Annotated in this window: 57 protein-coding genes and 1 tRNA gene (2 of these 58 only partly in view); 17 read left to right on the forward strand and 41 right to left on the reverse strand. The window is 52.4% G+C overall.

Annotated features, from left to right (window positions below; translation table 11 throughout):
• From fliP to JYB84_RS11840, 37 genes are all read right to left on the reverse strand, one after another.
• Window positions 1-623 carry the 5' portion of a flagellar type III secretion system pore protein FliP gene (gene fliP, locus JYB84_RS11660; RefSeq protein ID WP_207320243.1) on the reverse strand. Its footprint begins 127 nt before the window's first position, so only the first 623 of its 750 coding nucleotides appear in the window; its start codon is at window positions 621-623; its stop codon lies beyond the left edge, outside the window.
• Window positions 620-997 (reverse strand): flagellar biosynthetic protein FliO, encoded by a 378-nt coding sequence (fliO, locus tag JYB84_RS11665; protein ID WP_407695998.1) that lies wholly within the window; start codon window positions 995-997, stop codon window positions 620-622. Before fliO ends, fliP begins: the two co-directional genes overlap by 4 nt.
• A 13-nt stretch (window positions 998-1,010) precedes the next feature.
• On the reverse strand, window positions 1,011-1,385 hold the full coding sequence (fliN, locus tag JYB84_RS11670; protein WP_207320244.1) for a flagellar motor switch protein FliN: 375 nt from the start codon (window positions 1,383-1,385) through the stop codon (window positions 1,011-1,013).
• A gap of 11 nt (window positions 1,386-1,396) precedes the next feature.
• A complete protein-coding gene (gene fliM / locus JYB84_RS11675; protein WP_207320245.1) occupies window positions 1,397-2,425 on the reverse strand; it encodes a flagellar motor switch protein FliM in 1,029 nt (342 codons plus the stop codon).
• Between the two features lie 33 nt (window positions 2,426-2,458).
• On the reverse strand, window positions 2,459-2,989 hold the full coding sequence (fliL, locus tag JYB84_RS11680; protein ID WP_207320246.1) for a flagellar basal body-associated protein FliL: 531 nt from the start codon (window positions 2,987-2,989) through the stop codon (window positions 2,459-2,461).
• 63 nt (window positions 2,990-3,052) lie between these two features.
• The gene (locus tag JYB84_RS11685) at window positions 3,053-4,681 is read right to left on the reverse strand and encodes a flagellar hook-length control protein FliK (protein ID WP_228289603.1); all 1,629 of its coding nucleotides are present in this window, start codon (window positions 4,679-4,681) and stop codon (window positions 3,053-3,055) included.
• Between the two features lie 142 nt (window positions 4,682-4,823).
• Window positions 4,824-5,261: a flagellar export protein FliJ gene (gene fliJ, locus JYB84_RS11690; protein WP_207320247.1), complete on the reverse strand. Its 438-nt coding sequence runs from the start codon at window positions 5,259-5,261 to the stop codon at window positions 4,824-4,826.
• A 3-nt stretch (window positions 5,262-5,264) separates the two neighbouring features.
• On the reverse strand, window positions 5,265-6,605 hold the full coding sequence (fliI, locus tag JYB84_RS11695; protein WP_207323205.1) for a flagellar protein export ATPase FliI: 1,341 nt from the start codon (window positions 6,603-6,605) through the stop codon (window positions 5,265-5,267).
• Entirely contained in the window at window positions 6,574-7,488 is a 915-nt protein-coding gene (gene fliH / locus JYB84_RS11700; RefSeq protein WP_207320248.1) for a flagellar assembly protein FliH, read from the reverse strand. Before fliH ends, fliI begins: the two co-directional genes overlap by 32 nt.
• A 2-nt stretch (window positions 7,489-7,490) precedes the next feature.
• Window positions 7,491-8,528 (reverse strand): flagellar motor switch protein FliG, encoded by a 1,038-nt coding sequence (gene fliG / locus JYB84_RS11705; RefSeq protein ID WP_207320249.1) that lies wholly within the window; start codon window positions 8,526-8,528, stop codon window positions 7,491-7,493.
• On the reverse strand, window positions 8,521-10,221 hold the full coding sequence (gene fliF / locus JYB84_RS11710) for a flagellar basal-body MS-ring/collar protein FliF (protein WP_207320250.1): 1,701 nt from the start codon (window positions 10,219-10,221) through the stop codon (window positions 8,521-8,523). The genes fliG and fliF overlap by 8 nt, the downstream gene beginning before the upstream one ends.
• Before the next feature lie 41 nt (window positions 10,222-10,262).
• Complete coding sequence (gene fliE, locus JYB84_RS11715; RefSeq protein WP_207320251.1) at window positions 10,263-10,598, reverse strand: flagellar hook-basal body complex protein FliE; 336 nt, start codon at window positions 10,596-10,598, stop codon at window positions 10,263-10,265.
• A gap of 142 nt (window positions 10,599-10,740) precedes the next feature.
• Entirely contained in the window at window positions 10,741-12,081 is a 1,341-nt protein-coding gene (locus tag JYB84_RS11720; protein ID WP_207320252.1) for a sigma-54-dependent transcriptional regulator, read from the reverse strand.
• On the reverse strand, window positions 12,074-13,150 hold the full coding sequence (locus JYB84_RS11725) for a sensor histidine kinase (RefSeq protein WP_207320253.1): 1,077 nt from the start codon (window positions 13,148-13,150) through the stop codon (window positions 12,074-12,076). Before JYB84_RS11725 ends, JYB84_RS11720 begins: the two co-directional genes overlap by 8 nt.
• A gap of 174 nt (window positions 13,151-13,324) precedes the next feature.
• Window positions 13,325-14,755, reverse strand: coding sequence for a sigma-54 dependent transcriptional regulator (locus JYB84_RS11730; RefSeq protein ID WP_323128522.1), 1,431 nt, complete (start codon window positions 14,753-14,755; stop codon window positions 13,325-13,327).
• 284 nt (window positions 14,756-15,039) lie between these two features.
• Complete coding sequence (fliS, locus tag JYB84_RS11735) at window positions 15,040-15,450, reverse strand: flagellar export chaperone FliS (protein WP_207320254.1); 411 nt, start codon at window positions 15,448-15,450, stop codon at window positions 15,040-15,042.
• A gap of 6 nt (window positions 15,451-15,456) precedes the next feature.
• Window positions 15,457-15,777: a hypothetical protein gene (locus tag JYB84_RS11740; protein ID WP_207320255.1), complete on the reverse strand. Its 321-nt coding sequence runs from the start codon at window positions 15,775-15,777 to the stop codon at window positions 15,457-15,459.
• Window positions 15,778-15,809: 32 nt separating this feature from the next.
• Complete coding sequence (fliD, locus tag JYB84_RS11745; RefSeq protein WP_207320256.1) at window positions 15,810-17,171, reverse strand: flagellar filament capping protein FliD; 1,362 nt, start codon at window positions 17,169-17,171, stop codon at window positions 15,810-15,812.
• 36 nt (window positions 17,172-17,207) lie between these two features.
• Entirely contained in the window at window positions 17,208-17,603 is a 396-nt protein-coding gene (locus JYB84_RS11750) for a flagellar protein FlaG (protein ID WP_407695999.1), read from the reverse strand.
• A gap of 159 nt (window positions 17,604-17,762) precedes the next feature.
• On the reverse strand, window positions 17,763-18,578 hold the full coding sequence (locus tag JYB84_RS11755) for a flagellin N-terminal helical domain-containing protein (RefSeq protein ID WP_207320257.1): 816 nt from the start codon (window positions 18,576-18,578) through the stop codon (window positions 17,763-17,765).
• A 328-nt stretch (window positions 18,579-18,906) separates the two neighbouring features.
• Window positions 18,907-19,722 carry a flagellin N-terminal helical domain-containing protein gene (locus JYB84_RS11760; protein WP_207320258.1) on the reverse strand — a complete coding sequence of 272 codons (816 nt, stop codon included), beginning with the start codon at window positions 19,720-19,722 and terminating at the stop codon, window positions 18,907-18,909.
• A gap of 297 nt (window positions 19,723-20,019) precedes the next feature.
• A complete protein-coding gene (locus JYB84_RS11765; protein WP_207320259.1) occupies window positions 20,020-20,835 on the reverse strand; it encodes a flagellin N-terminal helical domain-containing protein in 816 nt (271 codons plus the stop codon).
• Between the two features lie 286 nt (window positions 20,836-21,121).
• Entirely contained in the window at window positions 21,122-21,937 is an 816-nt protein-coding gene (locus JYB84_RS11770; RefSeq protein WP_207320260.1) for a flagellin N-terminal helical domain-containing protein, read from the reverse strand.
• Between the two features lie 321 nt (window positions 21,938-22,258).
• The gene (locus tag JYB84_RS11775) at window positions 22,259-23,077 is read right to left on the reverse strand and encodes a flagellin N-terminal helical domain-containing protein (RefSeq protein WP_207320261.1); all 819 of its coding nucleotides are present in this window, start codon (window positions 23,075-23,077) and stop codon (window positions 22,259-22,261) included.
• 92 nt (window positions 23,078-23,169) lie between these two features.
• Window positions 23,170-24,375 carry a flagellar hook-associated protein FlgL gene (flgL, locus tag JYB84_RS11780; RefSeq protein WP_207320262.1) on the reverse strand — a complete coding sequence of 402 codons (1,206 nt, stop codon included), beginning with the start codon at window positions 24,373-24,375 and terminating at the stop codon, window positions 23,170-23,172.
• 12 nt (window positions 24,376-24,387) lie between these two features.
• Entirely contained in the window at window positions 24,388-26,304 is a 1,917-nt protein-coding gene (gene flgK / locus JYB84_RS11785; RefSeq protein WP_207320263.1) for a flagellar hook-associated protein FlgK, read from the reverse strand.
• A gap of 33 nt (window positions 26,305-26,337) precedes the next feature.
• Window positions 26,338-27,453 carry a flagellar assembly peptidoglycan hydrolase FlgJ gene (gene flgJ, locus JYB84_RS11790; RefSeq protein ID WP_207320264.1) on the reverse strand — a complete coding sequence of 372 codons (1,116 nt, stop codon included), beginning with the start codon at window positions 27,451-27,453 and terminating at the stop codon, window positions 26,338-26,340.
• 28 nt (window positions 27,454-27,481) lie between these two features.
• Window positions 27,482-28,573 (reverse strand): flagellar basal body P-ring protein FlgI, encoded by a 1,092-nt coding sequence (locus JYB84_RS11795; RefSeq protein WP_207320265.1) that lies wholly within the window; start codon window positions 28,571-28,573, stop codon window positions 27,482-27,484.
• Window positions 28,574-28,584: 11 nt separating this feature from the next.
• The gene (flgH, locus tag JYB84_RS11800; protein ID WP_207320266.1) at window positions 28,585-29,259 is read right to left on the reverse strand and encodes a flagellar basal body L-ring protein FlgH; all 675 of its coding nucleotides are present in this window, start codon (window positions 29,257-29,259) and stop codon (window positions 28,585-28,587) included.
• Window positions 29,260-29,271: 12 nt separating this feature from the next.
• Window positions 29,272-30,060 carry a flagellar basal-body rod protein FlgG gene (gene flgG / locus JYB84_RS11805; protein WP_207320267.1) on the reverse strand — a complete coding sequence of 263 codons (789 nt, stop codon included), beginning with the start codon at window positions 30,058-30,060 and terminating at the stop codon, window positions 29,272-29,274.
• A gap of 14 nt (window positions 30,061-30,074) precedes the next feature.
• Window positions 30,075-30,818: a flagellar basal-body rod protein FlgF gene (gene flgF, locus JYB84_RS11810; protein ID WP_207320268.1), complete on the reverse strand. Its 744-nt coding sequence runs from the start codon at window positions 30,816-30,818 to the stop codon at window positions 30,075-30,077.
• 168 nt (window positions 30,819-30,986) lie between these two features.
• Window positions 30,987-32,372, reverse strand: coding sequence for a flagellar hook protein FlgE (gene flgE, locus JYB84_RS11815; RefSeq protein ID WP_207320269.1), 1,386 nt, complete (start codon window positions 32,370-32,372; stop codon window positions 30,987-30,989).
• Window positions 32,373-32,426: 54 nt separating this feature from the next.
• Complete coding sequence (flgD, locus tag JYB84_RS11820) at window positions 32,427-33,164, reverse strand: flagellar hook assembly protein FlgD (RefSeq protein ID WP_207320270.1); 738 nt, start codon at window positions 33,162-33,164, stop codon at window positions 32,427-32,429.
• Between the two features lie 27 nt (window positions 33,165-33,191).
• Window positions 33,192-33,608 (reverse strand): flagellar basal body rod protein FlgC, encoded by a 417-nt coding sequence (gene flgC, locus JYB84_RS11825; protein ID WP_207320271.1) that lies wholly within the window; start codon window positions 33,606-33,608, stop codon window positions 33,192-33,194.
• Between the two features lie 2 nt (window positions 33,609-33,610).
• Window positions 33,611-34,009 (reverse strand): flagellar basal body rod protein FlgB, encoded by a 399-nt coding sequence (flgB, locus tag JYB84_RS11830; RefSeq protein ID WP_207320272.1) that lies wholly within the window; start codon window positions 34,007-34,009, stop codon window positions 33,611-33,613.
• 151 nt (window positions 34,010-34,160) lie between these two features.
• Entirely contained in the window at window positions 34,161-34,994 is an 834-nt protein-coding gene (locus JYB84_RS11835; protein ID WP_207320273.1) for a CheR family methyltransferase, read from the reverse strand.
• Between the two features lie 125 nt (window positions 34,995-35,119).
• The gene (locus tag JYB84_RS11840) at window positions 35,120-36,040 is read right to left on the reverse strand and encodes a chemotaxis protein CheV (RefSeq protein WP_207320274.1); all 921 of its coding nucleotides are present in this window, start codon (window positions 36,038-36,040) and stop codon (window positions 35,120-35,122) included.
• Window positions 36,041-36,244: 204 nt separating this feature from the next.
• On the opposite strand from JYB84_RS11840, the gene flgA reads away from it, so the two are divergent.
• From flgA to JYB84_RS11855, 3 genes are all read left to right on the forward strand, one after another.
• Complete coding sequence (flgA, locus tag JYB84_RS11845; protein ID WP_207320275.1) at window positions 36,245-36,958, forward strand: flagellar basal body P-ring formation chaperone FlgA; 714 nt, start codon at window positions 36,245-36,247, stop codon at window positions 36,956-36,958.
• Between the two features lie 73 nt (window positions 36,959-37,031).
• Window positions 37,032-37,370: a flagellar biosynthesis anti-sigma factor FlgM gene (flgM, locus tag JYB84_RS11850; protein ID WP_207320276.1), complete on the forward strand. Its 339-nt coding sequence runs from the start codon at window positions 37,032-37,034 to the stop codon at window positions 37,368-37,370.
• A 154-nt stretch (window positions 37,371-37,524) separates the two neighbouring features.
• Window positions 37,525-37,956: a flagella synthesis protein FlgN gene (locus JYB84_RS11855; protein ID WP_207320277.1), complete on the forward strand. Its 432-nt coding sequence runs from the start codon at window positions 37,525-37,527 to the stop codon at window positions 37,954-37,956.
• A 63-nt stretch (window positions 37,957-38,019) separates the two neighbouring features.
• On the opposite strand, the gene JYB84_RS11860 is transcribed toward JYB84_RS11855, so the two are convergent.
• Both JYB84_RS11860 and JYB84_RS11865 read right to left on the reverse strand, forming a co-directional pair.
• The gene (locus JYB84_RS11860; RefSeq protein ID WP_207320278.1) at window positions 38,020-38,472 is read right to left on the reverse strand and encodes an LPP20 family lipoprotein; all 453 of its coding nucleotides are present in this window, start codon (window positions 38,470-38,472) and stop codon (window positions 38,020-38,022) included.
• Window positions 38,469-39,101 carry a FlgO family outer membrane protein gene (locus JYB84_RS11865; protein WP_207320279.1) on the reverse strand — a complete coding sequence of 211 codons (633 nt, stop codon included), beginning with the start codon at window positions 39,099-39,101 and terminating at the stop codon, window positions 38,469-38,471. Before JYB84_RS11865 ends, JYB84_RS11860 begins: the two co-directional genes overlap by 4 nt.
• A 225-nt stretch (window positions 39,102-39,326) precedes the next feature.
• On the opposite strand from JYB84_RS11865, the gene JYB84_RS11870 reads away from it, so the two are divergent.
• The 3 genes from JYB84_RS11870 to JYB84_RS11880 all read left to right on the forward strand — a co-directional run bounded on the left by JYB84_RS11870 (window position 39,327) and on the right by JYB84_RS11880 (window position 43,984).
• Complete coding sequence (locus JYB84_RS11870) at window positions 39,327-40,460, forward strand: flagellar assembly protein FlgT (protein ID WP_207320280.1); 1,134 nt, start codon at window positions 39,327-39,329, stop codon at window positions 40,458-40,460.
• A gap of 55 nt (window positions 40,461-40,515) precedes the next feature.
• Window positions 40,516-40,591: transfer RNA gene (locus JYB84_RS11875), tRNA-Arg, on the forward strand.
• A 1,398-nt stretch (window positions 40,592-41,989) separates the two neighbouring features.
• Window positions 41,990-43,984: an AAA-like domain-containing protein gene (locus tag JYB84_RS11880; RefSeq protein WP_207320281.1), complete on the forward strand. Its 1,995-nt coding sequence runs from the start codon at window positions 41,990-41,992 to the stop codon at window positions 43,982-43,984.
• A gap of 220 nt (window positions 43,985-44,204) precedes the next feature.
• Here the strand turns inward: JYB84_RS11880 and JYB84_RS11885 are convergent, their stop codons facing one another.
• Window positions 44,205-45,845: a methyl-accepting chemotaxis protein gene (locus JYB84_RS11885; RefSeq protein WP_207320282.1), complete on the reverse strand. Its 1,641-nt coding sequence runs from the start codon at window positions 45,843-45,845 to the stop codon at window positions 44,205-44,207.
• A gap of 454 nt (window positions 45,846-46,299) precedes the next feature.
• On the opposite strand from JYB84_RS11885, the gene JYB84_RS11890 reads away from it, so the two are divergent.
• From JYB84_RS11890 to JYB84_RS11940, 11 genes are all read left to right on the forward strand, one after another.
• Window positions 46,300-46,695: a putative quinol monooxygenase gene (locus JYB84_RS11890; protein WP_207320283.1), complete on the forward strand. Its 396-nt coding sequence runs from the start codon at window positions 46,300-46,302 to the stop codon at window positions 46,693-46,695.
• Between the two features lie 198 nt (window positions 46,696-46,893).
• Complete coding sequence (locus JYB84_RS11895; RefSeq protein WP_207320284.1) at window positions 46,894-47,409, forward strand: DUF1993 domain-containing protein; 516 nt, start codon at window positions 46,894-46,896, stop codon at window positions 47,407-47,409.
• Between the two features lie 159 nt (window positions 47,410-47,568).
• Window positions 47,569-48,888: a motility associated factor glycosyltransferase family protein gene (locus JYB84_RS11900; RefSeq protein ID WP_207320285.1), complete on the forward strand. Its 1,320-nt coding sequence runs from the start codon at window positions 47,569-47,571 to the stop codon at window positions 48,886-48,888.
• A complete protein-coding gene (locus JYB84_RS11905) occupies window positions 48,885-49,193 on the forward strand; it encodes a hypothetical protein (RefSeq protein WP_207320286.1) in 309 nt (102 codons plus the stop codon). The genes JYB84_RS11900 and JYB84_RS11905 overlap by 4 nt, the downstream gene beginning before the upstream one ends.
• On the forward strand, window positions 49,190-50,170 hold the full coding sequence (locus tag JYB84_RS11910; RefSeq protein ID WP_207320287.1) for an NAD-dependent 4,6-dehydratase LegB: 981 nt from the start codon (window positions 49,190-49,192) through the stop codon (window positions 50,168-50,170). Before JYB84_RS11905 ends, JYB84_RS11910 begins: the two co-directional genes overlap by 4 nt.
• A gap of 15 nt (window positions 50,171-50,185) precedes the next feature.
• Window positions 50,186-50,857: a class I SAM-dependent methyltransferase gene (locus JYB84_RS11915; protein WP_207320288.1), complete on the forward strand. Its 672-nt coding sequence runs from the start codon at window positions 50,186-50,188 to the stop codon at window positions 50,855-50,857.
• 4 nt (window positions 50,858-50,861) lie between these two features.
• Window positions 50,862-52,025 (forward strand): LegC family aminotransferase, encoded by a 1,164-nt coding sequence (locus JYB84_RS11920; protein ID WP_207320289.1) that lies wholly within the window; start codon window positions 50,862-50,864, stop codon window positions 52,023-52,025.
• Between the two features lie 10 nt (window positions 52,026-52,035).
• Entirely contained in the window at window positions 52,036-53,043 is a 1,008-nt protein-coding gene (locus tag JYB84_RS11925; RefSeq protein WP_207320290.1) for a GNAT family N-acetyltransferase, read from the forward strand.
• Window positions 53,044-53,051: 8 nt separating this feature from the next.
• Window positions 53,052-54,056, forward strand: coding sequence for an N-acetylneuraminate synthase (gene neuB, locus JYB84_RS11930; RefSeq protein ID WP_207320291.1), 1,005 nt, complete (start codon window positions 53,052-53,054; stop codon window positions 54,054-54,056).
• A complete protein-coding gene (gene neuC, locus JYB84_RS11935; RefSeq protein WP_207320292.1) occupies window positions 54,053-55,213 on the forward strand; it encodes a UDP-N-acetylglucosamine 2-epimerase in 1,161 nt (386 codons plus the stop codon). The genes neuB and neuC overlap by 4 nt, the downstream gene beginning before the upstream one ends.
• On the forward strand, window positions 55,203-56,207 hold the full coding sequence (locus JYB84_RS11940) for an aspartate aminotransferase family protein (RefSeq protein WP_207320293.1): 1,005 nt from the start codon (window positions 55,203-55,205) through the stop codon (window positions 56,205-56,207). The genes neuC and JYB84_RS11940 overlap by 11 nt, the downstream gene beginning before the upstream one ends.
• Window positions 56,208-56,235: 28 nt before the next feature.
• On the opposite strand, the gene JYB84_RS11945 is transcribed toward JYB84_RS11940, so the two are convergent.
• A protein-coding gene (locus tag JYB84_RS11945; protein WP_207320294.1) for a 6-hydroxymethylpterin diphosphokinase MptE-like protein crosses the window boundary here: on the reverse strand, window positions 56,236-57,671 show its 3' portion. 1,036 nt of this gene lie beyond the right edge of the window; only the last 1,436 of its 2,472 coding nucleotides appear in the window; the start codon falls outside the window, past its right edge — the gene reads right to left on this strand; the stop codon is at window positions 56,236-56,238.

Below are 57,671 nucleotides of genomic sequence, written 5' to 3' on the forward strand. Positions count from 1 at the left end.
AGGATACTGGCCACCACCAAATCGATCACCAGGAAGGGCACAAACAGCATAAAGCCTATCTGGAACGCGGTTTTGAGTTCACTGGTAATGAAGGCCGGGATAAGAACGGTAATGGGCGCCGCTTCGGGACTGTCGATATCTTTGTAGCCGGCAATATCGATAAAGGTTTGCAGATCCGTGGTGCGCACCTGGGACAACATAAAGGCCTTGAGCGGTTCCTTGCCCTGATCAAAGGCCTGGGTCACCGTAAGCTGCTCATCCAGATAAGGCTTAACGCCCTGCTCGTAAATCTTGTCAAACACCGGCGCCATGATGAAGAAGGTCATGAACATTGCCATTCCCACCAGCACCTGATTCGATGGCGTCTGCTGCAAGCCGATGGCCTGTCGCAATATCGACAGCACCACTATGATGCGGGTAAAGCTGGTGAGCATGATGACCATGGCCGGCAGAAAGCTCAGCGCCGTCATCAACAGCAGAATTTGCAGGGTAACCGAGTATTCGCTGCCACCATCGGGGGTGGTGGTTACAGTGACGGCCGGCAATACACCATCGGCGGCGCCCGCAGGCAAGGCCAAGATACAACACATCAGCGCCAGAATACGGAAAAAATAATTGCTCATGCCTGTTTTGCCTTAGCCTGCTTCAGGCGCGCCGCAAACGTATTGTCTTGTGGGATGTCCAGGGGAGAGGCGAGTTTTTCAATCAGATTGACGCTGCTTGGCGTCACCCCCAGCAGATATTGCTCGCCGCCAACATCCACCAATACCAACTTTTCCTTTTGTCCCAATGGGGTCACGGCCAGCGTCTTCATCAGACTGCCACTGCCGGGCACCAAATTGAGGCGCCGCAGCAGATAGGCCAGTACGAATATCAACAGCAATACCAGGATAAGGCCCCCGAGCATGCTGGCCAGAGGCGCCAGATTGGATGCAGGCGCCTGTGTTTCGGCGGCTGTACTGGCGGGTGCCAAGGCGGCAAACAGGGTACCTGTCACAGGCGCTTTCCTCTTACTTGAGTTTCTTAATCCGTTCGGTTTGGCTGATCACATCGGTCAGGCGGATACCGAATTTATCGTTCACCACCACCACTTCACCGTGGGCTATCAGGGTGCCGTTGACCATGACGTCCAAAGGCTCACCGGCAACCCTGTCCAGCTCAACCACAGAGCCCTGGTTCAGCTGCAGCAGGTTGCGGATGCTGATAAAGCTGCGACCCACTTCCATGGAAATGGTCACAGGAATATCCATAATGGTATCCAGCTTGGCCGCGTCTTCCGAGGTCAGCGGTTTGCTTTCATCTTTCAGCTCTTCATATTCAGCAATCTGGGCTTCTTCCAAAGCCTGTTCGGCCATGGCCGCTGCCCAATCGTCTTCTGTACTCATATCAGTTCACCTTACAAATCAGAGATATCTCTGGATTTTCCTTTGCGGGTCACCAGTTGCAATTCACTCTTGACCGTTTCCGGACGTGGAATTTTCTCACAAATCTTCAGCGCCAGATTCTCCCGCGAGCGACCGAGTTTACAGCGGTAGGTCGGCAGCTCTTCAATCTTCATCAAGACGTATTCGGGCAACTCCACCGGGATAATATCGCCGGCCTTCATTTCCATGACATCACGCAGGGTCAGCTCGTGCTCGACCAAGGTGGCTTCAAAGCCCACGTCCACATCCATGATCTCGTCCCGCAGAGCCTGGGACCAGCGCATGTCCGTGTCCTGCTTATCGCTCTGCACACCGGCGTCGAGCAATTCCCTTATGGGTTCTATCATCGAATAGGGCATGGTGATGTGAAAGTCACCACCACCGCCGTCCACTTCAATATGGAAGGAGTTCACCACCACCACCTCTGTGGGGCTGACTATGTTGGCCATGGCCGGGTTGACTTCCGAGTCCAGATAATCGAACTCCACGTCCATCACCGGAGCCCAGGCGTCTTTGTAATCCTCGAAAATGATTTTCAGCAGCAACTGGACAATGCGTCGCTCCGTCGGGGTAAATTCACGGCCTTCTATCTTGGCGTGGAATCGACCGTCACCACCGAAGAAGTTGTCCACCAGGATAAACACCAATCGGGCTTCCATGGTGATCAACGCCGTGCCCTTAAGGGGCTGGAAACGCACCATGTTAAGACTGGTGGGCACGAACAGGGTATGGACGTATTCGCCGAACTTGAGCATCTGAACGCCGTTGATGGATACCTCGGCGGCCCGGCGCATCATATTGAACATGCTGATCCGCAAATGACGGGCAAAGCGCTCGTTCACTATTTCCAGCGTCGGCATCCGGCCACGGACTATTCTGTCCTGGGAAGAAAAGTCGTAGGCACGCGCCTCTATGCCACTCTCGTCGACATCTTCCTCTTCGACATCATCGACCCCGTGAAGTAGCGCGTCAATTTCGTCTTGGCTTAATAAATCAGTCACGATTCCGCCTTATATCCATCAAAGCCCGTATGCCTATTGCATCACAAAGCCGGTAAACAACACTTTTTCAACCACTTTATGGCCGGTCACCGGTTGCAGCGTGTTCTGTACATTCAGCAACGCCAGTTGCCTGAGTTCATCCTTCCCGGCCTGGGTCGTCATTTTCTGCTCGTCGGCGCCGCTGAAGGTGGTCAGCAGGGCATCCTCAATCAAAGGAATGTGCTTTCGGACCAGAACATCATCTTCCGAACCACGCACCATCAACTGCACCTTGATTTCCACCAAGCGGGTACGATTGGCACCGGGCAGGTTGAACAGAAACGGGCGCGGCATCCCCACATAGTAAGCTTCGCTCTTGGTGGCAGGATCAGCACTGGTACTCATTTCTGTGGTGTCTGTTGCTACGGACTCTCCGGCACTCTCATCATCCCCAGACAGGAAAAACCACAATCCCAGCACAATCAGCAGCAGTACTACACCACCACCTATGCCAAACAACAATAACTTGTTGCGCTTTTTGGGCTGCTGCGTTTCTTCCAGTTTCAGATCTTCTTCTTCAGCCATGTATCCGCCTTTGTCCTTGCCAATGACAACCCCGATGCTTGCGATTGCCTATAGGTTACCTCGTTAAGCGTAATAATCTATACCCGAGCCGTAACTTGTTGTCTGATTTACGCTTAACAAAGTTTCTTCTGCTGCTTTTTCATCCATGGATTCCTGGGATGCGCCACCGCTGCCTTCGCGACTGCCGAAGTCTCGGCCACCACCGCCCTGGGACACCTGACCATCGGTCAGCTGCATGCCCTGCTCGGCCAGCATTTCCCTGAGTCTTGGCAGTGCCTGCTCCATCACATCCCGGGTCTGTGACTGGGTGACGTGGAATTGCACCTGGGTTTCCTGCCCCTGCACCTGAATGCGCACCATCATTTGCCCCAGCTCCGGCGGGTCAAGACGGATTTCCGCCTGTTGGATCCCCTGGCTGACCATGGTGACCAATTGCTGCTTCATCATGGGAGCAAAACGCTGGATCATGTCATGCATGTTCTGGCTCTGCTCCATGCCCTGTCGTAATGACAGCTGCAACTGTGGCATCTCGGTTCGGCTGTGCTGTGACAAGGCCTGGATGTCCTTGTGCCCCTCGCCATTAATGCCAGTAAACAATAACGTGTCCTGCGCTTTCAGCTGCACCTGGGGCTCTTTTCCTTCCACCAGAATGAGTTCACTGTTGGCCAATTGTTTCGCTGCATCGGCCACCGGCATAGCCAACCCATCGGACATGGAACCCAGCGGCTCAGCCGCCAATGGATTGACAGTTGGCGAAACGCCCTGAGCGGCGTTTGGCGCTGCGGGATTAACCTGAGCCTGTGGCACCACCACCGGCTGCAACTTAAATTCGGCCAGGTTCTGTTGTCCCTGCTCCACCTTGGCGTCTTTTGCCAGGGGCTCCACAGGTGTGGCATCAGGGATCTCCTGTCCGTCAGCATTGCCGGTGATCTGCTGTTTAATCGGCAATATATGGTCTCTTTCCGCACCTGGAGTCTTGCCCGCACCCCATCCAGGGGCCAATTGCTGGCCTTTGGATATGTTTAGCGCATCTCCCCGGCTATCTACGCCATCGACCAAACGACTGTCGCTGATTCCCTGGGAGCCCATCAACTGCTGCAACTGGGCCATAGCGGAGGGGTCTTTGAATTTTTGGTTCAGCCATTGCTGCAACTCTTCGGGTGCCATTTGCTGCAACATCTTGGGATCGACATCAAGCAGCTCAGCCAACTCGGTGAGGATTTCCGGATTACCCGACTCCAGTTCAGACATTAACCTGTCCATGGCCTGCAACGGCGATATGGTGCCGGAAGCCGGCTCACCATCAATCAATTTGGGAAGCAGGGCCAGATCCTGCGGCAAACTGTCTCCATCAGGAACGACGGCGGCAACGTCAGCGGCAAGATCGACGGCAAAGTCTGTCACCCCGGATTGACTTTGCGGCTCCTGAATAATGCTGGAGTACTGAATTTGCGCGAAGACCAGGGCGACGTTATCTTCATTGTCGGCTGACGTTTTGGCGTCAAGTTCATCTGACTTATCGCCGGGGTTGGCACGCTCAACCCTGACCGTTTCCTGTGCTTCGCCACCGGCGGTTGCCTTGTCGAAAAACGCTGAAAAATCACCGTTTTCATTGCTGTCGACGCTGTCTTTTCCCGCTGTGGCCTGCACCTTGGCTCCACCACCCAGCAGCACATTGCTCATTTGTTGCATTGCGTTCTCCTCACCTGCTGCGCCAAAGCGCAGCCCGGGTCCCAGTCGGCCGTCGGCATTATGACTGGCGCTTATACCTTAATGGGATTAAGCAAAAATCGAACCAAAAATACTAAATATCTTTCAGTGACGGATAAATTGTTCAGCGGCGGATAAATTGTTGAATGGCGAACTCATCGGCAAGCTTTTGCTCGCGCTTGGCCTCTGCCCGCTCGCGCTTTTGCGCCTTGTGCTCAAGCAGCAGTTCCACGGCCTTGCGCTTTTGCTGCTTTTCCAGCCAATGTTGCTGCCGATGCTGCACCTGGGTGTTGGCACTGGCAACGGTGCGTAACTGTTGGCTGATGGCCTGATCGATCTGTTGGATGAACTTGTGAAACTGCTGGTAGTAGTTGGCACTGATCTGTTTGCCCTGCTGCCCGGTCAGCTGTTGCATATAGTCCAGCCGATACTGATTGAGGGCATCAAGCTGCTGCTTGCGTTTCTGGGCTTCTAGCTGGGCAGCCTTAAGCCGCAAGGCCGCCTGCTCTTCTGCTTCGGAGGCGAGTTTGAGCACGGTCAGCAGTGGATCCCGGGCGGCCATGGATTACACCTTGCACTGGGCGGCAAGCTGGGTCAGCATCAGTTCGCTGTCAGCAAAGGAAATGGCATCACGCATGGTCTGGCGCAAAAAAGCGTTCATCACCGGCTGCAGTCGAATGGCATTGTCGATGCGGGGATCGCTGCCCTGGGCGTAAGCCCCGATGGAAATCAGATCTTTATTTTGCTGGTACAGGGAATACACCTGTTTAACTTTACGCATGCACTCCAGATGCAGATCGGAAATCACCATGGGCGCCACCCGGCTGATGGAGGCTTCGATGTCAATGGCAGGGTAATGCCCCGAATCGGCAAGGGCCCGGGAAAGCACTATGTGACCGTCGAGAATCGCCCGGCTGGCGTCGGCAATGGGATCCTGTTGGTCGTCCCCCTCGGTCAGCACGGTATAAAAAGCGGTAATAGAGCCCTGCCCCGGACCACCGTTACCGGCGCGTTCCACCAACCTGGGCAACTTGGCAAACACCGACGGCGGATACCCCTTGGTTGCGGGCGGCTCGCCCACGGCCAAGGCAATTTCACGCTGGGCCTGGGCATAACGGGTCAGGCTGTCCATCAACAGCAGCACGTCGTAGCCCAAATCACGGAAATACTCGGCAATACGGGTCGAGGTTTCACAGGCCCGCAGACGCATCAGGGGCGAGGTATCGGCAGGTGCCGCCACCACCACGGAGCGGGCCCGGCCTTCGGGACCGAGGATCTCCTCAATGAATTCTTTTACTTCGCGGCCACGTTCGCCCACCAGCCCTACCACAATAATGTCGGCGGTGGTCCCCCGGGTCATCATGCCAAGCAACACCGACTTACCCACCCCCGAACCGGCGAACAGGCCCATACGCTGACCTTTACCCACGGTGAGCATGGCATTGATGGCGCGCACCCCCACATCCAGGGGTTCATGAATGGGCCTTCTGGCCAGAGGATTCATGGCAGGACTGTGGCGGGAGGCTTTTTGATCTGTATTCAGCGGTCCCAGACCATCGAGTGGCTGGCCACTGCCGTCCAGCACCCGCCCCAGCAGCGACATGCCGACATTAAGGCCACTCTGTTCACCCAAGGGGATAACCCGGGCTCCGGGAAGCACGCCCCTGAGTTCATCTATGGGCATCAGGTACAGGAGTTCGTCGTCAAAACCTATGACCTCGGCCACCAGTTCGCCCTGCATGGTCTCGATGGCGCACAAGCTGCCGACTGGAGCACGGCAACCGCTGGCCTCCAGGGTCAAGCCGACTACGCGTACCAGTTGGCCGGAGGCTACGGGTCTGAAAGGGGCAATACCCTGGGTGTATTGCGTCAGGTTATGGAGCAGGTGTTGGCTGCGAGCTGACATCATCGTCTCCCGGTTCCGAGGTCTGCACCCCGGCTTGGTCCTCTTCAGCCGCGGCAAGCGTTTGCTCGGCTTGTTCCGAATGCTGCTCATGATTTGCCAGCTGCTGCTTCAAAATACCGGTCTGCTGCTCCAGACCTTCAAACACGGCAGCCATTCTTTGTTCAATGCGCAGATCCACGCTGGAGCGTTGGCTTTCGATAATGCAGTCGCCCCGTGCTAGAGTGGGATCCGCTTCAATTTCCCACTTTTGTCGCTCCAGCTGGGCCTGGCTATAAAGACCTGACAGTAATTCAACGTCGTCGGGATTGAGGCGCAGATTGATCCGCTGCTCCTTGATGGGCAAACACTCTACCCCTTTTCGAAGTGCGGCCAATACCTGTTCGGGGTGAGTCTTAAGCTCATGGAGCAACACCTGGCGCGCCAGGGTCATGGCCAACTCCACCAGTGACAGTTCAATTTCTCTATCCAGGTGTGACAGGGGGGCGGCAAACTGTGCCAATAAGGCTTCAAAACGTTCAACCAACTGCCCGGCATGCGCCAAGCCCTCCGCCAGTCCCTGTTCGTGCCCCTGGGCGAAGCCTTCCTTATGACCCTGTTCCAGGCCGGTAAGACGGCCCTTTTCCAGCCCCTCGCCATATCCCTGTTCCTGACCCGCGGCAAAGCCTTCCTGTTCGGCGGCCTCACGAATAGCTTCGATTTCCGCCATGGTCGGCGGCGCCACCACTTCTTCGGCCGGCGCGGGTTGGTAAACACCGGGTTTACGCCCCAGCAGGTTGGACTCCACCGATTGCTGGACTTCGGTCACATCGGGCAACTGCCAGTGACTGAAGTCCTTGTCGCTCTCGGGGCGCAGCAGGTGTTTGGCGGGTTTGCTGTAGGTCATAGTTAGATGAACTCTTCACCGCCACCGCCGCCGAGCATAATCTCACCGGCGTCGCTCAGGCGTCTGGCAATGGACAGGATCTCTTTCTGGGCCAACTCAACTTCACTGACCCGGATCGGGCCCATGGCCTCAAGATCGTCACGCAGCAATTCGGCTGCACGCTTGGACATGTTGCCAAGGATCTTGTCCTTGAGCGGTTCGTCGGTGCCCTTCAGGGCCTTCATCAACACATCCTGCTGTACTTCGCGCAGCAGCGTCTGGATACCACGGTCGTCCACGTCGATAAGGTTTTCGAACACAAACATCAGATCCTGGATCTGTTGCGCCATTTCCTCGTCGGATTCGCGCATGGTCTCCATCAGCTGGCTCTCGATGGCGGTATCCAGGTAGTTCATGATGTTGGCCGCCGCTTTCAGGCCGCCCATCTTTGCCGCTTGGGCGCCACCCTGGCCGGCAAACTGTTTCTCCATGATGTCGTTCAGTTCCTGCAAGGCTGCAGGCTGAACTTCTTCAAGGTTGGCAATCCGCATCAGCAAATCAAGACGGGTGTTTTCCGGGAACTGGGCAAAAATTTCCGCCGCCTGATCCGGCTCAAGATAGGACAGCACTATGGTCTGAATTTGTGGGTGTTCGTTCTGGATGATGGTGGCCACCTGACGGGCGTCCATCCACTTGAGTGAATCGAGCCCCTTGGCACCGCCACCCATGATGATCTGTTCGATAAGGTTGCCGGCCTTGTCTTCACCCAGAGCTGCGGTCAATGCCTTGCGCACAAACTCTTCGCTGTTGAAGCCAATGGAGGAAAACTTCTGGATATCATCCAGGAACAGCTTGTGTACCCCGATGACCTTTTCCTGACCGAAGTCCTGCATCGCCGCCATGGCCATACCCACCTTCTGCACCTGCTTGGGTTCCAGATGTTTGAGGATGGCGGCAGCATCGGCCTCGCTCAGGCTCAGCAGCAGGATGGCCGTCTTATCAATACCGGACAAGTCTTTGACATTGAAGCCGGTTGTCACTTTCTCTTTAGTCTCAGCCATTGTCTTGTAACCAGTTCTTCACCACTTGGGTGGATAGTTCGGGCTCGTTGGCCACCAGTGCGCGTATGGCCTTAATCATATCATCATCTTTGTGCAGATTTGGGATCAAAATTGAGCCGTCATCCGCATAACTGTACTCTGCATCGGGGGCCGACAACATGCCCAATGTATCGGCTGCATATTGGTCTTCAATCTCGGCCAGCTCATGACCCAGACGGGGTTCATCTGGCATGGCGATACCATCGGGATAAATCAGCCGCTTCAGCATAGGGCGGACCACGAACAGGATCAGCACCAGGATAACGAAGGCACCCAATCCCAACTTGAGGGCACGCCAGAACCAGGGTTGCTCCCACAGTTCGGGCTCGGGAACTTCCTCGATAAGCTGGTCCATAAAGGGCACGGTAACCACTTCCAGCATGTCGCCACGCTGGCTGTCAAAGCCCACGGCACCTTCCAGCAGGCGGCGGATATTGGCCAGTTCCTGTTCGGTTCTGGGCACGCGGGCCACCTGACCTTCGCCGTTGGCGCCGCCGTTCTTGAAATCCACCGCTACGGAAACACTCACCCGGCGCAATACCCCAACCTGTTGACGGGTATGGCTGATAGTGGTGTCGAGCTCATAATTACGGGTCGCTTCCCTGTGGCTGGAACCATTGTTTTCCGAGGCAGACTGGTTTGCTGCCGCCAGGGTTTGCGGGATGTTGGACTCCATGGGAGGCTGATTGGACAGGGCGCCCGGGATCCCCATCACACCGGCGCCACCGCTGCTGTTCTCCACTGTCATCTCGCTGCGAACCGCTGGCAGATCGGGATTGAACCTTTTAGCGGTCTGCTCCACGGCGGTAAAGTCCATACTGACATCCACCTGGGAGGTGAAATTTTCCGGCCCCAATATCGGCATCAAAATCGCGTCAATCTTGCTGCGGTATTCGGCTTCTTTCTGCTGCACCAGTTCAAGTTCACGGCGAGCACGGGCAGAGACACCATCCTGGCTGCCTGAGTTGAGCAAACGACCATTTGAGTCTGTGACTGTCACCTTGGTGGGTTCCAGTCCCTGCACGGCCGAGGCCACAATGTCCACAATCGCATCCACTTCACCCTGACCCAAACCACCACGACGGGTGGTGACCACCACAGTAGCGCTGGGTTGGGATTTATTGCGGGCGAACACATTTTCTTTGGGCAGGGCCAGGATCACCTTGGCGCGACTGATACTTTTCAGCTCTTCGATGGCGCGGGCCAGGTTTTGCTCCTGACTGTGTTTCAGACGGGCCTGCTCCATGCGCTGACTGACGCCGAAACCACTGTCCTGACTGAGGAAGTCCTCACTGCCAGCCGGTGAGCTGTCGACGCCGGCGCGGCTCAGCATCATCTTGACGTCCTGATACTTGTCCTCGGGCACCTTCACCACATCCACATCAATCTGATAGGGGATCTTGTTCTTGTCGAGCACATCCAGCACCTGCACCATTTCCTGGGTTTCCATCTTACCCAAGGGGCGGTACTCCGGTTCCTGAGCCCACATCATGATAAAGACTGCCAGGGCCAAACAGATGGCCAGAGCCAAAATCATGGTGATTTGGCGCATCATGTCGACGCCACCCAGGCTGCCTAACATACCAGACTTGTTTTCCTGTGCCATTCCTTCCAGCCCCTCGGCGCCCATTCCCGCACCGCTTCCGACTATCATATCTGTGCTCACGTCAGTCACCCTTTAAATGCGTTACGGGCCTATACAGGCATGCTCATGATTTCTTTGTACGCTTCCACCAATTTGTTGCGCACCTGTACCGTGGCCTCGAAGGCGACACTGGCCTTTTCCCGGGCAATGACAGTGTCGGACAGAGTGACTGTGGTGTCACCCATCTCAAGACGGGTGGCCAGATTGCTGGCGGTACCTTGCAGCTGATTGACGTTGCCCAGGGCATTGACCAACAGATCACCAAAATCGGTGCCGGCGGTATTGTTAACCTGGCGCAGGGGATTGGCTTCTATGCCCATCTGCGGCGAGATTTCGCGCGTCAGCGCTTGCATCTCCTGCAGCAGTGAAGAATTTCCAATTTGCATATCCGGCTCCCTTGTCACTAATTTGACGGCGATTAAACGCGATAACCAGATAAAGCAAAATCTTTGCCAACTGTATCAGGGCAAGAAAGCAGAAACGAGGAAAAGCAGAGACAAGCTCTGCTTTTATGGGGGGGATCAGCGGTCAGGCCGGTAATTGAATGCCCATTTCACGCATCCTGGCCATCTTGTACCTGAGCGTGCGGGCACTGATCCCCAGACGCTCGGCCACCAGTTTGCGGCTGCCTTTACATTGGGACAGGGTTTCAAGAATGATGACGTGCTCCTGGGCCTTGAGTTCATCCCCCAGGCCATCCGGCTCACAGCGCCCTTCCCCTGTATGTTCGGTAAAGGCCACTTCCTGGGCATCCAGAATAATGTCCTGGGCCGTCACCGTCGCATCGTGGCACAGAATGATGGCGCGCTGGATGACATTATCCAACTCCCGCACGTTGCCGGGCCAACGGTAGGACAGCAAACGACGGCAGGCACCGTCGTCCAGTTCGGGAGCCGCGCCAATACCATTGCGACTCCAATGGCGGGCCAGAAGATGACGGGCCAGCGGCAGTATATCTGCAGGTCTTTGGTTCAGCGCCGGCCAGGTCAGAGGGAACACATTGATCCTGTAATAAAGATCTTCCCTAAAATCCCCCTGCTCGGCCATGGACTTAAGATCTCTGTTGGAGGTTGCCAATACCCTGACATCCAGCTTGATGGTTTTGCGACTGCCGAGCCGTTCAACTTCACGCTCCTGCAATACCCTCAGTAACTTGGCCTGCAGCGCAAGATCCATCTCGGAGATCTCGTCCAACAGCAAGGTGCCGCCTTGGGCCTGCTCAAACTTGCCGGGGCAAGCCTGGAAAGCACCGGTGAAGGCGCCCTTCTCATAACCGAACAGGGTCGCCTCCAGCATGTTCTCCGGAATGGCGGCACAGTTGATGGCCACAAATGGCCCCTCGGCCCTTGGACTGTTGTTATGAATATACCGCGCCAGCACTTCCTTTCCCGAACCGCTGGGGCCCAGGATCATTACGGAAGCGTCCGACTTTGCCACCCGCTCAGCCAGAGACAGCAGTGCCAAGCTCTTGTCATCGGCCACCACCGGCCTGTCGGGCGCGGCAGCCACCGGCAGATAACGGCTGACCTGATTGAGCAGCACCTCGGGAGCAAAGGGTTTGGCCAAATAATCAACCGCCCCCAGTTTAATGGCGCTGACAGCGCTGCCTATGGTGGCAAAGGCGGTCATCAGCAACACGGGAATCTTGGGATGATGTTGCCTGAGATAGCCAAGCAGGCCCATGCCACCTATGCCTTCCATTTGTACGTCGCTGATCACCATATCAAAACGGCGATGCTTGAGCGCCAGAATGGCCTCCTCGGCACTGGCAACCTCCTGACAATCGTAGTGAGCCAGCATCAGGGTATCCACCAGCGCCTCACGCAGCGCGGCATCATCCTCCACCAGCAATATGCTTGCTTCAGCCATGGTTGACCTCCTCTTTGATGGACTCGGCCACCAGCGGAAAACGCAATGTCACACAGCATCCTTGCCCGGGTGCACATTGCATATTGAACTCGCCGCCGTGATTGCGAACCACAGTCTGCACCACGGCCAATCCCAACCCGGTTCCCTGGGCTTTGGTGGTATAAAAAGGTTCCAGCACTTTTTGCTGTAGATCTGGCTCAAGGCCTTTACCGTTATCCGTGACCGTCAGCAGCACCTTACCCTCTGTATCCTCGGCCCTTACTTCTATCCGGCTAGCACCTGCCTCAAGGCTATTCATCAACAGATTATTTATCGCAGACCCCAGGGCATTGGCATTGGCCAGGATTTGTCCCTGACTGGAATCGATAAGCTGCAATTGAGCTTGGCTGCGCTGTGCCAGGGGAGCGCAGTTATCCATCACTGTGGCCAGTATGGGTGCCAGTTGGGTACGCTCACCCATGGCTTCGTGACGCCCCTTGGCCATCAACAGCATGTCATTGACCTGACGCTCAAGCTCATTGAGCCTGTCCACCAATTTTTGTCGAAAGCGGGATGAGGATTCGGCAGTTAACTTGGCACTGCCAAGATTGGACGCATAAAGTAATGCCGCCGCCAGGGGGGTACGGATCTGGTGTGCCAGGGTGGCTACCATTTTTCCCAAGGCAGACAAACGTTGCAGGTGTGCCACGTGTTTTTGCAACAAACGGGTCTCGGTCAGATCCGTCAGTACAATCAATTGCCCCTGGGTTTGCAGTAAAGGGGTAATGGCCAACTTGACCCTGCGGCCATTGCGCAAGGACACTTCGTGACCATCATCCTCACGGGGAGCAAAAGCCCGGTTGATAATGCTGAGCCAGCGTTCGGCAACCAAAGGCATTCCCAGCAATTCGGCGGCCATGGGGTTGGCCTGTCGCACTACACCATTGCCATCCAATATCACCACACCCGATGGCATGGCATGCAGCACTTCATCCATGGAAATGGCAACGGCATCCGCTTTGGCTCCCCTGAGGGAAGACAAATTCAGCGCCGGAAATTCGCTTAGCTGAGCCTGAGGTTTGGCAGACATACTGCCCCCGTCAAAAAATGAACATGGCTCAGTAACTGCACGAAGCGTGCCAATCAGCAGTAAACATTATCTGCATGATAGATATGAAAATATCTAAGTAAGAGCGGGTATGATTGGGGGACAAAAACAACAAAGGCCGGCAGAGCCGGCCTTCTACATTTGCTGAGCGATGAACTATTCCTTGCTCATGCCATACTTGCGCATTTTTTCCACCAGGGTAGTACGGCGGATCCCCAGCATCTCAGCCGCGCGGGCCACCACGTTATCCTGTTGCTCCAGCGCCTGGCGGATCATGTCGATTTCCAATTCAGCCAACAAATCCTTCAGATTGACCCCTTCCGGAGGCAGTTCACTGGGGAAACGGGTCTCAGGGATCTCGACGGGTTCATCATCACTGAAGATGGATGCCAGCGCATCGCGCTCCAGCATTTCTTCACTGACTTCAACACTGTACTCAGGCACGTCGATATGGCGATACTTCATGGGCAGATCGTTGACGTCAACCAAACCGCCCGGGTAAAGGATGGTCAGACGCTCCACCAGATTCGACAGTTCACGCACGTTGCCCGACCAGTCGTGCTCCTTGAGGGATTCGATGGCTCTCTGGGTGAAACGCACCTTGCCCCGTCCTTCATTGAATACCCTGCTGACCAGCTCCTGCAGCAACAAGGGAATATCGTCGCTGCGATCGGCCAATGCCGGCATTTCAATGGGGAAAACATTGAGACGATAGAAGAGGTCCTCACGGAACTCGTTGTTTTCTATCATCTGTTCTAAATTTCTATGGGTCGCGGCCACCACCCTCACATTCGCTTGCAAGGGCTTGCTGCCACCAACACGTTCGAATACGCGCTCCTGCAACACCCTGAGCAATTTGACCTGCATCTGCAGTGGCATGTCACCGATTTCGTCGAGGAACAAGGTGCCGCCTTCGGCCAATTCGAAACGACCTTTGCGGGAGCTGATGGCGCCGGTAAATGAGCCTTTTTCATGGCCAAAGAGCTCACTTTCGAGCAACTCGGGCGGGATAGCGCCACAGTTGACAGGAATAAAGGGGCCATCGCGGCGATCAGACAGATAATGAATATTACGAGCCACCACTTCCTTGCCTGTGCCTGACTGACCTAGCACCAGAACGGTTGCATCTGAACCCGCCACCTGGCTTATCAGGTGTCTTACCTGGGCAATGCCTTCGCTGCGTCCCACCAAGCTGCGGAACAACTTGGTCTGGTTACCACTGGTGGGAACTTCGGTGCGTTTTGCCTGACCGTAGACCTGACAAAAATGCAGCATCTCGGTTAGTTGAGGGTAGTTGAAAGGCTCTTCAAGCTGACCGATAAGACTCCCCCCCAAAGCATCGACCGGTCCCAACAAGAGTATGGGTTGCCAGGGGATTTGGGCGGCAATGGGCCTCAGCTTATCCAAAGGGATAGCATCAGTTTCAACGATCAAGGCCCTGTATCGGGTATTTTGTACTTTTTCGTTCAGCTGCACAGGGGACACAAGTTCCAGCTGCTCGCCTAAAAACTCAAGAATGCAGGAAAGGCGACTAATACGCTCAGATTGGGTTCCTACAAGCAAAATTCGTTGGTCTGTCTGCATCATTCAGTCGGCCGTAACGCTCAAATACCAGAAAAATCGCATTAATTATTGGTGTTCGTTGCTGATAACTGTCTCATTATCCGGTAACAAAATATGAAGAAAAGTTACCAAGAGGGAATATTGTATTATCGGCTCACGAGAAGCAAGCTTATGTTACGCAATAAGCTGTTCCAACACTGATTCTAGACTAAATTTCTTGCTGAATTAGACGATTTAGTCAATTTTTTGTCGCCAGTCAAAAAAGGCGCTCTCAGGGCGCCTTTTTTTGATTAAAAAACACACAGGGATCAAATCGCTTCAGAATGTGAGCTAATGTGATGTTTATCCTGCGGAATAGCATCCCAGCCTTCCTTAATGGTACGCAGTATTTCCATAACATCATCAATGGCCTGCACATCATTATTGAGATTGGCTTCGGATACTCTGCGCAGCATGAAGTCATACAAATCATGCAGGTTTGTCGCAATTTGACCGCCGGCCTCCATGTTCAGGCTATTACTGAGTCCGGTAATAATGCCAATCGCCTTGCCAATGTATATCCCTTTATTGGCGATATCATTGTTCTCAATCGCATAGCGGCTCTGTGCCAAACGTTCCAGCGCCCCGGCAAACATCATTTGAATAATCCTGTGGGGGGACGCAACGGCAATTTCACTTTCCAGCGAAACTTTGCGATATGATTGCAGTGACCCTCTCATAAGTACCTACCTATCTGCATCTATAGTCTTGTAAATATTGATTTGACGTTTACTTTTACTTTCTAAGCTCAACAATTCCCGACGTTGCTCCATCAGGGTTACGGCCTGCTTCTCAAATTGAAGGGTAATCTCCAATTGTTGTTGGAGCCGCCCTCTATCTTCGGCACTAGCACTTGCAATTAAGCTACTAAGTAAAAATTGACGCTGCCCAATAACCACCTGCAAATTTGATACCAACTCATCAGCTTCTACACTTTCTGCTGGCAATTCAGCTAATTTACTTAGCAATTCGGCAATATGTACATTCAGTTCGTCAAGCTCAATCAAATCCTACTCCAATATCTCCTTAGAGGTCTGCACTACCCGACAACCCCGGGTAGTGAATTCAGCCTGTCTGATAATCCAGCACTTTGTTGGTTTAAACCAGCCACAATCAAATCCATTGCATTGAATTGCTTTAGAAGTCTGGCACGCAATTGGTCCATCTTCAATGTGAAAGCTTCTCGTTGATCTGACAGTCTTTTTTTATCATTTGTATATGCATTGTTGCGGCTGTCAATCACACCTCCAGACTTAACATAGGACTTGGCCAATTCATTAAAGCGATTGGCCAACCCCGTAGTTGGAGTGCTAAACAAGCCCTCTATCTTTGCCATATCACCATCAATGGCTGCATCCAGCTTTGAACTATTAACTGACAATTTACCATAGCGGTCGGATTCAATACCTATATCGTACAACGCCACTTCTTTACCGCCTACAGTAACCCGCTCACTGGCCATATTACGCAATTGTGACTCTAAAGAGCGTATCAGAGAGTCCCCCTGCAAGGCTGCTGCAGTCTTCTTATCCGCATCGTATGAAGATACTTTGTCAATCGCTCCGATCAAAGTGTTATAAGCGTCAACAAACCCTTGCACATTTGTTTTAACCGCGTCATTGTCCTGCTCAATCTTGAGGGTCGTTACTTTGTTGACATCTGCAGCCGCCAAATTCAAGGTTACCCCAGTTATGGCACTTTTGATTTCATTACTTTGCGACGTTACTTTTTGCCCATCTATGTAAATTATGGCATTGTCCGCAGCCTGCAGTTCAGACAAGTTGCCAACACCGAACATATCATTCAATCCGGTTCCAGATGTATCCGTTGCAACCACACTAATCTGATTGTCAGTTCCAGACTTATCAGAACTGAAAACCAAACGACTGCCGGCATCACTTGTGACAACGGATGCTGTAACTCCGACATTATTGGCATCGTCATTGATTTTGCTGGCAATTTGATAGAGTGATTCTGTACCATCAAGAGCTACGCTAAAATTGGCGCCATTCACTGTGAACGCCAAACTTCCATCTCCAACAACTGCGTTTGGATCGGCAATGTTAACACCTGCCACCTTGTGTTGCCTGGCCAAGGATTCAACCTTAATGTCGTAACTGGCTTTCTGAGCAGTCTTATCAGCGACTGCAGACAAATATGTACTGTCACTAGCGCTGATCTTACGTTGATTAAGCTCATCACCAGACATGAGTTTCTTCAAGGCATCTTGAAACTTGGACAACTCACTTTTGAGAGTGCCCATCGCTGATACTTTGGCATTGATCGTCTGTTCCGTCTTATTGAATATGGCCTCCTTCGGCACCTTTTCCGAATCGACCAACACTTGGACAATATTACTAATATCCAAACCAGATCCGATACCCGTTGCTGTTAATGCCATATCAACCTCTGACTAGAACCGTTTTCACATACTACCTTAGGCTTCTGTTTTCATTAACAGGCCTGCTACTACAGACAATTTCTCCGCCAATTCCAACGCTTCTTCAGTTGGGATTTGCCGGATCAGATCGCCTGATTCGATGTCCATCACACTGACTACATGCTGACCAGACTTTTCATCAACTTTAAACGAAAGCCCTTTATGCATCACAGACATCATATCATTCAAATCTGATGCCACTTTTTCAAGCTGGTCAGATTCAATTGCTGTCTGCTCAGAGACCTTTTCAGGGGCAACTTTTTCATCAGACCCACTCTTCTCTGATCGAAGAGTTTGACTATTGCTATCGCCAGGCACCGTAACCACTTTACCTGTCTCTATTTTAGCAGTTGCAGGTATAAATGAATTGACACTACTGATATCCATTTCCATATTTCACCTCCAGGAGCCCCTATGTTCGATCACCCGAAGTAAACAATCCTAATGTTTACCCCTATTTAATCTTGATTACCAGAGCTTTGCTTAATGCATCAAAGGGAGCTTCGTTACCGAACCTCCCTTTGTATTCACTGATGTATCAAAGTCCCTTGGTTACAGCAGCGACAATGCAACTTGCGGTAACTGGTTTGCCTGAGCCAACATCGCGGACCCAGTTTGTTGCAACACCTGATGCTTGGTCATTGCTGATGTTTCTTTTGCAAAGTCCACATCAACGATACGACTCTTGGCATCTGCTACGTTGGCCTGTGTATTGGCGCTGTTGCTGATGTTGTGTGAGAGACGATTTTGAATAGCGCCGAGCTTGGCGCGTTGGGTATCAATGCTCTTGAGGGCTGCATCAATTGCAACAATTGAAGTAGAAGCCGCTGTATCAGAAGATACCAACAGAGCGCCAACCCCCAGGTTAGTTGCGTCTGTGGCAGAAATGGTCACAGATACAGTCTCGCCTCCCTGATGGCCAACTTGGAAGCTCTTTGCATTGAAGCTGCTGTCCAGCAATTTTGTATTGCCGAATGCTGTAGTGGAGGAAATTGCGGTAATCTCCAGAGCCAGCTGGTCGATTTCAGCCTGCAGGGCATCACGATCAGAGGTAGAGTTTGCGCCGTTTACAGCTTGCACCGAAAGATCACGCATGCGTTGCAGCATGTTGGTCTGTTCCTGCATCGCACCTTCGGCAATTTGCGCCACGGAGATTGCATCATTAGCATTACGCATACCTACTTCCAATCCGCGAACCTGGCTGTTCAAGCGGTTTGAAATTGCCAATCCGGCGGCGTCATCCTTGGCACTGTTAATCCTCATGCCGCTGGACAAACGCTCCATTGAGGTCGCCAATGCACTTCCTGATGCGTTCAAATTCTTCTGTGCCTTCAAAGAGGTTACGTTGGTGTTGACTGTAATGGCCATAATAAATTTCCTCTAACTACCTGACGGTTACCCGACTAATTGCCTGAGTGTGTCAGGCCGAATATCTTGTTCACTCTCTATAACGGCTGCGTGTTGGATTTCTTTAGTGATTTATTGAAGATTTTTTAATCAGAATTAGTGCGATGATAATATCTTTAAATATCAGTTAAATATTGCGTTCCGTTACCCTAATTCTTCGGAGGATACCCAGCAAAATGATGCTCTCCTATGAACAATCGAACCCAACGCTAAGTCCAATTGTTAAAGACGGCAATAAAAAAGACGGCACTTTAGTGCCGCCTTCTAACCATCTTACATAGTTACATCATTACAGTAATGACAGCGCTACCTGAGGCAACTGATTGGCCTGCGCCAACATGGCAGAACCTGTCTGTTGCAATACTTGGTGCTTAGTCATGGCCGAAGTTTCCTTGGCAAAATCGACATCCACAATACGACTTTTTGCATCCGCCACGTTGGCCTGAGTATTGGCACTGTTGCTGATGTTGTGCGCCAAACGATTCTGCACTGCGCCCAGGGAAGCACGTTGGGTATCTATCGTTTTAAGTGCGGCATCAATCTTATCGATGGCGGAACCTGCCAGCGTATCAGTTGACACAGCTAAAGCGTCCACTGCCAAAGTTGTAGCATCTGTTCCTGTTATTGTAATTGAAACATTTTCACCGCCCTGATGCCCAACCTGGAAGCTTTTACCAGAGAATCCACCACTAAGCAATTTGGTATTGCCAAAAGCAGTAGTGTTTGAGATCGCGGTGATTTCCAGCGCCAGTTGATCAATTTCAGCCTGCAGAGCATCACGATCTGAGGTAGAGTTTGCGCCGTTAACAGCTTGCACAGACAAATCTCGCATGCGTTGCAGCATGTTTGTCTGCTCCTGCATGGCGCCTTCTGCAATCTGTGCTACGGAGATGGCATCGTTGGCATTACGCATGCCCACTTCCAGGCCCCGAACCTGGCTGTTAAGACGATTGGAGATCGCCAAGCCCGCAGCATCATCTTTAGCGCTGTTAATTCTCATACCACTGGACAAACGCTCCATAGATGTCGCCAGTGCGCTACCCGACGCATTAAGGTTCTTTTGTGCCTTCATTGAAGTCACATTGGTGTTGACTGTTATCGCCATAATTAAAGTCCTCTTGCTTGCCTGATTACTTCGGCTGATGCAGATGAACCAGGCCGAAAATTTTCTACATCTCTATAGCGGCGCGACTAATCAGAACTTTAGCACTTTTTGCAGAATTACTTTATTCATACATAGTTAGCACCAAACAAGTCAAGCCGCTGATTTTAATGAATTAAATAAGAAGGCGGAACCAGCTGCTTTTCCAAGCCGGCTGTTAACTCTTCTCACACAAAGGAATAAATCAAAGACTATCGCTCATTAAAAAGGCACCCCTAGGTGCCTTTTTATTCGAGCTAGTTATAGTAAGGACAATGCGACTTGAGGCAACTGATTGGCCTGTGCCAACATGGCCGAACCTGTTTGTTGTAAGACCTGATGCTTGGTCATTGCAGAAGTTTCTTTGGCAAAATCCACATCAACAATACGGCTCTTGGCATCCGCCACGTTGGCCTGAGTATTAGCACTATTGCTGATGTTGTGTGCCAAGCGGTTTTGCACCGCACCCAATTTTGCTCTTTGGGTATCAATACTATTAAGAGCAGCATCAATCTTATCAATGGAACTTGCCGCAGCCGAATCTGTTGACAGAGCTAATGCATTTACAGTCAGTGAAGATGCATCTGTACCTGAAATGGTTACAGATACGGTTTCCCCCCCCTGATGACCTACCTGAAAACTTTTGGCATTAAAACTGCTATCCAGCAGTTTGGTATTGCCGAAGGCAGTGGTGGTGGCAATAGCTGTAATTTCTAACGCCAACTGATCAATTTCCGCCTGCAGAGCATCACGATCCGAAGTTGAGTTCGCACCGTTCACGGCCTGAACAGACAGATCGCGCATACGTTGCAGCATGTTAGTCTGTTCTTGCATGGCCCCTTCGGCAATTTGGGCAACTGAGATTGCATCATTGGCATTACGCATGCCGACTTCCAATCCTCGAACCTGGCTGTTAAGGCGGTTGGAGATTGCCAAGCCGGCAGCATCATCTTTAGCGCTATTAATCCTCATACCACTGGACAAACGCTCCATGGATGTCGCCAAAGCGCTTCCTGAGCTATTAAGGTTCTTTTGTGCCTTCATGGAGGTCACGTTGGTATTGACTGTTATTGCCATGGTTACATCCTCTTAGGACCTTACTACTCTATGGGACTCAGGTGAATAAAACCTGCTCACACAGGTTTACGGCCTTAAATGAAATATCTTTAGCCATTTCAGCAATATTTTTACTTAGTGTGCTCAGCGTTACATTGACAATGGCTCGGAGTCCAGCTGGAGCGTCAAGACTATTCCACCCTCCAAAGAGCTACGGCATTTCTGAATTCTGAGCAAGTTGATACAAAAGGAGAAATAAAAAACGGCGTCCATATCAGAACGCCGTTTATACATTCAATGTTTATTGTTAGAGCAAGGACAAGGCCACTTGTGGCAACTGATTCGCTTGGGCTAACATGGCCGAGCCGGTTTGTTGGAGCACTTGATGTTTGGTCATTTGGGACGTTTCTTTCGCAAAGTCCACATCCACTATACGGCTCTTGGCATCAGCAACGTTTGCTTGTGTATTAGCGCTATTACTAATGTTATGGCTGAGGCGATTTTGAGTTGCGCCCAGTTTCGCACGTTGGGAGTCTATATTCTTGATAGCGGTATCAATAAGGCCGATGGCTGTCGATGCGGTAGAGTCGGCCGTTACATCCAAACTCTGCACACTCAAAGTGGTTGCATCGGTAGCCGAAATACTAATGGATACATTTTCACCGCCCTGATGCCCCACTTGAAAGCTCTTTCCAGTGAAACCACCGCTAAGTAGTTTAGTGTTGCCGAAGGCTGTAGTGTTGGAAATGGCATTAATTTCCAGCGCCAATTGATCGATTTCCGCCTGCAACGCATCCCTGTCTGAGCTTGAGTTGGCACCGTTAACAGACTGTGCAGCCAAATCTCGCATACGCTGCAACATGTTGGTTTGCTCTTGCATTGCACCTTCAGCGATTTGGGCTACAGAGATAGCGTCGTTGGCGTTACGCATACCAACCTCAAGACCGCGAACTTGGCTATTCAATCGGTTGGAGATAGCCAAACCGGCAGCGTCATCTTTGGCGCTGTTGATACGCATACCACTAGACAGTCGCTCCATTGAGGTTGCCAGTGCATTACCGGAACTATTCAGGTTTTTTTGCGCCTTCATGGAGGTCACGTTTGTATTTACTGTAATCGCCATTTTAGATTTCCTCTTAAAACCTGACCTAACTAGGGTATTGGATGTCAGGAGCTGTACTGTTCACGTATCTATTAACGGCAAAATCTCAAAATACTTGAGCAATTTTTTGACACTTTAGCCAACACCTTTTTAAAGTGACATTTTTCATTTTATATTTAGTAACTTAAGTTAACCTAGCATAACACGCCAGTCTCATAGCTTTACCCAGAAGCCGGTTTGCATCTAACTATCCTGTTTGAACAGAGTATTCTACAACAGGCTCAGGTTGCCTGGCCCAACAGAGCACAGGCAAACACCTGAAACGGCCAATTCCTCTAAGGCTTAGCCTAGCAGTGAAAGTGCAACCTGAGGCAATTGATTTGCCTGGGCTAACATGGCAGAACCAGTTTGTTGCAATACTTGATTCTTAGTCATTTGAGATGTTTCCTTAGCAAAGTCCACATCAACAATACGGCTCTTAGCATCTGCTACGTTGGCTTGGGTATTAGCACTGTTACTGATATTGTGAGCCATGCGGTTTTGGATTGCCCCCAAACGTGCACGTTGGGAATCAATACTCGACAAGGCTGCATCAATGGCAACTATAGCACTCGAAGCAGTAGCATCCGTTGATAATGCCAAAGCATCTACCCCAAGAGTAGTAGCATCAGTTGCAGAGATAGAGATGGATATGTTCTCTCCACCCTGATGACCTACCTGAAAGTTTCTGCCGGTAAAACCGCCACTCAGCAATTTAGTATTACCAAAGGCCGTTGAGTTGGATATGGCGCCTATTTCCTGCACAAGTTGATCAACTTCAGCCTGCAACGCTTCACGATCTGAAGTTGAGTTAGCACCGTTAACCGATTGCACAGCCAAATCACGCATACGCTGCAGCATGTTGGTCTGTTCCTGCATTGCCCCCTCAGCAACCTGTGCAACCGAAATACCGTCGTTGGCATTTCTCATGCCCACTTCCAGGCCTCGTACTTGGCTGTTAAGACGGTTAGAGATTGCCAGACCAGCTGCGTCATCCTTGGCACTATTGATGCGCATACCGGAAGACAAGCGTTCCATTGAAGTTGCGAGGGCGCTACCTGAATTGTTCAGGTTTTTTTGCGCCTTCATTGCAGTAACGTTGGTATTAACTGTAATAGCCATTTTTAGTTCCTCTTCTCAGGTGTTACCGCCAAGGCTTGGAGCTTGGCTAAACATTTATTAATCAGGTGCTTATATTAAGCCTTCATCCAGTGTCAGATATAGTCAAACAGGGATGTCGAGCTCACTTTGCCAAATACGTTTGAAACCGCGTTCAATGCAAGCTGCTGCTTTTCAAATTCCGAGATCGCAGACGCATAGTCCAGATCCTGCAATATTGATAAGGCCGAACTGTTAACAACCTGCTCTTCCTCATGCCTTCCGGTATAATTCTCAAGACTTTTGAGATTGTTACCTGCTATTGCTCTGGCTGATGCCAGCTGTTCCAGACCGCTATCAAAGTTATTCAATAACTGTGCCAATTGAGCTTTGCCTGCGGGGGAATTGATCAATGTGTCGTCATTGATCAAGCTAATGGCCTGCGTAACTGTATCGAAAATACTGATTTCGGACTGGGGAGACATACTGAAGCTATCGCCTGCCAATGGCTTTCCATCCAGCTGCACCTCAATACCATTGAAAGCCACAGGTACACTGGCATTGAAGTTATTGACGTTTGCCACTAATGCACTACTTGAGTCACGCACTTCCAGATTGACCCCTCCAGCACCATTATCAATGAAATTAAAGGTATAAATATCTGGCACATGGGTGGTACTGTTTGTAACGGCAGCCGATAACACCCTGAAGTCCCCGGCCTGAGAAGCCAAATAATTGACACCATAATCACCTAAACCATTTGGGCCCTTCATGAAGGCCATATCTCCAGGAATATTAATTCCCAAACCAACATTGCTGGCAACAATTGCCTGGCGGATACCATCATCACCTTGGTAAACCATTGCACCTGCGGCATCAAAAGCAAATGGCTGGCTTTCAACCTGGAAGCCGGCAAACAAGTAATTACCGGATTCATCCTGGGTATTGGCCACCTTTAACAATTCCTCCAGGGAACCTTGCAATTCATCGGCAATCATTTGCCGCTCTCCGGACGCCAGGGTGCCATTCACAGCCCTCAGCACTTGTTCACGCATAGATGTCACCAAATTACCCGCATTACCGAGTTGGCTTTCCGCCATATTCAAGTGATTGGTTGCATAGTCAATATTTCTCATAAACTGGTCTGTCAGAGCTTGCTGTTGAGTTAAATTGTCAATCGCCAGCGCCGCCACGGGATCCTCTCCCGAGGAGCTGATCTTTTTGCCGCTGGAAAGTTGATCAAGGCTCTTGGCCGCCGCAGTCTGCTTTTGCAAAATGCTGGTCGTGGTCTGGGAAAACATCTGAGCTGTAGAAATTCGCATGACCATTTACTCCTAACGAACCGAGCTGAACAGGGTGTCAAAAATTTGCTGGGCGGTTTGCATGATCCGCGCCGAGGCTTGATAGGACTGCTGGAAGCGCAGCAAATTGGCCGCCTCTTCATCCAGGTTGACGCCTGACTCGCTCTCCATCCGGCTGAATGCCTGCTGATAGATGGCATCGGCCGAACCGACCCTGACCTCGGCAGCCTTGGTATGGGAACCCACGTCCTGCTTGGTATTTTCGAACACGTCCACCAGGGTAGACTTGCCACCGTTCATCAATTTGCTGTCACTGAGCTTGGCCATGGCGATGGCGTTGGTGTTGTCACCGGGGGCAAAGCTGAGATCCAGGGTGAAACTGTCAGTCGCTGCGGCAGTGGAGCTCACATCCATGGTGAAGCCAAAGGCGCTGATGGACGGGGGCGTATAAGACACACCGGTCGCCAGCGCCGTGCCATCGGCCGCGGTAACATCATAGGTATTGGCAGCGGTATTGATGCTGAAGGTCAACTCGCTGCCATATCCCGGAAAATTGGCGGCACTGCGATCGGTAATAGCAGTGATCTGCACTTGGGTGTTGCCCGAGTTGCCGCTGGCAGCGGTAATCTTGGGCGCCGCGGCGGCGATGCCCTTGGGATCTGTCATCACCACCTGCAGCCCGGCAGCGGCACCGGCTGTGGGACGGATTTCAAACCTGTCACCATCGGCAAAGGCACCCGAATCCAAATGGATACTGAAACCCGCACCACCGGACAGCACAGTGCCACTCAAGGTCAGAGGCGTGATGTTGCCACTGTCCAAATCCTTCAGCTCATAGGTTCCCGGCGCGCTGAAGGTCAACTCGTAAGCGCCACCGGTCAGCGCCTGCACATCATCGATATTGACGCGCAAATTGGCACTGCCGGCGTTGGTAGAGAACTCCCCCACCCTGCCGTTGGACATCAGCGGATCATTGATGTCCAAAAACAGATCCTGGCCCACATTGCCGCTCATATCGAAGCCTTGGGCCTGGGCCGTGTTGAAAGCATCGGCGATGCCAAGTGCCAGCTGGCCCAATTCATTGCGGGCGGGGATCAGGTTGTTGTCCCGAAAATCATAGAGCGCACCAAGCTGACCGCCCAGGCGTGACGGATTGACGTTCAGAGACTGGAATCCCGAGGTGGCGCTGAGCTTGAGTTCGTCTGGATAAGGATCGCCGACACTGGTGCCCATGGTCATGGCCACTTCGCCCGATACCAACATTACGGCCCCGCCCAGCATGATGCTCTTGGCACCGGTATCCAGCGGGATCACATTAACCTGGGCGAACTCGCTCAGTTCGTTGATCAGTGCATCCTGCTTGTCCAGCAACTGGTTATCGGCGCCGCCGGTTTTCATCAACTCCTGATTGATGTTTGCCAGCTCCTTGCTGATCTCATTGATCCTGTCGGTGATGGCCTCAATCTGATCATTGGTTTGGGTCATCTGCCCGTGCAGTTGCGCCTGCATCTGGTTGACCGAGGCCGCCATTTGAGAGGCCGAGGTCAACACTGAGCCGCGGATCCCCAAATCAGCGGGCAAATCCGCCAGGTTGTTAATGCCGGCAAAAAGGTCGTTCAGGCTGGTGGGGATGGCCTGGCCAACCTGGGAAAATAGCTGATCGAGCTCACTCATCTTGTTGTAACTGGTTTGAGCCTCAGCCTGGGCTGTCACCCCCAGACGCAATTCACGGGCGGCATATTCGTTATAAACCCGTTTGACGCTGGCCACGTAGGCACCTGTGCCATAGAAACTGTTACCCAGCCGCTGTGATTCATAGGTAGTTTGATTCACCACCTGCCTGTGATAGCCCTCGGTATTGACGTTGGCTATGTTGTTGCCTGTGACCCCCAGCTGTGACTGGGATGCCATCACACCGGTACGGGCAATATTCAGAAGATCGATTGTCATGCTGGCTTACTCCCGGCGTTGACTCTGGTGTGGTTATTCATTGCGGCCCCCTATGGCCAGGGCCTTGAGTTCGGCGGTGACCGATTGCATCACCCGCATGACCTTATCGGCATACTGGGGATCGGTGGCATAACCGGCGTTTTGCAGCGCCTGGATAAACTCCTGGGGCCGTGCAGCCTGCTGCCGGGCGCCCTGATAACGATCGCCGCCCTGAATAAAGGCGACGAAGTCGCTGAAACTTTGCTCCAGGGTGTCGTAGACCCGGAAATCTGCTTTTTGTCTTACCGCCACGCCCTGTTCGAATTCCAGGGTATTGACACTGGTGCGCTCACCCTGCCAACGGTTGCCCGCCTTGATATTGAACAGGTTGTTGCTGCCGGAGCCATCACCGCGGCGGGCCATTTTCTGCCCCCAGCCGGTTTCCAGCGCCGATTGTGCCAGCAGCACTTCCGGGGTGGTTCCCAGGGCCTTGGCCGCTTTTTGCGCATGGGGATAAAGCACGCTGACAAACTCACTGCGTTCACCAAACTGCACATTGTCACGATCAATGTCGCGGGCAATCTCACGCTCAACCTGCAGTTGCTCGGTGGCGGTGACCTTACCGGTCAAGACCCGCTCAAAGGGGCTGTCCAGACGTGGGGCCTGCCCCATCAACACGCCCTCATCGGGAAGCGATTCCAGCGCAGTGAAAGGCACAGGCGGATTGGCATTGTGGGCCTGACGAACAGGCGCATTAAGATTGGGGGCGTCGCTGTGCAGCGGCCTTTCAGCTGCAGGAGTTCCATCGACGACATCGGTTCTTCCCTTGGCCGCCGCCATGGACGCCGGGGTAATGGGGCTGTCTTTGGGTGACAATTGCTGCACCATAAGATCGGCCAGTCCCAACATGCCCTTGTTCGACAAGTCCACCGACAGCTGCTGATCACGCATCTGCTCGTAGAACTTGGTGTACTGGCTGTTCATCGGATTGTCAGACTCGAATACGGCATTGGCATCACGCATGCTTTTGAGCAGCATCTGTACAAAGATGCCCTCAAATTGCTTGGCCACCTCTTTCAGGGCGGCCTTCTCATCTTTCTGGGCGCTGGCGCGCAGGGAGTCCAAGCCCCCCAGGTCCAGAAAGTGAGATGCGTTTGCAAGCTTTTCCATAATCGTCTGCCAGCCTCAGTGCCAAAAATCAGATAACGATAAGCTCACCATGCAAAGCGCCTGCCATCTTTAACGCTTCGAGTATCGCCAGCACATCCGAAGGCGCGGCCCCCACCAGATTCACCGCCCGCACCAGTTCATCCAGAGTGGTGCCAGGGTCAAACATAAACATGCGGTTATTGGACTCGGCAGCATCTATGGTGCTCTGGGCGGTCACCACGGTATCGCCGCCGGCCAGAGCATTGGGTTGGGACACCTGGGCAGACTCGGCAATGGTCACTGTCAGCCCGCCATGGGTTACCGCCGCCGGCAATAGTTTGACATTCTGCCCCACCACTATGGTGCCGGTGCGGGAGTTGACTATTACCTTGGCCGACTCATCGGCAGGCTCCACTTCGATGTTTTCCAGGGTCGCCAGAAACGACACCCGCTGGGATGGATCCCGGGGTGCACTGACCTGTACCGAGGAACCATCGAGGGCGCGGGCCATATCGGGCCCCAGCAGATCATTGATTGCATCCGCCAGACGTTTGGCGGTGGAGAAATCGGCGCTGCGCAGGTTAAATGTCAGGTAATCACCTGTGGCAAAGGGGCTGACCACGCTGCGTTCCACCAGGGCTCCGTTGGGTATACGACCGACCGTGGGGGTATTCTGGATCACCTTGGAGCCGTCAAGGCCCTCGGCGCTGAAGCCGCTAACCACCAAACTGCCCTGGGCGATGGCGTACACATTACCGTCTACCCCCTTGAGGAAGGTTTGCAGCAAGGTGCCACCGCGCAGACTCTTGGCTTCCCCCAGGCTGGACACTGTTACATCCAAGGTTTGGCCGGGTTTGATAAAAGGGGGCATATCGGCGTGCACAGCGACCACGGCGACGTTTTTAATCTTGGGCTTCACATTGTCCGGCAGGTTCACGCCGAAGTTTTTCAGCATGGTCTTGAAGGTCTGCTCTGTGTAGCTGGTCTTCTCCCCCGTTCCGGGCAAACCCACCACCAAACCATAACCTATCAGCTGGTTACTGCGGACCCCTTGGACATTGGCTATGTCCTTGATGCGCTCGGCCTGTGACAAAGGTGATAACACCAACAGGGCTGTGGCCATAATCATCTTGAATTTCATAGTGATTCTCCTTAGAAGGGCCACCAGTCACTGAGGAAGAAGCGGCTGAGCCAGCCCACTTTCTGGGAATCGGCAAAAGCCCCTGTGCCACTGTACTGGATGCGGGCATTGGCCACGCGAGTGGAATCAATGGTGTTGTCCGGGCGAATATCCTGGGCCCTGACTATGCCGGTCACCCGGATAAACTCGTCACCGTTGTTGATGGTGATCCACTTCTCGCCGCGGATCACCAGGTTGCCGTTATTGAGCACCTGCATCACGTTGGCGGAGATATTGCCCTTGAGGCTGTTGCTTTGATCAGCGCCCGCTTCACGGCTGGTGTCGGCACTGTCACTGGCACCAAAATCCAATGGAATACCGTTGATGGTGGCGTTTTTGCCGCCGGCGTACAGCGGGTTCACCGAAATGTCCGAACTCTTTTTAATCTCATTGTTTGCGCTTTTCTTGGCCTGGGTCGATTCGGTCAACACCACAGTGATGATGTCGCCCACCCTGTGGGCACGAATGTCTGAATACAGGCTGGCAGCCTGGGCATCCTGGTAGATTGACCCGGTCGGCTCCAGCTGGGTCAGCGGCGGTTCCGGATACACGGGCGCATAGAAAGGATCGTCCGGTATTGGTTTCTGGTCTGTGCTGGCACAACCGGCAAGCAGCACGGCAGCAGCCAAAATCAGGTACTTAACCATGATGCAGACTCCTCAGAGGTTCTGGTTCACGTAGGCCAACATTTGATCCACGGCGGAAATCACTTTTGAGTTCATCTCATAAATCCGCTGGCTTTCGATCAGATTCACCAGTTCCTCGGTCACGTTGACGTTGGAGGTTTCCAGTGCCCCCTGGCGAATGGCGCCCATGCCATCCAGAGATGCAGTCCCCTGAATGGGGGTACCGCTGGCGCCGGTTTCCAGGTACAGGTTCTGGCCCATGGGGTCGAGGCCCGAGGGGTTGATAAAATCAGACATGGTCAGCTGACCCACCACTTGGTTTTCGGCGGTGCCCGGTGTCTTCACCGACACCTCGCCCTCCTGGGACACGGTAATGCTGATGGCATCATCCGGGATGGTGATGGCCGGTTGCAGCACATAACCTGAACCCGAGGTCACTATCTGTCCGGTATCGTCCAGGGTGAACTGACCGTTACGGGTATAGGCCGTGGTGCCGTCGGGCATTTGCACCTCGAAAAACCCCGGGCCTTCAATCATCAGGTCCAGCGAGTTGTCCGTGGTCAGCATATTGCCCTGGGTAAACATTTTCTGGGTCGATACCACCTTGGTACCGGCACCTATGTTCAAACCGTTGGGCAGCTTGTTGTTGGAGGCACTGATACCACCGGCCTGGTTAACCGTTTGATAGAGCAGGTCCTCAAAAACGGCACGGCTCTTCTTGTAACCAACGGTACTGGCGTTAGCCACGTTGTTGGATATCACGGCGATATCGGTTTGCTGGGCATCTAAGCCAGTTTTACTGATCCATAACGCAGGATGCATAATCCAATCTCCTGTTAGCTAATGCGCATCAGGGCCGCGGAGGCCTTGTCGTTCTCTTCCGCGGTCTTCATCATTTTTACCTGCATCTCAAACTGACGTTGAATATCAATCAGAGATACCATTTCGTGTACTGCGTTGACGTTGCTGCCTTCAACGGCGCGACTTTCCAGAGTCACCTCGGGCGCCGCCGCGGCACTGTTACCCGAAACCAGACGGAACAGACCATCGGCGCCACGCATTAATTGGCCGTTGCCGGGGTTGACCAACTTGATGCGGCCCACCTCTTCAATGACTTCGGCGGTTGCCCCCTGGGGACGGACAGTGATGGTGCCATCTTGGGCTATCTCCACCTTGTCTATGGGCAGAGGCAACACTATGGGACCCGTGTCACCCATGATGGGGTTACCGGAGGCGTTGTGCAGCTGACCGTTGGCGTCAAAACTCAGGCTACCGGAGCGGGTATAGGCCTCGCTGCCATCCTCCGCCTGCACCGCAATCCAGCCATCCCCCTTCACCGCCACGTCCAGATCCCGACCCGTGGTTTTGAGGGGGCCGGCACTGAAATTGGCCTGGGGACTTTCGGTCATCGAAAACACCCGTGTCGGCAAACCTTCACCAAAGGCCTGCATGGCCCTGGATTGCTCCAGATCGGCCTTGAAGCCATCGGTATTGGCGTTGGCCAGATTGTTGGCCCGCAATGCCAGCGCATTCATGTTCTGCTTGGCACCACTCATGGCTATGTAGAGAAGTTTATCCACCGGCTGCTCCGTCAAACTTTTTGCATAGCTAAAGAAAAGCAAAAGTTATGCCAAAAAATTGAGCAGTGGCGTTTAATATTAAGCGAAGGAAAAGATTGGGGAATATTCCAGGTATGCCACCTGGGCGGAAAAGCGCTGCCGCCGGGGCGGCAACGCTTGGCTCGGGGATTAGCGGATCTGCAGTACTGTCTGCTGCAGGGTATTGTTCACTTCCAGGGTACGGGAGTTGGCCTGGAAGTTACGCTGGGCCGAAATCAGGTCCACCAGCTCCGTGGTCAGGTCCACGTTGGACTGCTCCAGGGCCGAGGAACGAATGCTGCCGAAGGTGCCGCTGTTGGCTTCACCGGCCAGGGCCGGACCCGAGGCTAGGCTCTCTTTCCAGGAGGTGTTGCCCACCTGGGTCAGGCCCTGCTCGTTGGCAAAACGCACCAGAGCTACCCGCGCCAAAGGCACGGTGGAGCCGTTGGAGTAACTGGCGTTAACCAAACCATCGGCGCCCACTTCCACGTTGGTCAGACGTCCTACAGTGGTACCGTCCTGGGTCAGTTCGGTCACCTCGAACGCCGAGGCATACTGGGTTGGATTTCCATAGGTGATGGTCAGGTCCTGGGCACCATCGGCGCCGGGGCCAAGTACGGCGGCACCCGAAACCCCCAGGGCCTCGGTGGTGATCACCGCCGGATTACTGCCTATGTAGGCGCCGGCGGAATCGAAGCTGATCACCGCGCCGCGCCAACCACCGGCAGTCTGGGCCAGGGTGGTATCAAGGACACCATCACCATTGAGGTCATCTGGAGCACCGTCGCCATCGGCGTCGGTGTTATAGGTACCGGCAGCACCATTCAAATCCACCTGCTGGCCATCAAGGGCATAAAAAGTCACCCAGTTGTTCACCCCTGTATAGGCGCCATTCTCTGGGCGCACGAAGTAGGTGGTCAGAATATGGGGCTCACCCAGGGAGTCATAGATAGTGACCGAGGTGGAGTTGTTGTAGGTATCCGAATCATTGGGATTGAACGCCGCTGGATCCTTGGCTTTTTCGCCGGCATTGAGGTTCATCTGGATGCCAACGTTTTCCGTCATCACAGGACTGCCTGCGGTATCGGGGATCTGCACCGGACGGGTGGTGGTCAAACTCACGGAAGTGGAGTTTCCGTCCTTGTCCACTGGGAAGGTCTGCAGGAAGTTACCGGCGGAGTCCACCATAAAGTTATTGGCGTCCACCTTAAAGGCACCGGCACGGGTAAAGGAGTAATCCTGGGAGCCGGCGGTGGAAGCGGTCACAAAGAAACCACCGCCACTGATGGCCATGTCCAACGCGTTGCTGGTAAACAGCAAGCTGCCCTGATGGAATTGCTGGGCCACCTGGGTGGTGGTCACACCGCCGCCCACTGTGGTTTTGCTGTTGGAGAAAATCGAGTTGGCGTACACATCGGCAAACTCGGCACGGGACTCCTTGAAGCCCGTGGTGTTGACGTTGGCAATGTTGTTGGCCGTGGTATTGAGATCTTTTTGCGCCGCTGCGATACCACTGAGTGCAATGTTAAAAGACATAATTCACCTCTATTAAGCTGTTCATCCCGGGCCGAGACCCGAATCCAAGTCCGTTCAGGTTTCAGAAACCGCCAGGACGTCCGCCAATTTAATGCCGCCGATACCGCGCAGGTTCAGAATAGCGCCGGTGGCTGCAGTGCCCAGAGACACACTCGATACGTGGGCATAGGTAGACACGGGCAATTCCTGGGCCTTGCCATCCACCTTGCCGCTGGCCTTGATGGTATAAGCACCATCGGGGGCCGGTTTACCATCCTTATCCAGGCCATCCCAGGTCAGTTCGACGTTGCCGCCGGCACTGCCGTCGACTGTGTAAGACTTCACCAGCTGACCTTTGTCATCCTCGATTCGAACCGTGATGTCCTTAATCACCTCGGGGGTGCTGATCACGCCGCGAATTTCCGGATCCGTGGCCGACAGGTAACCGGTCGAAGACGGGATCAATACCTTCTGCCCCACCAGGCCCGACGCCTGCAGCGCCTGACTGGAAGACATAACGCCGTTGAGGTTGAGTATCTCGTCGTTGAGCTTGGAGATCCCATCCACGGTCGAGAAGGACGCCATCTGGGCGATCATCTGATCGTTGTCCACCGGCTTAAAGGGATCCTGCATCGACAACTGCTGGCTGAGCAGGGCAAAAAAATCGTCCTGGTCCAGCTGTTGGTTTTTATTTTCAGGCGCTGCCGGTTCTCCCTGCAGCCTGATATTGTCCAGAAACGGGTTGCCGGTACTGCTCTGAGTGCTGGACTGGGTCCTGGCCGGCGTCTGACCTACTGAGTTAACGAGGCTCACTTATGACCTCCTGCGCTGTGCGTCATATTATTTTCCCATCCTGAGTGTCTGTTGCAGCATGGATTTGGCCGCATCAGCCACCTGGGCATTCATCTGGTAGGAACGGGAGGCGGAGATCATATCTGCCATCTCTTCCATCACATTCACATTGGGCTTGTATATGTAGCCATCGGTGTCCGCCAGGGGATGATCCGGGGCATATTCCTTTTGCAACGGCTTATCGCTCTCGACAATACCGCGCACCGATACGGCGGTGGAGGCCTGCTGCTGACTGGCGGCCTTGGCCATTTCAGCCTCAAATACCGGATGTCTGGCCCTGTATGTCTTGTCAACGCTGCTGGAAACAGAGTCGGCGTTGGCTATGTTACTGGCGGTGGTATTGAGCCGGACCGATTGGGCCGTCATACCCGAGCCAGACACATTGAAGATATTAAACAAGCTCATGGTTAATCTCCTTTAATCGCCTTCTTCATGCCGTTGAACTTGCCTTCGAGAAACCCCAGGGACATCTGGTACTCGAGGGCATTCTGCATAAAGGCCGACTGCTCCTGTTGGATATCGACAGTGTTGCCATCACCCGTATCCGGCTGGTTGGGCACCCGGAACTGGATATGCTGCCGGGTCAGGGCTGCCAGATCGAAGTGGCGCTCGCTGGTTTGGCTCATGCTCAAACCGCGTTGCTGGCTCTTGGCCGATTGCAGCGCCGCCTGGAAGTCCACATCCCGGGCCTTGTAATGGGGGGTATCGGCATTGGCAATGTTGCTGGAAAGCACTTCAGCACGCTCGGCGCGGATCCCCAGGGTGTACTGGTGAACTCCCAATGCCTTGTCAAAACTGATCGCCATAAAATTGCCTCCTCTGTCACTTGGACTGAGATTAAGCAACTCGCGTGCCAAAAAAATATTGAAAGGAGATTTTATTCAGAGGGCGCTGACAGATGCCTGCCAGCGATGAGGGGGTTACTGATTAGTTATTTTAAAACAGTGAGTTATTAACTCAGGTGCGTTTCTGGTAGTAAATCCCCGGGTTACAGCGGATCATGTCAAACTCATCGGTCAGGCCGGCAATGGATTCGGAGGCTCCGAGAAAGAGTATGCCCTTGGGATTGAGGGCGGCAGCAAATTGCCGCAGTATCTTTGCCTTTGCCTCGGGGGCAAAATAGATAAGCACGTTGCGGCAAAAGATAATGTCAAACTTGCCAAGCAGCGCATAACTTTCCAGCAAATTGTGGGCACGGAAGTTGACCATACGGCGGACATTGTCCCTGACCCGCATATTGCCGCCGGGAAGAGCCTCAAAAAATTGACGCTTGCGCTCCTCGGACAGCCCCCTGCCGAGGGCCAGATTATCGTATTCGGCGTTGCGGCAACGATCCAGCATGGAAGGCGACAGATCCGTGGCCTGAATGGCTGCCCCCATGGGCAAGGCCCCGGGGCGTTTCTGCTGATATTCCAGAATGGTCATGGCCAGGGAATAGGGTTCCTGACCTGAGGAACAGGCCGCCGACCAGATTTTCAGGGGGCGGCCGAGGCGGCCAAATTCGGGCAACAGGGCGCTGGCCAACAGCTCGAAGGGGTATCTGTCCCTGAACCACAGAGTCTCATTGGTGGTCATGGCGTCAATCACTTCGGTGCGCAACTGCCGCTCCGTGGGCTTCATGGCGTGCTTGACCACTTCATTCAGGGACGGCAAGCCGTACTTGCCCATCAGCGGGGCCAGACGGCTGCGTACCAGGTATTGCTTGTTTTCACCCAGTACTATGCCGCTGTGTTGTTCCAGGAACAACCTGAATTGATTGTACTCAGCCTCAGCCAGTGATTTATCAGTCACCCTTTACTTCCTGCACTCTGTTGAAGTCCGCCCCGCGGAGCCAAGCTTCTGAAACACTTCTATAAAACAAGCGGCGCTTTATACAGCATGACAGTCCCTAACACAAGCCCGACTGCCCTTTCCTGCTACAGGCTCAGGTGTTTGTTGACCGCAGCCGCCAATTCATCGGGGTTGAACTTGGCAATAAAATCATTGGCACCGACCTTTTGCACCATGGCCTGGTTGAACACGCCGCTCAGGGAGGTATGCAGCACCACCTTGATGTGCTTGAGCTTGGGATCGTCGCGAATTTCCGCCGTCAGGGTATAGCCATCCATTTCCGGCATTTCGATATCCGAAATAATCAAAGGGATCTCGGTGGCAACATTGTCCATTTCGGTGGCAATGGATTTCAGTTTATCCAGGGCCTCACGACCGTCTTTAGCGGTATCAATCTGCAGGTTGAGCGAACTCAGAGCGCGGATGATCTGCTTGCGGGCCACGGCCGAATCGTCGATGACCATAATGTGGAAGTGCTGTTCCCTGTCTATGGTCAGGTTGGCATCCATCTCTTCGCTGATGGACGTTTTGACCGGGGAGATCTCATCGAGGATCTTCTCCACGTCGAGGATTTCCACCAGCTCGCCGTCGATCTCGGTCACCGCAGTCAGATAGGAATAACGACCGGCGCCCTTGGGAGGCGGCATGATGGCTTCCCAGTTAATGTTGATGATCCGCTCCACCGAACTGACCAGAAAGCCCTGCACCGATCGGTTGTACTCTGAGATAATGATGAAACAGTTCTGGATGTTCTCAATCGGACGACCACCGGTGGCGGCACTCAAATCGATGACGGAAATGGTAGAGCCGCGTATATGGGCGACCCCACGCACAAAGGGATTGAGTCTGGGCAATGCGGTCAGGGGTGGACATTGCAATACTTCCTTGACCTTGAAAACGTTAATCCCATACCGTTGGCGGCCGTTTAGCTTGAACAGCAACAGCTCCAAGCGGTTTTGCCCCACCAACTGGGTACGTTTATTGACTGACTCAAGAATGCTCGACATAAGTTCGCCTTAGTTATGATTCTGAATGAGGGTGCCTTGTCATGCTGAAGAGTATAGGCATATAACTTGCTTTAATCCCGCTATGACCCATCGCATTCCATTGCCGTCAAACTTTTGACAGCCCACCGCGACGGATGACTGCCATTGAGGCCAATTTTTTGAAAGTATAGGTGTATTCTGGCGTGACAAGCTAGTCTCTTCATTATGAAACTAAAGTTAGCACAGTTTATTTGGATCTTTCTCGCAGTTTCGACGTCCCGTGTTTGGGCCGCCGACCTTGCCACTGTCCCCACCCTATCGGCCATACGGGAAGCCGCTGAAGCGGCGGTGGCACAAAAAATCGAGGCGCCGGCCGAGGCCAGGATAGAAATCCAGGCCCAAAGCCTGGATAACCGCATGAGCCCACCACGCTGCAGCGACGGCATCAGTGCCACCCTTGCCAGCAACCGCGAAATAGGCAAGAACAACACGGTCAAGGTCCAGTGTCACAGTCCCGATCTCGACTATCCCTGGCAGATATTTCTCTCGGTACGGGTGGATATCCTTTTTCCTATGGTGGTGGCCACCCGGCCGGTGGGGGCAGGTGAGCTGATTGGCGAAGGCGATGTGACCCTGGCGTTTGTCGATAAAAGCCTGCTGCGGGGGCAACAGTTTGCCGCCGAAAGTGAAGTGATAGGCACCCGGGCAAAACGCCGTATTGCCCAGGATGCCCCGGTATACGCCGCCAACCTGTGTTTCGTTTGCCGCGGCGATTCGGTGGCCATCATCGCCAGGAGCGAGCACTTCCAGATAAAAACCTTGGGCGAGGCCCTGGCCGATGGTAATATCGGTGACAAAATTAGAGTTAGAAACAGCAGTTCCAACAAGGAGTTGGAAGCAAAAGTGACGGGTGTTGGAGAAGTTGAAGTTAAAATGTAAAAATAGCTAAAGCTTTTGGCAGCAGCGCCGATACAAGTTTAAGTAATCCGTTTCAGTCACTTTGGAGCCTATCATGGCAATGGACATCAAACAGAGCAACGCGGCCAACGCTGCCCGCGTCCGCGCATCAAATACCCCTGCACAGCAGGTACAACAACAGTCTGCCAAGACCGAGCAAACCCAGGGTAACGGGGCAGCCCACAAGAACGATTCTGTGGTCATCACCTCCCAGGCCCAACAACTGCAAGGCATTCAGTCGCGCATGGCCGCCCTGCCCGATGTGGATCAAAAGAAGATTGCCGAAATCAAGCAGGCCATAGCAGAAGGCCGCTATAAGGTGGACCCGGAAAAACTGGCCGCCAACATAGCCCGCTTTGAAAAGGATATGCAGGATCTCGATTCGGATGCCTGAATCAGTGTGACCGACTGAAACGGAAAAGACTGAGCGCGAGCCCGGCCGACAGAGTTGGCCGGGCTTTTGCATTTATTTGCCTGTAAAGTAGGGGCAACGTCGATGTTTTTGACGCCTGCTTTTGATATTGTGTTTAACATCAGGGGACCCAGCAATGACAGAACACACACTCCTCGCGCTGCTTACGCAACAGCAACGCCTGCTTGATGGCCTGATGCAACTGATCACCGACGAAAAGCAGGCACTGATCCAACAAGCGGCAGAAGAGCTGTTGCGCTTAAGCGGCACCAAGGCCGAGTTACTGCAGGCCCTTCAGCACAACGACAAGCAACTGGAAGCCCATCCGGATCGGGCGCAGCTCAGTCAGGATGCAGAACTCAAGGCCAGGGTCGAGGACGCCAAAGAGCGTCTGGCACAGTGCCAACAGCTCAATGAACTCAATGGCCAACTGATAGAGCACAACCTCGCCAGCCTCAACCGCCTGGCCCAGGCACTGCAGGTCAGCCGCAATGCCAGTTCCCTGACCTATAACGACAAGGGCAAGACCTCGACCATCTCCACCCTGGGCAATGATTTCAGCGCTTAAACGGTCTTCCAGATAACACAAAACCCGGCCATGGCCGGGTTTATTGTCAGCAAGTCAGTTCCCCTAGAAATAGGTGACGTCTTTCACCTTCTGCGGCCTGTGGGTCTGCTGATACAGGGCCCATACCAAGGCAAAATCCAGTTCCAGCTCGGTGACGTAGTGATCACCTGTGGGGTAACTCTTGACCACCCGGGCGCCGCGGATCACCCCGGAGACGCTGGCCTTGACCTTGTCATCGGCCACCATCCAGTCGTTGACACTGGTGCCGGCACTGATGTTCTGGCCATAAACCTGCTCGGCCAACTCCCGATAGGCGGCAATCTTGGAGGCCTGCATCGCCAGCAATACCTTCTGGGATTGCTCCTTGGCCGGTTGACTGTCCAGGGGCGCGTAGCCTATGGCGGTAATTTTGGGGAAGCTTTCCGGCGCTTCGGTTTCCCACTGTACATAGCGATCGCGGCCGGCGCAGCCGCCCAGAGCCAATGCCGCCACTAGGCACAGCATCAAATGTTTCATGGTCTGTCTCCCAATACCTTTACCTTGTCCTCGCCACGCTGCTCATAGCGATACAGCAGACCATCGCGGGACACCACTTTTTCCGATTGTGCCAGGTAGCCGGTCAATTGTGCCGGAGCCACAAAGGCTTGTGATGCCGCCACCACCCGCTTGTTTCCTGTGTCAACGATTCGGCTGTTCAGCACCAGGCCGTCTTTGGCCAGGCTCATGCTGGACACCAGCACATGGGCCACATCGATATTCTGCCCCAACTGTTGCCAGTCGCGGCTGAGCAACAAGTCGCCCTGGGCCGTTACCCGCACCGCCTCTCCAAGATTCAAATCCACCACGTTGAAATAACGGGCATGGAGGGCAGCCATCAAACCTTGCTGCAACTGTTGGGCCAATTCATTACTGCCGCGAAAATCCGCCACGGAAACCGGGGTCGCCACCAGCAGGGGCTGCTCGGGCAACAGGCCATCGTTTTGCTGCAGCAGCTCGTTGACCATCTGCTGCGCCAATACATTGACCTGGCCTCGGGTCGGATAGCCCTCGGCTTGGTAAAGAGATTCTCTGGGCAGGGATTCGGCCAAACCGGCCATGGGCGTCAGCAGCGCCAGCACTGTGGCAATAATTAGGCTTTTATTCATTTCCAACCACCTGATAATGAGGGAAAATTTGCTGTCGAACTCCTGTCCGATGCCATGTCCCCCGACTGGGGATAGTCTCTTATCGGCCCGGGGCGGCAAAACTTGACCCCGCTTAGTTGCCGCAATGCAATTATTCAGGCACGCATCTTGCTTTAGTTCAGGTCGAAGGTGAGCGGACGCCGGTGTCCGCCGCCAAACCTGTTTACTCCGGGAGGATATTCGCCCATGCGTACCCTATTGCTGCTGCTGGCCCTGGTGTCCGGCCCCGGCGTCGCCCAATGGCAGCAGGCCACGGGCGAAGCCATCATAGTTGACGGCGATGTCGCCAAGGCCCGTGAACAAGCCGTGGCCCAGGCCATCAGCTATGCCGGACTTGCCAGTGGTGCCAGCTTTAATGCCGAGCAACAGGTGGTCAATGGCCGCCTGACCCAGAATACCCTGACCCTGGCACAAATGCTGATGACCAACCGCATCGAGCTTATCAGCGAAGAGATCCGCCACAACAAGCTGACGGTCAAACTGCAGCTTGAACTCCTGGATGATGTCGAGCCCAACTGCGCCAAGGGCCAGCTCAAGGCCGCCATCTTTCTGCCCCAGGCGCAGATCCGCGACCGCGCCCAGCTGCGCCACGGCCAGTTGACCCAATTGCCCGCCGCCATTTCCCGTCGGCTGGGGGCGCAATTGGAACGCACTTCCAGCACCGGCTTTATTCATCTGGCCGCCGACAAGGTGCTGGCCATGGGCAGTGGCGGCAATCGTTTGCCGTCCTGGCTTGCCGACAGCAGCGACAGCCAATATGTGCTGCTGCCCGAGCTGATGGACGTAGCCACCGAACCTGCCGAATCCTCCATGCTGGGGCTGTGGCACAGCGATCCACTGCGCCAGTTCCGTTTGCGGCTGACCCTGTACCACGGCATCAGCGGCGAAGTGATCTGGCAGAACGAACTGGACACCTCGGCGCCCTGGGAATTTGAGTTGCAGGCCAGCGTCGACCCCGACAGCGACCGCTTCTGGCGCTCCGCCTATGGCCGCGGCATAGACAAGCTGCTGGCCGACGCCGGCCGCGCCATGGATGAGGCGCTGATGTGTCGCCCCGTACTCGGCCAGGTGGTGGCCCGCGAAGGCGAAACCCTGATCATCAACCTCGGCCGCCGCCATGGCCTGAAAAATGGCGATGAGCTGCAGCTGGTCTTGACCCACAATATCGGCGACCGCCTGTCGCGGATGCGTACCCTTGCCAATAATTCACATACAAACATCAAGATAGAGCAAGTGACCGAAGACAGTGCCATTGCGGTGCTCAAGGGCCAGCAGGCGACCTTGAATATTCAGCTCAACGACATAGCGATTAAGATTTAAGCAATTAAAATTCAAGACTTTTAATCGGAGCCAAAACCAGTATAATCAGCTGCGTCTCCCTATAGCTCAACAGGATAGAGCAGTCGCCTCCTAAGCGACCGATCGGGGTTCGAGTCCCTGTGGGGAGACCAGTCACTTCTGCTTGTGACTGCTTGCACAAGTTTCAAGCTTTTCTTTCAGTTCCTCTTTTTCTGCCAATTTTTGTGTTTCTGTTGCCGCGACAGTATCTGTATTGATCGGCTGTGCCGCCTATGTGCCGCCACCACCGTGGCAATATCTTGCTTCAACTGCAACTTCCGGCATCTGATGCCATTAATCACCTGCCGTGGGCCTTCGCACTGCTACTCCAGTGACACGGCATGAATATGTCCCTATAGCCTCCCCTCGCCATCCATGGCTCGGACGGTCACTGGCGCAGCAGTGCAAGCTCAGGGTGTTCCACTCCAGCTGTGGACTTATCATCCAAGAGCCCGAATGAAAGCAAATGCCAGACTGTTGCACCGATTCCCCCTTTGGAGCCGCCGAGGATGTTGGGCAAGAAACGGCAACAACCGAGGCAGGAAGCCGAGGTAGCGACAGTCGAGCATGGAGGCGAGTCTGTCGCGTTGGCCGTTTCGCCCATAAATCCGAGGGGCCTTCGGCTCCGATCGGGGGCATCCTTTGGGTTGCAAGGGGCTTTGGATGAGCAAAGCCCCTTGCCCGGGTGTGGGTTGGAGACCCACGACTTTGTGCCGCTGGCAAAGCGGCAATCTCTTGAGGTGATGCAGCATCCACCTTTTAATGCAATTAATCACCTGCGGTGGGCCTTCGCACTGCTACCCCAGTAACACGCCGTGAATCCATCCCTGGAGGCTCAACGGCGACGTCCTGTCGCCGATGGTCACTGGTGCAGCAGTGCAAGCTAAAGGTGTTCCACTCCGACATTGCTCAACCGTCCAGCACCGATAAAGAGCAAATAACCAAGCTCACATCTAAAGCCAACACATTCCGCCAAACCAGCCTGGCATCCAAGATATGAAAGAAAGGATTTTCATGCTTAAACAGCATGCCAGCACATATCTTATGATCCCGCACAAGTTTTTGTAATAAATGGCAAATATCCTACAGACGACGAATAAGAGCTGTGGTAAGTTCGGATTAATTGAAGCACATGTATCATACAATCAAAACTTTACAGAACGCAGGAAACTTGTAGTCCAAATTCAAGGATGGTGGCGTGCCTGAAGGGCAAGCGATAGTACAGTTTCTGTCACTTAGCAGGAGCTGAAGGACTTCTGGCCCGCTAAGCAGATCGATAACTTATTTCAATTCTCAGTTTAGGGATACTAATATGATTAGCAGGGATTGCGTCTTCAAGTCGCTTACTTTATTTCTAGGTCTAACTTTTTCTGATCACACATATTATTGCTCTTTTTTCTTCTACAAAAGGCATTCTTTCTGTTGTTCATTGAATGACAATTCAAGCTAGAAATACAGTCAACTTTAGATTAAATATAAAAAATAAATTATATAAAAATGAGTAATTAAAAATGAGCGAAAAAACATACCCAGGGATTCACCCATTATTTAAGGACTCTCATTTTAATGAGGTCGAGAAAAAAATAATAGATACATTATCTAAAGAATTTTTTATAACAAATGGAGGTGAAGAAATAAAACTTGGATATAACAGCGTTTATAAATACATAATACTAAACCCTACAGAAATCTACACTGACATGTTTAACTTAGATAGGGAAATAATTGTTGTATTCAGTAACTATGAGAGCATCCAGGCACGAACACTAGATGTATTTGAATATATTTTAAAGAAACACTCATCACTAAGAATAGAAAAAATTTGCAACATACTTGTAAGTGCTGACTCTAATGTAGAGAACTCCTTGGAAACCTTGGTAAAAAATGAACCAGAGACTCAAGTAATTATTCCGTTTTCATACAGTGAACTCGATAAAGTAAAGGACTCATTTTTCTTCAGAAATAGATTTAGGAAGTATTTCTACACTCGTGATCTTTTTGCGTTTGAAGCTCCACTGAAGAAAGATATATACTTTTTTGGACGAAATGACCTCATACAAGAACTAACTAATAGATTGAAAAGCGGTGAAAACTCTGGATTATTTGGACTAAGAAAGACAGGAAAGACATCACTGATAAATGGTATAGAAAGAAATCTTTTAAAAGATAAAATAAGATCAGCCATTATTGACTGCCAAGAAACTTCTTTTAATCAGAGACGTTGGAATGAAGCATTATTTTATTTATGTTTGAAAGTAAAAGAATATATTAACATTGAATTGGAAATACCTGACGAGTCAAAATTCACAGAGAAAGATGCCTCTCACTTAACAGAAAATTTCTTAAAGGAATGCAGAAAAGGTTTAACTGGGCCAATATTTCTTATATTTGACGAAATAGAGAATATTTCGAGAACAACAGCCCCAGCTGAACACTGGTGTAATGGCAAGGACTTTGCGTTGTTTTGGCAAACGCTAAGATCAATTTTCCAACGAAATACAAATCTAATTTCTTACTTAATTGTAGGAACCAACCCAACCTGTATAGAATTGCCAAAAATAGACAACATTGACAACCCTATCTTTAATCACTTCAACCCAGTTTACATACCTGGATTTCAAGTAAAAGACACTAGAGAAATGGTGCGTAAGCTCGGAAAAAGAATGGGATTAAGATTCGAGGAAAACGTATACTCTAAACTCACGGATGACTTCGGTGGACACCCATTTTTAATGAGGCATGTTTGCAGCCTAATATCCAAGGAAGTTAAGGAACTAGAAAGACCAGTGGATATTGGCAGAAATTCATATAGGGAAGCTAAAGATGAATTCATTGTCAACCACTCCAACTACCTTGAGATGATAATAAGTGTACTCAAGGACTATTATCCTGATGAATACGAAATGCTATCAATGTTAGCAAATGATGATATATCAACATTTAATGACTTTGCAGATCTACATCCATCATATACAGCACATCTTTTAGGATATGGCTTGATAAGAAGAGAGAGATGTGGTTTTGATTTCAATATAGATTCAATAAGAGAATATATATTAGACAAATCAAAATATAAGAAAATTGGACTTACTATGGAAGAAAAATGGAGTGAAATATCCAAAAGAAGAAATGCTTCAGAGTTAAAACTTAGAAAACTTGTTAGATTTTTACTAAAGGCCCAAATGGGTGCTCAAGAAGCCAGAGAGACTATTCTAAATATTTTTGGCGAGCCTAGAAAATCCAAACTATCAAATCTATCATACGATGAATTATTTGATGCAAATAAAAGTGAGATCTACTTTCTCGATTTAGGGAAAATTATTTCGAAGCAATGGGATGTGTTTAAAAACTCATTTGATAAAACAAAGCAAGAAACATTCAAGCAATTAGAATTTATTAATTCATCTCGTGGAGATGCTCACGCTAAAGTGATATCCGATGAACAATTTTCTTACTTCAGACTTTGCATGAGCAATTTAGAAAATGATCTCGGAGATATGCTGTAACTAGCCTCCATAATTTGCATGCAAATCATGTTTTTAGCGCGGTTTGTTAAAAAGGTATTTTAATTTTTGCTGTTTCATCTACTCTCGCCGCTCTTGCGGCGAGAGTTCCCTTCCTGAATTTCAACGCTGCCTCACCAGCCCACCACCATCGGCAATAGCACGTACCGACAATGGGGCGCCCTACTTCCCACCACATCGCTGGAGCAGGATGATTGGTCCATTACACCTTAAACACCGCGATAAGACTCTCCATCTGCCGGGAGTCTTCGGCGATCCGATCGCTGGTTTGGCCGACGGTTTCGCTCTTGGACTGATTGTCGCGGGAGATGTCGTTGATCCGGGTGATGTTCAGGTTGAGCTCGGCAATGACGGCGCTTTGCTCATCGGTGGCGGTGGCGATGTGGACGTTCATATCATTGATTTCGCCGATGGCCTGTTTTATCAGGCCGAGGGCGTCCATGGCCTGGGCGGTTTCGGCGACGGTTTTGTCGGACTGTTCCCGGGCCCGGGCTACCGAGGCATTGACCTTATCCACCGAGCCGCGGATAGCTTCGATGATGGCGTTGATTTCGCGGGTGGATTCCTGGGTGCGGCTGGCCAGGGTTCTCACTTCGTCGGCAACGACCGCAAAGCCCCGTCCGGCTTCGCCGGCCCTGGCGGCTTCGATGGCGGCATTGAGTGCCAGCAGGTTGGTTTGCTCGGCAATGCCGACGATAACATCGAGTATCTGGCCGATTTCGCCTGAGCTGACCTTGAGCGCCTGGACCACATCCGAGGTCACCTCAAGTTCACCGGAAAGCTGGCGTATGTTGCCCATGGCATGGTTCACCACTTGGTTGGTGCTGTCGGCCTGATTGTCGGCATCGGCGGCCGAGCGGGCGGCGAGCTGGGCATTGGAGGCCACTTCCGAGGCGGTGGCGGCCATTTGGTTAATGGCGGTAGCCACGCTTTCGGTTTCCTGCTGCATTTTGTGGGTCGCGCTTGCCGCTTCGTGGGCGACTTTGGACAGGTCGGTGGCCAGGTTTTTACTGTCGTCAACCGAGTCACGCACCGAGCTGACCAGGGTTTGAATTCTGCCGATAAAGGCGTTGAAGTACAGAGCCACCTGAGTCAGCTCATCATTGCCCCGCTCCGCCAGCCTCAGGGTCAGGTTGCCCTCGCCCTCGGCGATATTTTTAAAGGCGCTGAGGGTTTCTCTTAAGGGCTCGGTCACGCTGTGGCTTATCATCAGCAGCAGCGCCAGTACCGGGCCCCACACCAGAATGAAGATAAGCAGGTATTGCCAGGTAAATTCACGCTTTTGGGCGGCAATGTCATCGATGTAGATGCCGGTGCCGACTATCCAATCCCAGTCATTGAAGCGTTTGACCACTGTCATTTTCGGGCTGGGTTCGTCGGCGTCGGGTTTATTCCACATATAGCTGACCAGGCCCGATTCGCTGCGGTCGGTGACACGGATCATGTCAGCGAACAGCTTGACGCCGTTCGGATCGGCCATGGCCAGCACGCTGGTGCCCTCAAGCTTTTTGGCAAAAGGGTGCTGGATCATCATCCCCTGCCGGTCGATGGTGAAGTAGTATTCCTTGCCCGCGTATCTCATGCTGTCGAGCTCCGCCAGTGCCTTGGCCTTGGCATCGGCTTCGGTGAGCTGCCCGCTGCGGGCCTTGGCGTGGAAGTCACTGACTATGCTGATGGCGACATCGGTCAAGGCCTGCAGCCGCGCTTCCTTTTCCTGTACCAGCACGGAATCCATGCTGCGCAGTGCATAGGCAAACATCAGCAAGGTAGCCAGCAACGACAGCACCAGCATCAACAAAATGCGGCGGGATATTTTGTAGTTTCTCAGGAATTTGCCAAGCATAAGCACCTCGATATTCGCCAGCGTTGGTTTTTTTATTCTGTTGCCAAAAGGCGGCACCGAAAAGCAGTGCCAAATGACTGTCCCCAAAGACCGAGCCAAAGGGCTAACCCTTCCATACAAGCCGCGGCAGCCTGGATGCCCCCATCTATCAGCATCGAGGCCCGCGGCCCCCATCTATCGCCCTTGGGCAGGACACACTGCTCTACAGGCTCAATGACGCCTCCGTCATCTAATCATAGTAATAGTGGTGGAAGTCGCAGCATACTGCACTTTAGTCGGTGGAAACCCAGACTCATATCATGAAATAAAACAGAAAATGCTTTGAAAACAGGGTCTCAAACCCGGGACTGTACAGATGGGAGGTGCAATCGGGCGGACAGGGTGACACTATAGGCATTCACTCCATCGGGCAGGCCAAGATAGCCGGCCCATCGCAAACAAAAGGTAAATCAGGATGATTTCCAGAAGAACTCTTATTGGTTGGCTCGCTTTGGCGCCGCTGCTGGCAGGCGCTGAAGAAAACCAGCAGCAAGCCCCCAAAAGTGACACCGGGGAGCAGATGTATGGCCTCATAGGCCAGTTGGTTGCAGCCCCGGGAAAGCGGGATGAACTTGCCTCGATTCTGATTAATGGCATAGCCGGTATGCCGGGTTGTTTGAGCTACATAGTCTCCAACGATCTGCAGGACGACAATGCCCTCTGGGTCACCGAGGTCTGGCAGAGCAAGTCGCAACATGGGGCGTCACTGTCACTGGATTCGGTCAGGCAGGCCATTGCAAAGGGGCGGCCACTTATCGCCGGTTTCGGCCAGCGGGTTGAAACCCTACCCCTGGGTGGCCAGGGCGTATAAGGTTCTCAGCTGCTGTTTTCCGGCTGCGGCAACGTCCCGGGAATCGGCGGTTATCGCCCCACTCCCCCACGAATAAGGTCTCGGCTTACCACAGTGCAAATGTCACTTGCGCGGCAGCGATTTTTGCCTTTGTATAGATGAGCGGGTCATCTGCGGCCGCAATTGCGGCAACCACCAATCACATGACAGGGAAATAACATGAGTCACAATGAAATCAATGAAATCAAACGCCTTTTCATCAGCCGCCTGGATACCCTCGGCCATGTGCTGAGCCAGGGCGAAAAGCACTTCGGCGAGCTGGACAGCAAGATGGACGAGCGCCTGGCACCGGACATGTTTACCCTCGGCGCCCAGGTGGCGGTGGCCTGCAATCAGGCCAGGGGCTTTGCCCAGTGGTGTGCCGATGAGCCCATAGACAACCTGAGCAAGGAAGTGCATTCACTGGCCACGGCCCGCGACATCATAGCCCAGACCAAGGAGCTGGTCGCCGCCATAAGTGTGGATGATGCCAAGCTCGACAACATCAAACGCATCGGCCTGGGCCCCGGCCGCTACTGCGAACTGCCGGCACGCCAGTACCTTAGCGAATACCTGCTGCCAAACCTGTATTTCCACATCACCACTGCCTACGCCATACTGCGCCACCTGGGCGCACCGCTCGGCAAGGCCGACTTCATGGCCTTCCTCGCCCCACACGTGCGTCTGGAAAGCTGATAGCACACCGCAGCGCCACCTGGGAAGGACCGTCAGGCCCTTCCCAGCCCCCATGAAAATGAGCTAACGGCTTGCCACGACTGTAAAAAAGCTTTTTCATACCCGGCAAAACCTCTAGTATTGAGGCAGAATCAATGCCCTTTCCAAGGAATGTGCCCCATGACAGATTTGCTGCAACAGAACATGGCCATTATCCGCCGCCGCTGGCCGGAAGTAGCCCAGGCCATGGATGCAGCAGATCCCGACAGTCTGGATGCCATGTTGGTCACAGGGGCAGAACAGACCATCAGTGTCAACGGCATTCAGCTCAGCAGCCGTCATAACCGGTTGAGCGAAGTTGAATTATTGGCTGCGCAGCTACCGGAAACCACTCCCAGCATTTTCCTATATGGCCTGGGTATGGGTGATTTGCCCAGAGAATTATTGGCTCGGCCAGCGCTGAAGAACCTTATTCTTATACCGCTGAACATGGCCCTGCTCAAATTGTTACTCAGTTATACAGAGCAACAGGACTGGTTGATTGACCCCAGGTGTGAACTCATATTACCAAGTAACCAGTCTCAATTTCGCGAGCCGGCCATTGCTTTGATCGCAGACATGGTACTCGCAGAAGATAGTGCTGCTGAGTTGAGAAACAAATGGTTGGTAAAGAATCAATTACAATTTTCCGCTCGCGATCACAGACCCGATGACAAGGAGATACTGCAAAGATTTACCGACAATGGCGAACTTATCCGCAGTGAACCCGATGTATCTTTGTTGTTCAATAAAACCCAGGGAGAAAGGCTAATTATTGCCTGCCCTGGCCCCAGTCTTTCTGACTGTTTACCAGGACTGCTCCTCGCACAACAATCTGCCACACCCTATAAAATTATTGCCCTGGATACAGCGTTCAAGGCGCTTTTTGAGCATGGCATACGTCCGGATATAGTCGTGAGCATAGATGCCGCTATAGACCGGAATCACCTGCACATCGAGGCATCCAATGATATTTCTCTGGTGTATTTCCCTCGTTTGGCAAATGAAGTAATCCGTGCGTGGAAAGGCCCAAGATACATGGCTTACTCAGCGTCATCCCTTTACGATATCCCAAGACAGATAAAAATGCACTCCAGCCTCTATGCAGGAGGCAGCGTGTTGCACCCCGCAGTGGATTTAGCGGTGAAGATGGGGGCTTCGGATATCATTCTCTTGGGTTGTGATCTGGCCTTTCCAGGAAATAGAACTCATACCGGTTGGGAAGATGGTGAACTCAATATGCATATAGGTGCCCAAGGGCAACATCAGTGGTTAGTGAGCAATGCCGGAGACAAGGTGATCACCAGTCTAAGTTTTATGAGTTATCTGGATGCGCTGCAAGATTATATACAAGCCCGTCCCGCCAAGCGCTTTTACACTACCAGTCTCAATGGTGCAGCTATTCAAGGTTGTGGCTACTTGGCCCCGGAAACACTCTGGCCCAAAAAGGAGCAGGTATGAATCCAGCAGAGCAGACTTCGATAACAACAGTCTTAAATGAATTACAGCTAACTGCACAATATCTGCGCAAAGGGTGCGAATCCATGGCGCAAGAATTGCTAACGACTGTGACAGGGCAATTATTGCATTTGAGCCAGAGTTGGTCCGAGCAAAAAATTGTCAAATTAAACGAAATCATTACTCAGGCTTTTGATTGCCAGCGCCGCCATGATTGGCTGGGATTAGCTGACTATCTGGAATTTGAACTGGTGGATTTCCTGTGCCAACGGGAAAATCATGACTCAACAAATAAGGAAACTGAATGAAACAGGTTTTAGTCACGGGCGCCGATGGCTTTATCGGTTCCCATTTGGTCGAACTCCTGGTTGAGCGAGGCTATCGAGTCCGCGCCCTGGCCCAATACAATTCCTTCAACTACTGGGGATGGTTGGAAGACATTGCATGTGCCGATGCGGTGGAAATCGTCTGTGGTGACGTAAGGGACCCACATTTTTGTAAGCAAATCACCAAGGATATGGACTTAGTGTTCCATCTGGCAGCCTTGATTGCTATCCCCTTCTCCTATCAGGCACCGGACAGCTATCTGGATACCAACGCCAAGGGGACACTCAACATATGCCAGGCAGCGCTGGAGAACCAAGTTGGACGAGTAATACATACCTCCACCAGCGAAGTCTATGGTACGGCCCGATATGTTCCCATAGACGAGGCCCATCCACTGCAGCCCCAGTCTCCCTATAGCGCCTCCAAGATTGCGGCTGATGCCATGGCCATGAGTTTTTACAACAGTTTTCAATTACCTCTGACCATAGCCCGTCCCTTCAACACCTATGGACCCAGGCAATCGGCCAGGGCGGTTATTCCCAACATCATCAGCCAAATAGCCGCCGGCGCCAGTGCGATTAAACTGGGAGACCTCACCCCGACCCGTGACTTCAACTATGTCAGCGACACCTGTCGAGGCTTCCTGTCCCTGGCCGAATGCGATGCCAGCATAGGAGAAACAGTGAATATTGCCAGCAACAGCGAGATCAGCGTGGCCGATACCCTGGATCTTATCCGCGACATCATGGGCAGCAAGGTGGAATTCATCACCGAAGATGCCAGACTCAGGCCCGGTAAGTCAGAGGTTTTTCGCCTCTGGGGAGACAACCGCAAGATGCTCGCCCTCACGGGCCATACCAGTCAGATAGACTTGCGGCAAGGATTGGAGCGGACCGTACACTGGTTCACCCAACCGGCGAATCTGGCCAAGTACAAGTCCAATATTTACAACAAATAAACCGGAGCAGCGACGATGGCACACGCATGGGATCCAGTATGGGAAGACGTTTTCAGCCGTCAGGCCTGGGGAAAATATCCGGGGGAGGATCTGATCCGCTTTATCGCCCGCAACTTCTATAAGGTGACAGACAAGTCGGCCCTGAAACTGCTGGAAGTGGGGTTTGGCACTGGCGCCAATCTGTGGTTTATGGCCCGGGAAGGGTTTCCTGTTCATGGTATCGAAGGCTCTGCCACAGCCATCAAACTGGCCAAAGAGAGACTGGATCAGGAAGTGCCTGAATGGCAGGGAGAATTATTGCAAGGAGACATTTTGCAACTCCCCTACGAAGACAACAGTTTCGATGCTGTTATAGACAACGAAGCCATCTACGCCAACAGCTTTGAAAACGCAGTACAGATGTACAAGGAAATCCACCGGGTGCTTAAACCCGGCGCATTGATGTTCAGCCGCTGCTTCACCGAACAGACCACGGGCTATGGCAGTGGCACAGCGCTGGGTAAGCACGCCTTTCTGGTATCTGAAGGCCCAATGACCGGCAAGGGATATACCCGCTTTACGACCCGCGAATGCCTTGAAGAGTTGCTGCAACCCTTTAAGGTAAATGAGCTGCAATGCATCAGCCGTCACAGTGATGGCGGAGACAAGGTCAGCGAATGGATTATCATTGCCAGTAAGAGTGCCTGAATCAATGAGCAATGCCATCCTCGACACCATAGCCTTTATTCGCCAGCTGTATCAAAGCCAGGATTTCCTGCCGCTGCATGCCCCCAGCTTCGATGAGCAGGAGCTGGACTTGGTGACAGACACCATCAAAAGCACCTTTGTCTCCAGCGTTGGCCGTTACGTTAGCCAATTTGAACAACAGCTGTGCCACTATACGCAGGCCAAGGGGGCCGTCGCCACAGTCAATGGCACTGCAGCACTGCACACGGCCTTATATCTGGCCGGAGTTAAAACAGGCGATCTGGTCATCAGTCAAGCACTGACCTTTGTAGCCACCTGTAATGCCATCACTCAGTTGGGGGCAACCCCGCTGTTTATCGATGTTTCCAGAGACAGAATGAGCCTGTGCCCTGAGGCGCTGGCCCGATACCTGGACGAACATGCCGAATTGACCGATGAGGGCTTGTGTCGCCACCGACCTACGGGTCGCATTATCCGCGCCATGGTCCCCATGCACACCTTCGGCCATCCTGCCGAACTCGAAAAATTGCTGCAACTGGCAGGACGCTGGCATATTGGCCTGGTTGAAGATGCCGCCGAAAGCCTGGGCTCCTGGTATCGGGGACAACACACTGGCACTCTGGGGCGATTTGGTACCTTAAGTTTCAATGGCAACAAAATAGTGACCACGGGTGGCGGCGGTATGCTGCTTTGTGCCTCTCATGAAGATGCAGAACGGGCCAAACACATCACCACCACGGCCAAGCAACCCCATGCCTTGGAGTTTTTTCATGATATGCCGGGCTTTAACTACCGTATGCCCAATCTCAATGCCGCCCTCGGCTGTGCCCAAATGACCAAACTTGACGGCTTTGTGCAAAGCAAGCGCGCGGTTGCCGAGGCCTACAGGCGGTTTTTTGCCGACACGGAATTTGCGTTTGTCTGTGAACCCAGTGACAGCAGATCAAATTATTGGCTCAATGCCATAGTGCTGCCGGATCCTGCCTTGAAGCAACCCTTTCTGCAACAGACCAACCAGGCCGGTGTCATGACCCGCCCCGTTTGGCAGCCCATGCACACCTTGCCCATGTTTGCCAACGCACCCAGGGGCGAGCTAGGCAACACTGAGTGGCTGGCCCTGCGCCTGATCAATCTGCCCAGCTCGCCGCTGGCTTGCAGCAACACATGAAGATATGAGCATGAACACAGCCTTGAGTGCATTCAGCCAAGTTCTGGATCAGGATATGTATTACCGGCAGGGCTACCGGAAACTGTACCTGGAACCCGAGGCGCAGGCCTTCGATTATTGTTATGAAGAAGGCCCGCTCCAGTTTAAAGTGATGAGCATTAAACGTCCCATTCTTCAGGTGGCCGGTCAGGCACTCGAGGAAGAATGGTATGATCTTGAAACCCATTACGGTTACGGCGGCCCACTCAGTAACAGTGCTGATCCTGACTTCCTCGCCCGGGCTTTTGACGCCTATCGTCATCACTGTGCCAACAACAGGATCATCTGTGAGTTTATTCGTTTTCATCCACTCAATGAGCTGGGAGCCCAGGCCGGCTGGTATGATTTTCATGCCCTGGAGCGGCAGGTGGTCAGTGTCGATCTGCGCGGGGATGAAACCGCACGCTGGCAAGGCTATTCAAAGACCTGTCGCAATCTTTTACGCCGCAGCCTTGAATGCCTGACAGTAGATGAACAGCTGCCACTGGAAGACTTTTTGCCCTTATATCGACAGACAATGGACAAAAATCGCGCCGCCGCTTTTTTCTATTTTGACCAGGAATACTTTCAAGGTTTGGCCTCCCTGCCCGGCTGTCGTCTGCTGGGTATCCGTAACGCACAGGGGCAGTTGATCTCGGCCGGTTTCTTCTTTTTCTGTCCTCCGCTGGCCCATTACCATCTTTCGGCCAATCTGCCTGACGCAGTGCGGGAAAATGGCAACTATCTGTTGCTTGAGCATGCCTTCAGGCTTGCCAAGGCCGCGGGCTGTCAGCAGATGTTGCTTGGCGGGGGGCGTACAGCGGCCACAGATGACTCGCTCTTTAAGTTTAAGACTAAGTTTTCAAAAGATATTTTGCCTTTTTATATTTCAGGAATAGACTTTATTCCCGGGCAAAGAAACAGACTTAATGCCCTATGGCAAGCTCAGTTTCCACAGCGACAACTGCGACATTTTCAAAAATACCGGCTCACAGAGTGAGGAATCTTATGGCTCAAACGACCTATATCATTGCCGAAGCCGGCGTCAATCATAACGGTGACATTAACCTTGCCAAATCGCTTATCGATGCGGCAGTGAGTGCCGGTGTTGATTGCGTTAAATTTCAGACCTGGAAAACCGAACTCTTGGTAACAGAGCAAGCAGAAATGGCTCGCTACCAAATGGAAAACACCCAAAGCCAGACCTCACAGTTCCAGATGCTCAAGGCGTTGGAGCTAAGTTATGAGGATTTTCAGGAACTTAAAGCCTATTGCGATCTCACCGGCATAGATTTCATGTCAACCCCCGATGAAACCCAGAGTGCCGACTTCCTCAATGGGCTGCAACCCGTGTTTAAAATAGGTTCGGGTGAACTGACCAATTTGCCATTCCTAGTCCATATTGCCCATTTTGGCAAACCTGTGATCCTCTCCACCGGCATGAGCAATCTGGCCGAGATAGAGCAGGCCCTGTCACTGTTGACGGCTAACGGCCTCAGGCTGGATCAAATAACAGTGCTGCATGCCACCACCCAATATCCGACCCCCATGACCGAGGTCAATCTCAGGGCCATGAACACCATAGCCAATGCCTTCCCCGGGGTAAAAGTCGGTTATTCGGATCACACCCTTGGCATCGAAGTGCCGGTGGCGGCGGTGGCCTTGGGGGCCAGCGTCATAGAAAAACACTTTACCCTGGATCGCACCATGGAAGGACCCGATCACAAAGCCAGCCTGGAACCCGCCGAGTTGGCAGCCATGGTATCAGCCATACGCAATATCGAGGTGGCCCTGGGCAATGGTATTAAACAACCCAGCCACTCGGAGATGGAAAACCGGCAAATAGTGCGCAAGAGCATAGTCGCCGCAAGGGATATTCAAAAAGGAGAACTGCTCAGTGCGGACAACCTGGCACTCATGCGGCCGGGTTCCGGGCTGCCACCGTCTCGCTGGAGCGAGGTGATTGGCACTCCTGCCAGAGAAGACTTCAAACGCGGAGACATAATCCGATGAGCCGTCGAATTTGCGTGGTTACCGCCACCCGGGCCGAATATGGTTTGCTTCGACCTTTACTGGATGAAATCCTGGCCGACAATGATCTGAGCTTACAACTGGTGGTGACCGGTACTCATCTGTCTCCCGAGTTCGGCTACACCATCAAGGATATAGTGGCCGATGGCTACCCCATAACCAAAAAAGTGGAAATGTTGCTCTCCTCTGACTCGGCTGTGGGCGTCAGCAAGAGCATGGGCCTGACCCAGATAGCCTTTGCCGATGTATTTGAAGAGCTTAGGCCGGAGATACTGCTTGTGCTTGGTGACAGATATGAACTGCTGCCCATAGTGCTGGCGGCCAATATTGCCCGCATTCCGGTAGCCCATCTAAACGGTGGCGAATTGACGGAAGGCGTCATGGATGAAATATTTCGCCATGCCATCACCAAATTGTCACAGCTGCATTTCACCGCCATAGAAGACTATCGCCGCCGGGTGATCCAAATGGGCGAAGCGCCCGAGCGGGTATTTACCGTAGGCGAAGCCGGGCTGGATAATATCAGGCGCATGAATTTTATGGACAGGCCACAACTGGAGCAAAGCCTGGGACGGCCACTGCTCAGTCGCAATCTGATCATCACTTATCACCCTGATCAGCACGACAACCTAGCCGCCATTGAGGCTAACTTCCACCTGCTGCTCACGGCCCTGGATGAGCTCAAGGATACCCTGCTGATTTTTACCAAAGCGAACAGTGATATTGGAGGACGCCAAATCAATGCCATGATAGACGCCTATGTTGCCAAACATGAGGATAAAGCCCTTAGTTTCACCAGTCTTGGGCAACTGCGCTATCTGTCCCTGCTGAAATATGTGGACGCGGTAGTAGGCAACTCCTCCAGTGGTATAGTAGAAACCCCCTCCTTCGGTCTCCCGAGCATTAACCTTGGCACCAGACAACAGGGACGAATACGTGCTGCCAGTACGTTGGATGTCGCGTTCGATCCAAAGGAACTGCGCACCGCTTTGGCCAAAGTGCTCAATGAGAACTTCCGCGCGACTCTTAAAGAAGTCAGTAATCCCTATGATCAAGGTGGAACTTCATGCAAAATTAAGCAGATTATAAAGGAGTACCCACTGGAAACTCTTGCAGGAAAACGTTTCCATGACCTCTGACCTTGAACAAATTGGTGGTGAAATGGCCTTTTCCCCCCAACGCTTCCAAGCTCTGACATTGAGTGGACGCTTCTCACTTCGCCTGATAATTCATAGTGCAGCACTGCAGGGGAAGAAGGTGTTGCTGCCCGAGTGCTTGTGCCAGGTAATAGTCTCTGAGTTAACCCGCTACAATATCAGTTTTGGTATTTATTCTCTTGGCGATACCTTAGAGCCTATTTGGCCGGAGAATTTCGCTCAATACGAAGTCATTTACCTTATCCAGTATTTTGGCATGGATTTTAGGAGCAGCTTGCCCGAAACGATGCCAAGGGATCTGATCGTCATCATTGACGATGTATTTTCGCCCCTGCCACGCCTGCCAGTCCTCATTAACCCCTGTTACAGTTTCAATAGTTTACGTAAAATTTCTCCCTTGGCGGATGGCAGCATACTTGTAGCAAACCGCCCGCTCATGTTGGATATTTTGGGACAGGCAAATGATGGGGGGTTTTCTGCCCAGAAATACTTAAATAAAGGCATAAAGCACGAGTTCCTCAGCGAAACAGTTACCGGAGACAATGCATTGGCAATGGAGCGGCGTTTTTTGGAGGGATTTTCCAAGGCAGAGCAATTGCTTGACTACATAGAAGGCGTACCTTCAATATCTTTGGAAAGCCAGTACCTGGCGCTAGAGTTCATGGCCAATCTGGAGCAGGAAAGACTTCACAGGAAGTTAAATTACCTCCGCCTACAGCAGCTATTACCAGAGCTGGTATTACCTATGGACGTAGATTTCTTTTCCTTCGCTTTGCTGCGACTACCAGGGCAAAGAGATGAGCTCAGACAAATGTTGGCAACTGAGCGAATCTTTTTACCCGTGCATTGGCCTGAGCAGCCAGGTTTTAATTCTGACTGCACCCTATGGTTATCAGTTCCTTTGGACTCCCGTTATCACGGCGGACACATGTCCCGCATCGCTGACAAGATAACAGCTTTTTATCAGGTTATTTGACAGTCACAATAACTTAGAGTCCAAAGGGTTACGCTACACTGTTTAACATCTGCCGGGCAGCCACATTTTCAGCGTCCATACTGAGTATATGTTCGCAGGCCATTCGCACTGCATCCATAGCCCCCAAATCCATGTAAAGCTTAGCCAGGGCCTGCCATACCATTAAATCCTTGGGATAAAAACCCAGATAACGGTTGTAACTTTCCACTGCGGCCATAGGATCCCCAGTGATAAACTGCAAATGGGCAAGTTTTGGCAAGAAGCGAGGAGAAAAGTCACACAATTCCGTCATTGCGGCCAGCGCCCGGGCAAACAGTTTTAGCCCCAAAGCCAACGATACTATTTGAGTTAAGGCTAGAGATCTGTGGGACTCCAAACTGGTCTGTTCAAACTCGATAAGAGCCTCGGACTTATTTCCCTGAATGACCTGAATATAGCCTGCCAATAAATGCGAAAGGGAGCGATGGTTCTCGTCCTGATTCGATTGCAGTCCAAGGGCATGGGCCAGCTTCTGCAGCGCGGCAAGGTTACGCTTAGCAAACAACTGAGCAACCTTTGCATCTATGTTATCAATGCTGGTCTGCTTTATTATATTTTTCGCATGTTGAGTGTCATTGGCCTCTATTTGCTGAAGATATTCTTGTTGTAACAGGTGGAACTCAGACTGCAGATGAGCATTAAGCTTTTCGCTACCATGGCGCGCTATCCATAACGCAGCACGGCCGCATTGTTTATCCATACGCCACTGAGCAAAAAGCTTTTCGAACGACGGGCATGAATCATTCTCCATCACCCTGCTCTCGGTACGCAGTCGGGCGGCTCTAAGCAAAAGTTGCAATTTTTCTCCACTTTTAACGAAGGCTTCATAGTACAGACGGCCGCTTTCCTCCAAACGACTGTCGTCCCATTCATCGACATTCCCTGGGCTCATAAAAGACACAAAATAATTAAGCCCATAGATTTTGAGCAGCTTTGTCAGGTACTCGTAATCCTTGTCGAGCTTCTTCTGCAACTTGTCGAGCTGATTACTGGCTTTAGCTTGATTCCCCTTGGCATTGTATAAATCCTGGTTAATCTTGATTGCTTTTCTGGCCAGTGCAATGACATCCCCCAGATCCCTTTCCACCCGGATTAGCTCTGTAAGCACTGCCTTATCCTGCCGTAACTGCTCCTCTAAGGACAGGCTCTGGCAATAATCATGCATCCGCTCCAGTCCCTGGGTCACAGGCTTAAGCAACGTAACAGATTCAAGTGGACTGTAAGGAACCCCTCTAATCTTTGCTCCCTCTGGAGCCAAATTGATAAAACTGACGCCAGTTTCCGCTTCTTCCTCAATGGACTGTTCCAACCTCTCTCTGGCTGTTGCCAGTTGTAATGAGGTCTCAGCCATTTTCCCCTGATTGGTCTCCACCCAAATACCCTCAGCAGTAAGCAAGGGGCCCTGGGCCGCTTCTATGCTGCCCT

This window comes from Shewanella cyperi, assembly GCF_017354985.1.
Lineage (GTDB): Bacteria > Pseudomonadota > Gammaproteobacteria > Enterobacterales > Shewanellaceae > Shewanella > Shewanella cyperi.

Bases quoted from the DNA above. Each gene is read 5' to 3' on its own strand.
- JYB84_RS11725 (WP_207320253.1), bottom strand. From the start codon at position 13,150: ATGTCTGCCAAACCTCAGGCTCAGCTAAGCGAATTTCCGGCGCTGAAT.
- JYB84_RS11865 (WP_207320279.1), bottom strand. From the start codon at position 39,101: ATGAATAAAAGCCTAATTATTGCCACAGTGCTGGCGCTGCTGACGCCC.
- JYB84_RS11730 (WP_323128522.1), bottom strand. From the start codon at position 14,755: ATGATGCAGACAGACCAACGAATTTTGCTTGTAGGAACCCAATCTGAG.
- flgH (WP_207320266.1), bottom strand. From the start codon at position 29,259: ATGGTTAAGTACCTGATTTTGGCTGCTGCCGTGCTGCTTGCCGGTTGT.
- flgB (WP_207320272.1), bottom strand. From the start codon at position 34,009: ATGGCGATCAGTTTTGACAAGGCATTGGGAGTTCACCAGTACACCCTG.
- JYB84_RS11880 (WP_207320281.1), top strand. From the start codon at position 41,990: ATGAGCGAAAAAACATACCCAGGGATTCACCCATTATTTAAGGACTCT.
- fliS (WP_207320254.1), bottom strand. From the start codon at position 15,450: ATGAGAGGGTCACTGCAATCATATCGCAAAGTTTCGCTGGAAAGTGAA.
- JYB84_RS11720 (WP_207320252.1), bottom strand. From the start codon at position 12,081: ATGGCTGAAGCAAGCATATTGCTGGTGGAGGATGATGCCGCGCTGCGT.
- JYB84_RS11685 (WP_228289603.1), bottom strand. From the start codon at position 4,681: ATGCAACAAATGAGCAATGTGCTGCTGGGTGGTGGAGCCAAGGTGCAG.
- JYB84_RS11925 (WP_207320290.1), top strand. From the start codon at position 52,036: ATGAACACAGCCTTGAGTGCATTCAGCCAAGTTCTGGATCAGGATATG.
- JYB84_RS11885 (WP_207320282.1), bottom strand. From the start codon at position 45,845: ATGCTTGGCAAATTCCTGAGAAACTACAAAATATCCCGCCGCATTTTG.
- JYB84_RS11770 (WP_207320260.1), bottom strand. From the start codon at position 21,937: ATGGCGATTACAGTAAATACAAACGTGACCTCCATGAAGGCGCAAAAA.
- JYB84_RS11750 (WP_407695999.1), bottom strand. From the start codon at position 17,603: ATGGAAATGGATATCAGTAGTGTCAATTCATTTATACCTGCAACTGCT.
- fliJ (WP_207320247.1), bottom strand. From the start codon at position 5,261: ATGGCCGCCCGGGATCCACTGCTGACCGTGCTCAAACTCGCCTCCGAA.
- fliN (WP_207320244.1), bottom strand. From the start codon at position 1,385: ATGAGTACAGAAGACGATTGGGCAGCGGCCATGGCCGAACAGGCTTTG.
- fliE (WP_207320251.1), bottom strand. From the start codon at position 10,598: ATGCAAATTGGAAATTCTTCACTGCTGCAGGAGATGCAAGCGCTGACG.
- flgA (WP_207320275.1), top strand. From the start codon at position 36,245: ATGAAACTAAAGTTAGCACAGTTTATTTGGATCTTTCTCGCAGTTTCG.
- JYB84_RS11860 (WP_207320278.1), bottom strand. From the start codon at position 38,472: ATGAAACATTTGATGCTGTGCCTAGTGGCGGCATTGGCTCTGGGCGGC.
- neuC (WP_207320292.1), top strand. From the start codon at position 54,053: ATGAGCCGTCGAATTTGCGTGGTTACCGCCACCCGGGCCGAATATGGT.
- flgM (WP_207320276.1), top strand. From the start codon at position 37,032: ATGGCAATGGACATCAAACAGAGCAACGCGGCCAACGCTGCCCGCGTC.
- fliI (WP_207323205.1), bottom strand. From the start codon at position 6,605: ATGTCAGCTCGCAGCCAACACCTGCTCCATAACCTGACGCAATACACC.
- flgK (WP_207320263.1), bottom strand. From the start codon at position 26,304: ATGACAATCGATCTTCTGAATATTGCCCGTACCGGTGTGATGGCATCC.
- JYB84_RS11855 (WP_207320277.1), top strand. From the start codon at position 37,525: ATGACAGAACACACACTCCTCGCGCTGCTTACGCAACAGCAACGCCTG.
- flgE (WP_207320269.1), bottom strand. From the start codon at position 32,372: ATGTCTTTTAACATTGCACTCAGTGGTATCGCAGCGGCGCAAAAAGAT.
- fliF (WP_207320250.1), bottom strand. From the start codon at position 10,221: ATGATAGTCGGAAGCGGTGCGGGAATGGGCGCCGAGGGGCTGGAAGGA.
- fliD (WP_207320256.1), bottom strand. From the start codon at position 17,171: ATGGCATTAACAGCAACGGGTATCGGATCTGGTTTGGATATTAGTAAT.
- JYB84_RS11775 (WP_207320261.1), bottom strand. From the start codon at position 23,077: ATGGCTATTACAGTTAATACCAACGTTACTGCAATGAAGGCGCAAAAA.
- JYB84_RS11840 (WP_207320274.1), bottom strand. From the start codon at position 36,040: ATGTCGAGCATTCTTGAGTCAGTCAATAAACGTACCCAGTTGGTGGGG.
- JYB84_RS11905 (WP_207320286.1), top strand. From the start codon at position 48,885: ATGAATCCAGCAGAGCAGACTTCGATAACAACAGTCTTAAATGAATTA.
- JYB84_RS11765 (WP_207320259.1), bottom strand. From the start codon at position 20,835: ATGGCAATAACAGTCAATACCAACGTGACCTCCATGAAGGCACAAAAG.
- fliH (WP_207320248.1), bottom strand. From the start codon at position 7,488: ATGACCTACAGCAAACCCGCCAAACACCTGCTGCGCCCCGAGAGCGAC.
- JYB84_RS11870 (WP_207320280.1), top strand. From the start codon at position 39,327: ATGCGTACCCTATTGCTGCTGCTGGCCCTGGTGTCCGGCCCCGGCGTC.
- JYB84_RS11910 (WP_207320287.1), top strand. From the start codon at position 49,190: ATGAAACAGGTTTTAGTCACGGGCGCCGATGGCTTTATCGGTTCCCAT.
- JYB84_RS11795 (WP_207320265.1), bottom strand. From the start codon at position 28,573: ATGAAATTCAAGATGATTATGGCCACAGCCCTGTTGGTGTTATCACCT.
- fliL (WP_207320246.1), bottom strand. From the start codon at position 2,989: ATGGCTGAAGAAGAAGATCTGAAACTGGAAGAAACGCAGCAGCCCAAA.
- flgC (WP_207320271.1), bottom strand. From the start codon at position 33,608: ATGAGCTTGTTTAATATCTTCAATGTGTCTGGCTCGGGTATGACGGCC.
- JYB84_RS11920 (WP_207320289.1), top strand. From the start codon at position 50,862: ATGAGCAATGCCATCCTCGACACCATAGCCTTTATTCGCCAGCTGTAT.
- flgG (WP_207320267.1), bottom strand. From the start codon at position 30,060: ATGCATCCTGCGTTATGGATCAGTAAAACTGGCTTAGATGCCCAGCAA.
- JYB84_RS11755 (WP_207320257.1), bottom strand. From the start codon at position 18,578: ATGGCCATTACAGTCAACACCAACGTAACCTCTTTGAAGGCACAGAAG.
- JYB84_RS11890 (WP_207320283.1), top strand. From the start codon at position 46,300: ATGATTTCCAGAAGAACTCTTATTGGTTGGCTCGCTTTGGCGCCGCTG.
- flgL (WP_207320262.1), bottom strand. From the start codon at position 24,375: ATGCGAATTTCTACAGCTCAGATGTTTTCCCAGACCACGACCAGCATT.
- JYB84_RS11915 (WP_207320288.1), top strand. From the start codon at position 50,186: ATGGCACACGCATGGGATCCAGTATGGGAAGACGTTTTCAGCCGTCAG.
- flgJ (WP_207320264.1), bottom strand. From the start codon at position 27,453: ATGGAAAAGCTTGCAAACGCATCTCACTTTCTGGACCTGGGGGGCTTG.
- JYB84_RS11760 (WP_207320258.1), bottom strand. From the start codon at position 19,722: ATGGCGATAACAGTCAACACCAATGTGACTTCAATGAAGGCACAAAAG.
- JYB84_RS11900 (WP_207320285.1), top strand. From the start codon at position 47,569: ATGACAGATTTGCTGCAACAGAACATGGCCATTATCCGCCGCCGCTGG.
- neuB (WP_207320291.1), top strand. From the start codon at position 53,052: ATGGCTCAAACGACCTATATCATTGCCGAAGCCGGCGTCAATCATAAC.
- JYB84_RS11940 (WP_207320293.1), top strand. From the start codon at position 55,203: ATGACCTCTGACCTTGAACAAATTGGTGGTGAAATGGCCTTTTCCCCC.
- JYB84_RS11895 (WP_207320284.1), top strand. From the start codon at position 46,894: ATGAGTCACAATGAAATCAATGAAATCAAACGCCTTTTCATCAGCCGC.
- fliG (WP_207320249.1), bottom strand. From the start codon at position 8,528: ATGGCTGAGACTAAAGAGAAAGTGACAACCGGCTTCAATGTCAAAGAC.